The organism is Type-D symbiont of Plautia stali (genome assembly GCF_001485335.1).
Classification (GTDB): Bacteria; Pseudomonadota; Gammaproteobacteria; order Enterobacterales; family Enterobacteriaceae; genus Pantoea; species Pantoea vagans_C.
The window spans coordinates 1-57671 of the sequence record NZ_BBOC01000022.1 but is presented as its reverse complement, the minus strand read 5'-3'; the positions used below and the strand labels follow the sequence as shown (position 1 = coordinate 57671).

The 57671-nt window shown below is 54.6% G+C and carries 47 protein-coding genes and 1 pseudogene (1 of these 48 running past the window's edge); 26 read left to right on the top strand and 22 right to left on the bottom strand.

Annotated elements, in window-relative coordinates; genetic code table 11:
* The 4 genes and pseudogenes from pdhR to lpdA all read left to right on the top strand — a co-directional run.
* On the top strand, window positions 1–154 hold the 3' end of the coding sequence (pdhR, locus tag PSSD_RS09370; RefSeq protein ID WP_034829622.1) for a pyruvate dehydrogenase complex transcriptional repressor PdhR. 611 nt of this gene lie to the left of the window's left edge; 154 of the gene's 765 nt are visible here — the last part of the coding sequence; its start codon lies beyond the left edge, outside the window; the stop codon is at window positions 152–154.
* A gap of 128 nt (window positions 155–282) precedes the next feature.
* The gene (gene aceE / locus PSSD_RS09365) at window positions 283–2949 is read left to right on the top strand and encodes a pyruvate dehydrogenase (acetyl-transferring), homodimeric type (RefSeq protein ID WP_039331323.1); all 2667 of its coding nucleotides are present in this window, start codon (window positions 283–285) and stop codon (window positions 2947–2949) included.
* A 14-nt stretch (window positions 2950–2963) separates the two neighbouring features.
* Window positions 2964–4849 (top strand): annotated as a pseudogene (gene aceF, locus PSSD_RS09360) (pyruvate dehydrogenase complex dihydrolipoyllysine-residue acetyltransferase).
* 174 nt (window positions 4850–5023) lie between these two features.
* Window positions 5024–6448, top strand: a complete 1425-nt coding sequence (lpdA, locus tag PSSD_RS09355) for a dihydrolipoyl dehydrogenase (RefSeq protein ID WP_058970952.1) — start codon at window positions 5024–5026, stop codon at window positions 6446–6448.
* A gap of 143 nt (window positions 6449–6591) precedes the next feature.
* On the opposite strand, the gene PSSD_RS27425 is transcribed toward lpdA, so the two are convergent.
* Window positions 6592–6714, bottom strand: coding sequence for a Hok/Gef family protein (locus tag PSSD_RS27425; RefSeq protein WP_439654591.1), 123 nt, complete (start codon window positions 6712–6714; stop codon window positions 6592–6594).
* Window positions 6715–7007: 293 nt separating this feature from the next.
* Window positions 7008–7916 carry a LysR family transcriptional regulator gene (locus tag PSSD_RS09350; RefSeq protein WP_058970922.1) on the bottom strand — a complete coding sequence of 303 codons (909 nt, stop codon included), beginning with the start codon at window positions 7914–7916 and terminating at the stop codon, window positions 7008–7010.
* A 98-nt stretch (window positions 7917–8014) separates the two neighbouring features.
* Here PSSD_RS09350 and PSSD_RS09345 point away from each other — a divergent pair, with 98 nt between their 5' ends.
* From PSSD_RS09345 to yacL, 8 genes are all read left to right on the top strand, one after another.
* Complete coding sequence (locus PSSD_RS09345) at window positions 8015–9010, top strand: aldo/keto reductase (RefSeq protein ID WP_058970920.1); 996 nt, start codon at window positions 8015–8017, stop codon at window positions 9008–9010.
* A gap of 237 nt (window positions 9011–9247) precedes the next feature.
* Entirely contained in the window at window positions 9248–11845 is a 2598-nt protein-coding gene (acnB, locus tag PSSD_RS09340) for a bifunctional aconitate hydratase 2/2-methylisocitrate dehydratase (RefSeq protein ID WP_058970916.1), read from the top strand.
* A 595-nt stretch (window positions 11846–12440) separates the two neighbouring features.
* A complete protein-coding gene (locus PSSD_RS09335; protein WP_058970913.1) occupies window positions 12441–12983 on the top strand; it encodes a Csu type fimbrial protein in 543 nt (180 codons plus the stop codon).
* Between the two features lie 13 nt (window positions 12984–12996).
* The gene (locus PSSD_RS09330; RefSeq protein ID WP_058970911.1) at window positions 12997–13509 is read left to right on the top strand and encodes a Csu type fimbrial protein; all 513 of its coding nucleotides are present in this window, start codon (window positions 12997–12999) and stop codon (window positions 13507–13509) included.
* A 3-nt stretch (window positions 13510–13512) separates the two neighbouring features.
* Window positions 13513–14277, top strand: a complete 765-nt coding sequence (locus PSSD_RS09325; protein ID WP_058970908.1) for a fimbrial biogenesis chaperone — start codon at window positions 13513–13515, stop codon at window positions 14275–14277.
* Entirely contained in the window at window positions 14274–16640 is a 2367-nt protein-coding gene (locus PSSD_RS09320; RefSeq protein ID WP_058970905.1) for a fimbria/pilus outer membrane usher protein, read from the top strand. The genes PSSD_RS09325 and PSSD_RS09320 overlap by 4 nt, the downstream gene beginning before the upstream one ends.
* Window positions 16637–17572 (top strand): Csu type fimbrial protein, encoded by a 936-nt coding sequence (locus PSSD_RS09315; RefSeq protein ID WP_058970902.1) that lies wholly within the window; start codon window positions 16637–16639, stop codon window positions 17570–17572. The genes PSSD_RS09320 and PSSD_RS09315 overlap by 4 nt, the downstream gene beginning before the upstream one ends.
* Window positions 17573–17685: 113 nt before the next feature.
* Window positions 17686–18048 carry a protein YacL gene (yacL, locus tag PSSD_RS09310; RefSeq protein ID WP_039331304.1) on the top strand — a complete coding sequence of 121 codons (363 nt, stop codon included), beginning with the start codon at window positions 17686–17688 and terminating at the stop codon, window positions 18046–18048.
* 76 nt (window positions 18049–18124) lie between these two features.
* On the opposite strand, the gene PSSD_RS09305 is transcribed toward yacL, so the two are convergent.
* The 6 genes from PSSD_RS09305 to PSSD_RS09280 all read right to left on the bottom strand — a co-directional run bounded on the left by PSSD_RS09305 (window position 18125) and on the right by PSSD_RS09280 (window position 25299).
* Complete coding sequence (locus PSSD_RS09305) at window positions 18125–19168, bottom strand: cyclase family protein (RefSeq protein WP_058970899.1); 1044 nt, start codon at window positions 19166–19168, stop codon at window positions 18125–18127.
* The gene (locus tag PSSD_RS09300; protein ID WP_058970896.1) at window positions 19165–20502 is read right to left on the bottom strand and encodes an MFS transporter; all 1338 of its coding nucleotides are present in this window, start codon (window positions 20500–20502) and stop codon (window positions 19165–19167) included. Before PSSD_RS09300 ends, PSSD_RS09305 begins: the two co-directional genes overlap by 4 nt.
* Before the next feature lie 70 nt (window positions 20503–20572).
* Window positions 20573–21892 carry an MFS transporter gene (locus tag PSSD_RS09295; protein WP_058970949.1) on the bottom strand — a complete coding sequence of 440 codons (1320 nt, stop codon included), beginning with the start codon at window positions 21890–21892 and terminating at the stop codon, window positions 20573–20575.
* A gap of 156 nt (window positions 21893–22048) precedes the next feature.
* The gene (locus PSSD_RS09290; RefSeq protein ID WP_058970893.1) at window positions 22049–23002 is read right to left on the bottom strand and encodes a phosphoglycerate dehydrogenase; all 954 of its coding nucleotides are present in this window, start codon (window positions 23000–23002) and stop codon (window positions 22049–22051) included.
* 246 nt (window positions 23003–23248) lie between these two features.
* Window positions 23249–24133, bottom strand: coding sequence for a dihydrodipicolinate synthase family protein (locus tag PSSD_RS09285; protein ID WP_039331298.1), 885 nt, complete (start codon window positions 24131–24133; stop codon window positions 23249–23251).
* Between the two features lie 17 nt (window positions 24134–24150).
* The gene (locus PSSD_RS09280; RefSeq protein WP_058970890.1) at window positions 24151–25299 is read right to left on the bottom strand and encodes an iron-containing alcohol dehydrogenase; all 1149 of its coding nucleotides are present in this window, start codon (window positions 25297–25299) and stop codon (window positions 24151–24153) included.
* Window positions 25300–25488: 189 nt separating this feature from the next.
* Between PSSD_RS09280 and dtnK the strand changes: the two genes are divergently transcribed.
* Genes dtnK through PSSD_RS09265 form a run of 3 tightly spaced genes read left to right on the top strand, consistent with a single transcriptional unit; the run spans window position 25489 to window position 28501 of the window.
* Window positions 25489–26760, top strand: a complete 1272-nt coding sequence (dtnK, locus tag PSSD_RS09275) for a D-threonate kinase (RefSeq protein ID WP_058970887.1) — start codon at window positions 25489–25491, stop codon at window positions 26758–26760.
* Entirely contained in the window at window positions 26753–27733 is a 981-nt protein-coding gene (locus PSSD_RS09270; RefSeq protein ID WP_058970883.1) for a D-threonate 4-phosphate dehydrogenase, read from the top strand. Before dtnK ends, PSSD_RS09270 begins: the two co-directional genes overlap by 8 nt.
* Window positions 27734–27739: 6 nt before the next feature.
* Complete coding sequence (locus PSSD_RS09265; RefSeq protein ID WP_058970879.1) at window positions 27740–28501, top strand: DeoR/GlpR family DNA-binding transcription regulator; 762 nt, start codon at window positions 27740–27742, stop codon at window positions 28499–28501.
* A 131-nt stretch (window positions 28502–28632) separates the two neighbouring features.
* Here the strand turns inward: PSSD_RS09265 and speD are convergent, their stop codons facing one another.
* From speD to PSSD_RS09250, 3 genes are all read right to left on the bottom strand, one after another.
* A complete protein-coding gene (gene speD / locus PSSD_RS09260; RefSeq protein ID WP_058970877.1) occupies window positions 28633–29442 on the bottom strand; it encodes an adenosylmethionine decarboxylase in 810 nt (269 codons plus the stop codon).
* Window positions 29443–29447: 5 nt separating this feature from the next.
* Window positions 29448–30311 (bottom strand): polyamine aminopropyltransferase, encoded by an 864-nt coding sequence (gene speE / locus PSSD_RS09255; RefSeq protein ID WP_058970873.1) that lies wholly within the window; start codon window positions 30309–30311, stop codon window positions 29448–29450.
* Window positions 30312–30420: 109 nt separating this feature from the next.
* On the bottom strand, window positions 30421–30768 hold the full coding sequence (locus PSSD_RS09250) for a YacC family pilotin-like protein (protein ID WP_007888732.1): 348 nt from the start codon (window positions 30766–30768) through the stop codon (window positions 30421–30423).
* 177 nt (window positions 30769–30945) lie between these two features.
* Here PSSD_RS09250 and cueO point away from each other — a divergent pair, with 177 nt between their 5' ends.
* Window positions 30946–32574, top strand: coding sequence for a multicopper oxidase CueO (cueO, locus tag PSSD_RS09245; RefSeq protein WP_058970870.1), 1629 nt, complete (start codon window positions 30946–30948; stop codon window positions 32572–32574).
* A gap of 106 nt (window positions 32575–32680) precedes the next feature.
* Here cueO and PSSD_RS09240 read toward each other — a convergent pair whose 3' ends face one another.
* A complete protein-coding gene (locus tag PSSD_RS09240; RefSeq protein ID WP_058970867.1) occupies window positions 32681–33973 on the bottom strand; it encodes a cystathionine gamma-synthase family protein in 1293 nt (430 codons plus the stop codon).
* Between the two features lie 166 nt (window positions 33974–34139).
* Between PSSD_RS09240 and hpt the strand changes: the two genes are divergently transcribed.
* The 4 genes from hpt to PSSD_RS09220 all read left to right on the top strand — a co-directional run bounded on the left by hpt (window position 34140) and on the right by PSSD_RS09220 (window position 38012).
* Window positions 34140–34676, top strand: a complete 537-nt coding sequence (gene hpt, locus PSSD_RS09235; protein WP_039331277.1) for a hypoxanthine phosphoribosyltransferase — start codon at window positions 34140–34142, stop codon at window positions 34674–34676.
* Between the two features lie 234 nt (window positions 34677–34910).
* A complete protein-coding gene (locus tag PSSD_RS09230) occupies window positions 34911–35834 on the top strand; it encodes an ABC transporter ATP-binding protein (protein ID WP_039331274.1) in 924 nt (307 codons plus the stop codon).
* Window positions 35831–36601: an ABC transporter permease gene (locus PSSD_RS09225; protein ID WP_034829563.1), complete on the top strand. Its 771-nt coding sequence runs from the start codon at window positions 35831–35833 to the stop codon at window positions 36599–36601. Before PSSD_RS09230 ends, PSSD_RS09225 begins: the two co-directional genes overlap by 4 nt.
* A 397-nt stretch (window positions 36602–36998) precedes the next feature.
* Complete coding sequence (locus PSSD_RS09220) at window positions 36999–38012, top strand: acyltransferase family protein (RefSeq protein WP_039331272.1); 1014 nt, start codon at window positions 36999–37001, stop codon at window positions 38010–38012.
* 38 nt (window positions 38013–38050) lie between these two features.
* Here the strand turns inward: PSSD_RS09220 and panD are convergent, their stop codons facing one another.
* From panD to thpR, 9 genes are all read right to left on the bottom strand, one after another.
* Complete coding sequence (gene panD / locus PSSD_RS09215) at window positions 38051–38431, bottom strand: aspartate 1-decarboxylase (RefSeq protein WP_034829560.1); 381 nt, start codon at window positions 38429–38431, stop codon at window positions 38051–38053.
* Between the two features lie 40 nt (window positions 38432–38471).
* Entirely contained in the window at window positions 38472–39326 is an 855-nt protein-coding gene (gene panC, locus PSSD_RS09210) for a pantoate--beta-alanine ligase (RefSeq protein ID WP_058970865.1), read from the bottom strand.
* Between the two features lie 15 nt (window positions 39327–39341).
* A complete protein-coding gene (gene panB, locus PSSD_RS09205) occupies window positions 39342–40136 on the bottom strand; it encodes a 3-methyl-2-oxobutanoate hydroxymethyltransferase (protein WP_058970862.1) in 795 nt (264 codons plus the stop codon).
* 82 nt (window positions 40137–40218) lie between these two features.
* On the bottom strand, window positions 40219–40704 hold the full coding sequence (gene folK, locus PSSD_RS09200; protein ID WP_058970859.1) for a 2-amino-4-hydroxy-6-hydroxymethyldihydropteridine diphosphokinase: 486 nt from the start codon (window positions 40702–40704) through the stop codon (window positions 40219–40221).
* Complete coding sequence (gene pcnB / locus PSSD_RS09195; RefSeq protein WP_235589207.1) at window positions 40701–42113, bottom strand: polynucleotide adenylyltransferase PcnB; 1413 nt, start codon at window positions 42111–42113, stop codon at window positions 40701–40703. The genes folK and pcnB overlap by 4 nt, the downstream gene beginning before the upstream one ends.
* Window positions 42114–42150: 37 nt before the next feature.
* On the bottom strand, window positions 42151–43086 hold the full coding sequence (gene gluQRS / locus PSSD_RS09190) for a tRNA glutamyl-Q(34) synthetase GluQRS (RefSeq protein WP_058970856.1): 936 nt from the start codon (window positions 43084–43086) through the stop codon (window positions 42151–42153).
* A 70-nt stretch (window positions 43087–43156) separates the two neighbouring features.
* On the bottom strand, window positions 43157–43612 hold the full coding sequence (gene dksA, locus PSSD_RS09185; protein WP_039331260.1) for an RNA polymerase-binding protein DksA: 456 nt from the start codon (window positions 43610–43612) through the stop codon (window positions 43157–43159).
* Window positions 43613–43880: 268 nt separating this feature from the next.
* Window positions 43881–44585, bottom strand: a complete 705-nt coding sequence (sfsA, locus tag PSSD_RS09180) for a DNA/RNA nuclease SfsA (RefSeq protein ID WP_058970853.1) — start codon at window positions 44583–44585, stop codon at window positions 43881–43883.
* Window positions 44586–45125, bottom strand: coding sequence for an RNA 2',3'-cyclic phosphodiesterase (thpR, locus tag PSSD_RS09175; protein ID WP_058970943.1), 540 nt, complete (start codon window positions 45123–45125; stop codon window positions 44586–44588). It abuts the gene before it with no gap.
* A gap of 25 nt (window positions 45126–45150) precedes the next feature.
* On the opposite strand from thpR, the gene hrpB reads away from it, so the two are divergent.
* From hrpB to fhuB, 6 genes are all read left to right on the top strand, one after another.
* The gene (gene hrpB, locus PSSD_RS09170) at window positions 45151–47622 is read left to right on the top strand and encodes an ATP-dependent helicase HrpB (protein WP_058970850.1); all 2472 of its coding nucleotides are present in this window, start codon (window positions 45151–45153) and stop codon (window positions 47620–47622) included.
* Window positions 47623–47845: 223 nt separating this feature from the next.
* Window positions 47846–50377, top strand: coding sequence for a bifunctional glycosyl transferase/transpeptidase (gene mrcB / locus PSSD_RS09165; protein WP_058970847.1), 2532 nt, complete (start codon window positions 47846–47848; stop codon window positions 50375–50377).
* A 211-nt stretch (window positions 50378–50588) separates the two neighbouring features.
* Window positions 50589–52790: a ferrichrome porin FhuA gene (gene fhuA / locus PSSD_RS09160; protein ID WP_058970844.1), complete on the top strand. Its 2202-nt coding sequence runs from the start codon at window positions 50589–50591 to the stop codon at window positions 52788–52790.
* Between the two features lie 111 nt (window positions 52791–52901).
* Window positions 52902–53696 (top strand): Fe3+-hydroxamate ABC transporter ATP-binding protein FhuC, encoded by a 795-nt coding sequence (fhuC, locus tag PSSD_RS09155; RefSeq protein WP_058970842.1) that lies wholly within the window; start codon window positions 52902–52904, stop codon window positions 53694–53696.
* A 9-nt stretch (window positions 53697–53705) separates the two neighbouring features.
* Window positions 53706–54584 (top strand): Fe(3+)-hydroxamate ABC transporter substrate-binding protein FhuD, encoded by an 879-nt coding sequence (gene fhuD / locus PSSD_RS09150; protein ID WP_058970839.1) that lies wholly within the window; start codon window positions 53706–53708, stop codon window positions 54582–54584.
* A complete protein-coding gene (fhuB, locus tag PSSD_RS09145) occupies window positions 54584–56560 on the top strand; it encodes a Fe(3+)-hydroxamate ABC transporter permease FhuB (RefSeq protein WP_039331338.1) in 1977 nt (658 codons plus the stop codon). Before fhuD ends, fhuB begins: the two co-directional genes overlap by 1 nt.
* Window positions 56561–56765: 205 nt before the next feature.
* On the opposite strand, the gene hemL is transcribed toward fhuB, so the two are convergent.
* Window positions 56766–57671 (bottom strand): glutamate-1-semialdehyde 2,1-aminomutase (gene hemL, locus PSSD_RS09140; RefSeq protein WP_058970836.1); only part of this gene is annotated, 906 nt, incomplete at its 5' end.

Here is a 57671-nt window from a genome sequence, read left to right as displayed (position 1 = left end):
TATTTTTGAGGCGATTGTGGCTCGTGAGCCAGAACAAGCACGCGAGGCATCTCATCGTCACCTGGCGTTCATTGAGGAAATCTTGCTGGACAGAAGTCGGGAGCAGAGTCGTCGTGAACGCTCCCTGCGTCGTTTACAGCAACGTAAGGAATAACGCACGGCAACGAACGTGCGGAAAACAAACGACGGACCTGTCTTCTTGTGCTGTGAATAAGAAGCAAAGCACAAGCAGACAGGCTCCTGATAATTCAACGTATTAGACACAGATAAGGAACACACCCCATGTCAGAACGTTTACAGAATGACGTGGATCCGATCGAAACTCGTGACTGGCTACAGGCGATCGAATCGGTCATCCGTGAAGAAGGTGTTGAGCGCGCGCAGTATCTGCTTGATCAGGTACTGAACACAGCACGCAAAGGTGGTGTTAAAGTCGCTGGCGGTGCTTCTGCTATCAGCAACTACATCAACTCTATTGCTGTTGAAGATGAACCGGACTATCCGGGCAACACCTCTCTTGAACGTCGTATCCGTTCCGCAATTCGCTGGAACGCCATCATGTCGGTGCTGCGTGCGTCGAAGAAAGATCTGGAGCTGGGCGGTCACCTCTCATCTTTCCAGTCTTCTGCCACCATTTATGAAGTGTGTTTTAACCACTTCTTCCGTGCGCGCAGTGATAAAGACGGCGGCGATCTGGTTTACTTCCAGGGTCACATTTCTCCGGGCATCTACTCACGTGCTTTCCTTGAAGGCCGTCTGACCGAAGAGCAGATGAACAACTTCCGTCAGGAAGTTCACGGTAAAGGTCTGTCTTCTTACCCGCACCCGAAACTGATGCCAGATTTCTGGCAGTTCCCGACCGTATCAATGGGTCTGGGTCCGTTGAATGCGATCTATCAGGCGAAGTTCCTGAAGTATCTGGAACACCGTGGCCTGAAAGACACCTCAAACCAGACCGTTTATGCCTTCCTGGGTGACGGTGAAATGGATGAGCCAGAATCTAAAGGTGCGATCACCATCGCCACCCGTGAGAAGCTGGACAACCTGGTGTTCATCATCAACTGTAACCTGCAGCGTCTGGATGGTCCGGTCACCGGTAACGGTAAGATCATCAACGAGCTGGAAGGCATCTTCGCGGGTGCAGGCTGGAACGTGATCAAAGTGATCTGGGGCGCGCGTTGGGATGAACTGCTGAAGCAGGACACCAGCGGCAAGCTGATCCAGCTGATGAACGAAACCGTTGATGGCGACTACCAGACCTTCAAATCCCGTGATGGCGCATACGTGCGTGAACACTTCTTCGGTAAATATCCGGAAACGGCTGCGCTGGTAAAAGACTGGTCAGACGAAGAGATCTTCGCCCTGAACCGTGGCGGTCACGATCCGAAGAAAATCTACGCAGCACTGAAAAAAGCGCAGGACACCAAAGGTCAGCCGACCCTGATCCTGGCACATACCATCAAAGGTTATGGTATGGGTGACACCGCGGAAGGTAAAAACATCGCGCACCAGGTGAAGAAGATGAACATGGATGGCGTTCGCTACATCCGTGATCGCTTCAATGTGCCAGTGGCTGACGATAAGATCGAATCCCTGCCGTACGTCACCTTCGAGAAAGGCTCCGACGAGTACAACTATCTGCACGGTCAGCGCGAGAAGCTGGGTGGCTATCTGCCAACGCGTCAGGCGGAATTCAGCGAGAAGCTGGAGATGCCGACGCTGGAAGAGTTCAAGCCGCTGCTGGAAGAGCAGAACAAAGAGATCTCGACCACCATCGCCTTCGTGCGTGCGTTGAACGTGATGCTGAAGAACAAGTCGATCAAAGATCGTCTGGTGCCAATCCTTGCGGATGAAGCGCGTACCTTCGGTATGGAAGGTCTCTTCCGTCAGATTGGTATCTACAGCCCGAACGGCCAGCAGTACACCCCGCAGGACCGTGAGCAGGTTGCTTACTATAAAGAAGACGAGAAAGGCCAGATTCTGCAGGAAGGGATCAACGAGCTGGGCGCAGGTTCATCCTGGCTGGCGGCGGCGACCTCTTACAGCACCAACAACCTGCCGATGATTCCGTTCTACATCTATTACTCGATGTTCGGCTTCCAGCGTATCGGCGATCTGATGTGGCTGGCGGGCGACCAACAGGCACGCGGCTTCCTGGTTGGCGGTACCTCTGGTCGTACGACTCTGAACGGCGAAGGTCTGCAGCATGAAGATGGCCACAGCCACATTCAGTCGCTGACTATCCCGAACTGTATCTCTTACGATCCGTCTTACGCGTACGAAGTGGCTGTCATCATGCAGGATGGCCTGGTGCGTATGTATGGCGAAGCGCAGGAAAACATCTACTACTACATCACCACGCTGAACGAAAACTACCACATGCCTGCGATGCCGCAGGGTGCGGAAGAGGGTATCCGTAAGGGTATCTACAAGCTGGAAACGGTAGCAGGTAGCAAAGGTAAAGTGCAGCTGCTGGGTTCAGGTTCTATCCTGCGTCACGTGCGTGAAGCGGCACAGATTCTGGCTAACGACTACGGCATCGGTTCTGATGTGTATAGCGTCACCTCTTTCACTGAACTGGCACGTGATGGCCAGGATTGTGAACGCTGGAACATGCTGCATCCGACTGAAGCACCGCGCGTTCCTTACATCGCTCAGGTGATGAACGAAGCGCCTGCAGTGGCCTCAACCGACTACATGAAGCTGTTCGCAGAACAGGTTCGCAGCTACGTTCCAGCCAGCGACTATCGCGTACTGGGTACGGATGGCTTCGGTCGTTCTGACAGCCGTGAAAACCTGCGTCACCACTTCGAAGTGGATGCATCATACGTGGTGGTTGCTGCACTGGGTGAACTGGCTAAACGCGGCGAAATCGATAAGAAAGTGGTGGCGGATGCGATCACTAAGTTCAATATCGATGCCGATAAAGTTAACCCGCGTCTGGCTTAAGAGGTAAGAGAGTAATGGCTATCGAAATTAACGTACCAGATATCGGGTCAGACGAAGTTGAAGTCACCGAAATCCTGGTGAAGGTAGGCGACAAAGTTGAAGCTGAACAGTCGCTCATCACCGTGGAAGGCGATAAAGCCTCAATGGAAGTCCCTTCGCCGAAGGCTGGCGTAGTGAAAGAGATCAAGATCGCCACCGGTGACAAAGTGAATACCGGTTCACTGATCATGATCTTCGACGCAGAAGACGCGGCGGCTGCACCGGCAGCAGAAGAGAAAAAAGCCGAAGCGGCGCCAGCCCCGGCTGCTGCTGCGGTCAGCAAAGAAGTCAACGTGCCTGACATCGGCGGTGATGAAGTTGAAGTCACTGAGATCCTGGTGAAAGTTGGCGACAAAGTTGAAGCGGAACAATCACTGATCACCGTTGAAGGCGACAAGGCTTCAATGGAAGTGCCTGCACCGTTCGCGGGCGTGGTGAAAGAGATCAAATCACCACTGGCGATAAAGTGAATACCGGTTCGCTGATCATGATCTTCGAAGCGGAAGGTGCCGCTCCGGCTGCCGCTCCAGCAGCGAAGCAGGAAGCGGCTCCAGCTGCAGCCCCTGCAGCTGCGGGTGGTGCGAAAGACGTGAATGTGCCTGACATCGGCGGCGATGAAGTTGAAGTCACTGAAGTGCTGGTAAAAGTAGGCGACAAAGTCACCGCTGAACAGTCACTGATCGTGGTTGAAGGCGACAAAGCATCGATGGAAGTGCCTGCGCCATTCGCCGGTACCGTGAAAGAGTTGAAAGTGTCCACGGGCGACAAAGTCAGCACCGGTTCACTGATCATGGTATTTGAAGTAGAAGGCGCTGCGCCTGCTGCTGCGGCACCTGCGGCGAAACAGGAAGCGGCTCCAGCACCGGCAGCGGCGAAACCTGCTGCGGCTCCAGCGCCTAAAGCTGACGCTAAAGGCGAGTTTGCTGAGAACGATGCTTACGTGCACGCCACGCCAGTGATTCGTCGTCTGGCACGCGAGTTCGGTGTTAACCTGGCGAAAGTCAAAGGCACTGGCCGTAAAGGTCGCATTCTGAAAGAAGACGTGCAGTCTTACGTGAAAGATGCGGTGAAACGTGCTGAAGCAGCCCCGGCTGCAGCGGCAAGTGGCGGAAGCCTGCCAGGCTTGCTGCCTTGGCCGAAAGTCGATTTCAGCAAGTTCGGTGAAGTTGAAGAAGTGGAACTGGGCCGTATCCAGAAAATCTCAGGTGCTAACCTGAGCCGTAACTGGGTGGTTATCCCGCACGTTACGCACTTCGATAAGACCGATATCACCGATCTGGAAGCATTCCGTAAGCAGCAGAACGCTGAAGCGGAAAAACGTAAGCTGGATGTGAAGTTCACCCCGGTGGTGTTCATCATGAAAGCCGTTGCTGCCGCGCTAGAGCAGATGCCACGTTTCAACAGTTCTCTGTCTGAAGATGCACAGAAACTGACGCTGAAGAAATACATCAACATCGGTGTGGCGGTGGATACGCCAAACGGTCTGGTGGTTCCAGTGTTCAAAGATGTGAATAAGAAAGGCATCACTGAACTGTCGCGTGAACTGATGGCGATTTCTAAGAAAGCGCGTGATGGCAAGCTGACCGCCAGCGATATGCAGGGCGGTTGCTTCACCATCTCCAGCCTGGGTGGCTTGGGTACCACGCACTTTGCGCCAATTGTTAACGCGCCGGAAGTGGCTATCCTCGGTGTTTCCAAGTCAGCGATGGAGCCGGTGTGGAACGGTAAAGAGTTTGAACCGCGTCTGATGATGCCAATCTCACTCTCCTTCGACCACCGCGTGATCGACGGTGCAGATGGTGCGCGCTTTATCACCATCATCAATAACACACTGTCCGACATTCGCCGTCTGGTGATGTGAAGTTAACCAAGGCCGGCAAATGCCGGCCTTGTTGTAAGCATTCAGAGTTGCCGCGGTTGGCAGTTTATTAACAATTCTGTAAACTCTTGCGGTGAAATGTCCCGGTGGATAAAGGGCATGCGGAGCCTGGGACGGGCTCGCTTTTGACCGCCGGCAATCTAATAAGAGGTCATGATGAGTACAGAGATTAAAACTCAAGTCGTGGTACTTGGGGCAGGTCCTGCAGGTTACTCTGCAGCCTTCCGTTGCGCTGATTTAGGTCTGGAAACCGTAATCGTTGAGCGTTACAGCACCCTCGGTGGTGTTTGTCTGAACGTCGGCTGTATCCCGTCAAAAGCGCTGCTGCACGTTGCGAAAGTGATTGAAGAAGCGAAAGCGCTGGAAGAGCACGGTATCGTGTTTGGCCAGCCGCAAACTGACATTAACAAAATTCGTTCCTGGAAAGAGAAGGTTATCACCCAACTGACTGGCGGTCTGGCCGGTATGGCCAAAGGCCGTAAAGTGAAAGTGGTTACCGGTCTGGGTAAATTCACCGGTGCTAATACGCTGGTGGTGGAAGGTGAGGGTGGCGCAACCACCATCAACTTCGACAACGCAATTATTGCCGCAGGTTCACGTCCAATCGAACTGCCATTCATCCCACATAACGATCCACGTGTATGGGATTCAACTGACGCGCTGGAACTGAAAGAAGTACCTAAGCGTCTGCTGGTGATGGGTGGTGGGATTATCGGCCTGGAGATGGGCACCGTTTACCATGCGCTGGGTTCAGAGATCGACGTGGTTGAGATGTTCGACCAGGTTATCCCTGCTGCTGATAAAGACGTAGTGAAGGTGTTCACTAAGCGTATCAGCAAGAAATTCAACCTGATGCTGGAAACCAAAGTCACCGCTGTTGAAGCGAAAGATGATGGTATCTACGTATCAATGGAAGGTAAAAAAGCCCCTGCAGAAGCGCAGCGTTACGACGCCGTGCTGGTGGCCATTGGTCGTGTACCAAACGGTAAAGGCCTGGATGCGGGTAAAGCGGGCGTTGAAGTGGACGATCGCGGTTTCATCCGTGTCGACAAGCAGTTGCGCACTAACGTGCCCCACATCTTTGCAATCGGCGATATCGTAGGTCAGCCAATGCTGGCGCACAAAGGTGTGCACGAAGGCCACGTGGCGGCAGAAGTTATCTCTGGTCTGAAGCACTACTTCGACCCGAAAGTGATTCCTTCTATCGCGTACACCGAGCCAGAAGTTGCATGGGTAGGTTTGACCGAGAAAGAAGCCAAAGAGAAAGGCATCAGCTACGAAGTGTCCACCTTCCCGTGGGCAGCCTCTGGCCGTGCGATTGCTTCTGACTGTGCAGATGGCATGACCAAACTGATCTTCGACAAAGAGACTCACCGTGTGATCGGTGGTGCAATTGTCGGCACCAACGGCGGCGAGCTGTTGGGTGAGATCGGTCTGGCGATCGAAATGGGCTGTGATGCAGAAGACATCGCACTGACCATTCATGCCCACCCAACGCTGCATGAGTCTGTTGGCCTGGCGGCTGAAGTGTTTGAAGGTAGCATTACTGACCTGCCAAACCCGAAAGCGAAAAAGAAATAAGTTTTCGCGATAAATAGAAAAACGGCTCCTTAATGGAGCCGTTTTTTATTATTAAAACATTTTAAATAAACTGGTAAAAAAGGCGCGTGAGCTAACACGTTGTCATGCCGGAATAGCAGGGGCGAACCCCTGCTAATGAAGTGTTACTGTTTAACTTCGCAAGCCATTACAGCAGATAATTCAGCAGTGAAGATCTTAACCCGTAACTCACACAACGAACTACGGGTTATCAGACATAAACCTAATAACATAAGCCCGCTGATCATCAGCGTGCTGAATTTCGACTTCATAGTCACTTACCTCTTGCATTAGCACAAGCGAGCGACTACCCTGACATTTCTCAGGTGTAGGGTAGTCGGCTCGCTCGCAGGGTTAATTAACATTGACTCTGCGAGCAAACTCTCCACAACCTACCTCAAATTCACTAAGCTTAAGGCAGATTGCCTCAAGCGCCCGCAGGCAGTCTACGCGATTTTATTTATATTTCACGCATCCATTTTGTTTATTTTTAATTTATTACTTCATTGTTAGTAGTTTCTGTTATTTGTTTTTTAAATATTTACCTTAATATGTTTTCGTTATTTTTTATCCAGTCGATAAAATGCCTGAGTGGCGCTGAAATATATTTCCTGCTGGGGTAGTAAAGCCAGAATCCCTCTTCAACTTGCGTATATTCAGCGAGAATCTCAGTTAACTCTCCACTCGCCAGCGCATTATTGACGGCATCCTGATGCAGAAAGGCGATGCCCAATCCAGCCTGTGCTGCCTGTAGAATGCGATCATTATTGTCCAGTACCAGCGAGCCTTTTACCGCGACTTCCTGTTTACGGCCGTCCTGCCAAAATTCCCAACGATAACGCCGCCCGCTGGGAAAGCGTCGCTCAATGCAGGGGAAGTGTAATAACTCGGCAGGGGATTGGGGGATGCCATGCTGAGCAAGGAAATCCGGGCTGGCGACGGCCAGCGCGCGCATGGGGTGGCCAAAGGGCACGGCGATCATGTCCTGCGCCAGCACATCACCATAGCGTACACCGGCATCAAAGCCCGCTTCCACGATATCGACCAACGCGTCATTGCTGTCGATCTCCAGCGTAATCTCGGGATAGCGTTGCACAAACGGCAGTATCAAAGACGGGAAGAACAGCGCTTCTGCTGATCGCGGCATACTGATACGCAGTATCCCGCCCGGTTCTTCACGCCAGTTATTCAACTCATCCACCGCCTGCGACAAATCGGCTAACGCGGGCTGAATGCGCAGCAAAAAGCGCTCACCTGCTGTCGTCAGCGCGACTTTGCGCGTGGTGCGCGTGAGTAAGCGAACGCCCAGGCGCGCTTCAAAATGGCGCATGGCATGGCTCAAGCTGGAGGGCGTGACGTTGCGCTCCTCGGCGGCTTTGCGAAAGCTGAGATGCTGCGCAATTGCGGCAAACATCTCCAGTTCCTGCAGGGTGGCTGGGTATTTATTCATTGCTGAGTTTTACTCACTAAATCAACGAAATTAGCGCAATTGTTGTGGTGATTACTGAGGTTTATAACATTAACACCGAAAGCAAAGAGGATGGAACAATGCAACAGCGTCAATTGGGCAATCAGGGATTAAAAGTTTCAGCACTGGGTTTGGGCTGCATGGGCATGAGTTTCGCCTATGGGCAAAATGATGAAAAACAAGCGCTGGATACACTGGCAAGGGCGTTTGAGCTGGGGGTGAATTTCCTCGATACCGCAGAAGTTTACGGTCCTTTCACCAATGAGACACTGCTGGCGAAAGCGATTAAGGGACGTCACGATATTAAAGTGGCGACCAAATTTGGTTTTCGCATTACTGAGCAGGGAGAGGGCTGGGAGCGCATTACCGGAGCAAACAGCCAACCGGCGCATATTCGCCGTGCAGTGGAAGGATCGTTACAGCGACTCGGAGTTGAAACCATTGAACTGCTGTACCAGCACCGTATTGATCCCGCCGTGCCGATTGAAGACGTTGTCGGTGTGATGGCCGACCTGGTGCGGGAAGGCAAAGTGAAATATCTCGGATTGTCCGAAGTCTCCTCTGCCACGTTGCGTCGGGCACAGTCAGTGCATCCTATTTCGGCTTTGCAGAGTGAATATTCGCTGTGGACACGCGATCCGGAAGAAGAGATCCTCGCCACCTGCCGTGAACTCAATATTGGATTTGTACCTTATAGCCCGCTGGGTCGTGGCTTCCTCACCGGAAAATTCCCGGCCGCAGCCACGTTGGCAGAGAATGATTTTCGTCGCGGATTACCGCGTTTCCAGCAGGATGCACAGGCACATAACCAAAAGTTGGTGAACCAGTTATCAGAGATGGCTGCAGGTTATGACGCTACGGCGGCACAGTTGGCGCTGGCATGGGTACTGGCGAAAGGTGATGATATTGTGCCGATTCCAGGTGCCAGCAAAATTGTCAACCTGGAACAAAACTGTGCTGCGGCGTCATTGGTGTTGCAAGCAACGGATATCACGGCGCTGGATGCGCTGTTTGATGCGAAAAATATTCAAGGCGAGCGCTACACCGCCAACGAATTCAGCATGGTCGATCGCTAATCTTTCTCTCTGCACTGATCAAAAGCAGGCACCGGTTGCCTGCTTTTTTTATGTGATCCCGCTCAACAGCCAGATAAATCTGCTAATTAACGCGCGGATGTTGCTTTTTTGTAAACAGATTAACAATCAGCCGAAATGCTGCTATGCTGGCCGACGCGGAACCGGGCACCTCACCCTACTGTTTGACAGCTCAAGGGGTGCACCGGAAAGCTATACAATGAGAGCGAGGAGAACGTCGTGCTAGAAGAATACCGTAAGCACGTTGCCGAGCGTGCTGCCCAGGGAATCGTACCTAAGCCGTTAGATGCATCCCAAATGGCCGCGCTGGTTGAACTGCTGAAAAACCCGCCAGCGGGTGAAGAAGAATTCCTGACCGACTTATTGGTCAACCGTGTCCCGCCAGGTGTTGATGAAGCGGCGTATGTCAAAGCCGGATTCCTGGCCGCAGTAGTTAAGGGCGAAGCCCTCTCTCCTCTGGTAACTCGTGAAAAAGCAGTTGAACTGCTGGGTACCATGCAAGGCGGCTATAACATCCATGCGTTGATTGAAGCACTGGATGACGAAGCGCTGGCCCCAATTGCCGCAGAAGCCCTGTCCCACACGCTGCTGATGTTCGATAACTTCTACGACGTCGAAGAGAAAGCCAAAGCAGGCAACCCACATGCGAAAAAAATCATCCAGTCATGGGCTGATGCAGAGTGGTTCCTTAAGCGTCCTAAGCTGGCAGAAAAAATCACCACCACCGTGTTTAAAGTGACCGGCGAAACCAACACCGATGACCTCTCTCCGGCACCGGATGCATGGTCTCGCCCGGATATTCCACTGCACGCACTGGCGATGTTGAAAAACGCCCGTGAAGGTATCGAACCCGACGATGCTGGTAACATTGGGCCGATCAAACAGATCGAAGCATTGCAGAAAAAAGGCTTCCCGCTGACGTACGTCGGTGACGTGGTCGGCACCGGTTCTTCCCGTAAATCCGCGACCAACTCGGTGTTGTGGTTCATGGGCGATGACATTCCGTACGTGCCAAACAAAAAAGGCGGCGGTCTGTGTCTCGGCGGTAAAATTGCACCCATCTTCTTCAACACCATGGAAGATGCTGGCGCGCTGCCGATCGAAGTCGACGTTGATCGTCTGGAAATGGGCGATGTGATTGACGTTTACCCGTACAAGGGTGAAGTGCGCAATCACGAAACCAACGAACTACTGGCGAGCTTCGAGCTGAAGACCGAAGTTCTGCTGGATGAAGTGCGTGCCGGTGGCCGTATTCCCCTGATCATCGGCCGTGGCCTGACCACCAAAGCGCGTGAGTCTCTGGGTCTGCCGCACAGCGATGTGTTTGTAAAAGCCAAAGATGTGGCGGAAAGCACCCGCGGTTACTCGCTGGCGCAGAAAATGGTTGGCCGTGCGTGCGGCGTAGAAGGGATTCGTCCTGGCGCTTACTGCGAGCCGAAAATGACCTCGGTGGGTTCTCAGGATACCACCGGTCCAATGACCCGTGATGAACTGAAAGACCTGGCGTGCCTGGGCTTCTCTTCTGATCTGGTGATGCAGTCATTCTGCCATACCGCCGCTTATCCTAAGCCAGTGGATGTGACCACTCACCATACGCTGCCTGACTTCATCATGAACCGTGGTGGTGTTTCGCTGCGTCCGGGCGATGGCGTTATCCACAGCTGGCTGAACCGTATGTTGCTGCCAGATACCGTTGGTACCGGTGGTGACTCACATACCCGTTTCCCAATCGGTATCTCCTTCCCGGCGGGTTCAGGTCTGGTGGCGTTTGCTGCTGCCACCGGCGTGATGCCACTGGATATGCCTGAGTCCGTACTGGTGCGCTTTAAGGGTGAAATGCAACCGGGTATCACTCTGCGTGATTTGGTGCATGCAATCCCACTGTATGCGATTAAAGCGGGCTTACTGACCGTTGAGAAGAAAGGGAAGAAAAACATCTTCTCTGGCCGCGTGCTGGAAATTGAAGGTCTGCCAAAACTCAAAGTTGAGCAGGCATTCGAACTGACCGATGCGTCTGCAGAGCGTTCTGCTGCAGGTTGTACCATCAAGCTGGATCAGGAGCCGATTATTGAGTATCTGAACTCAAATATCGTGCTGCTGAAGTGGATGATCTCTGAAGGTTACGGCGATCGTCGTACGCTAGAGCGCCGCGTTGAAGGCATGCAGAAATGGTTGGCGGACCCGCAATTGCTGGAAGGCGATGCGGATGCGGAATACGCTGCGGTGATCGAGATCGATCTGGCAGAAATCAAAGAGCCAATTCTATGTGCGCCGAACGACCCAGATGATGCGCGCTGGTTGTCTGATGTGCAGGGTGAGAAGATCGATGAAGTGTTTATCGGTTCTTGCATGACCAACATCGGTCACTTCCGTGCAGCAGGTAAACTGCTGGATGCGCACAAAGGTCAGTTGCCAACTCGCCTGTGGGTTGCGCCGCCAACCAAGATGGATGCCGCACAGCTGACTGAAGAGGGCTACTACAGCGTCTTTGGTAAAAGTGGTGCGCGTATCGAAATCCCAGGTTGTTCACTGTGCATGGGTAACCAGGCGCGCGTTAAAGACGGTGCAACGGTGGTTTCCACCTCAACCCGTAACTTCCCGAACCGTTTGGGTACCGGCGCGAACGTCTTCCTGGCGTCAGCAGAACTGGCGGCAGTGGCTTCACTGCTCGGCAAACTGCCAACGCCAGACGAATACCAGCAGTTCATGGTGCAGGTTGATAAGACGGCGGCTGATACCTACCGCTACCTCAACTTTGACCAACTCGGTCAGTACACTGAGAAAGCTGATGGTGTGATCTTCCAGACTGCAGTTTAATCGGCGGCAGGAATGAGAAAAAGGGGCGATGTGAATCGTCCCTTTTTTATTGGTTCTTTTCTGGATAATTTTCCGAAAACGTCAATTTCATCATACTTTTTCGAATGATTAATAATAACTCATCATGATTAGTTTCATTGTGTTATTTCATTAATTGGTTTCGTCATTTCCGTTATGATTTATCAATACAAGCAGTTTTAATTCAGGATATTGCTTGTTTATCGTTAAGTTTTATTGGTTGGGTTCAAAGGGCTTTTTTTTAATGAATCGAATTAACAAAGAAAAATGCTACTTAAAATCGATTTAGCGCAGATTAAATGCCATGGATAATATCAAATTAAGGGTATAAATGCGTTTTAAGAATATTCCTATCTCCTCGCTATCTTATTTTTCATCACACGGTTATGTTTAAAAAAAGTGATAGCGGCCGTTTCGCTTATGCGCGCTTCACTTGCATAACGTCCCGATATCAAATGATAAAATCTTAATACTTGTTTAAAGCTTGATCTGTCGCGATTGGGTCATGTTTAAGATTATCTAATTGTTTCCAGATATCGTGGGCTCAACAACAATGCTGTCATTGTGTGGGGTCAAAATGGAATTCAAAACCGCCATCTATGCACTTTCTATCGCGACGATATTAACAACACCCCTGGCGGCCAGTGCCGCCGGAACGCTCACGGGCCAGGTGGGGATTCAAGTGGTGATTAGCGACGGTTGTACCGTCGGGAATAATGACTCCAGTGGGTCAACCAACAACTGGGGCTCGATTAATTTTGGCACCTACGCCGACCTCGCCAATATTATTGATGGCAGCGTATTAGGGTCTGACGGCAGCAGCAGCGTGACGGTCACCTGTACCAGTGGATTATCTCCGACATTAACGCTGGATGGTGGCCTCAACGGCAGCAGTACCCTACGTAATATGACATCAGGCACCACGCTAATTCCTTATCGCCTCTATTCTGACGCCTCGCGCAGCACTGAAATTGCTGTGAACGGCAGCGTGTCATTAACTGCCGACGGTACCGAACAGGATGTGCCGATTTACGGCCGCATTTTGCCTTCGGACCAAAGCACCACTTCACCGGCTTCCGGCACCTATGTTGATACGGTCACGGCGACGTTAGCCTGGTAACACGGCGAGCGCCATGGAACGGCACCTTATCGCATGCGTCTGGTTATTAAGCTCGTGGCCCTGCTTTGCCAGCAGCACCACTGATAGTTTCCAGGTGATGGCTGCCATCACCAGCGGCTGCGCTTTTGGCAGCAATAGCAGCGCCAGTGCAGACTTTGGAACGCTGGATTTCGGTGCTATGTCTACCATCAGCACGCCTGTTGATGTGGCAAGCAGCAGCGGGGCGGGGTCGATAGTGGTGACCTGCACGCCAGGCACTGCCATTACGCTGGCTTTGGACTACGGCGAACATGGCGGCAGTGCCAGTTCACGTTACCTGAGCAATGGCAGCGCCACTCTGGCTTATCAACTGTATCAAGATGCAGCACACACCACGGTTTGGGGCAGCGATGCGCTGGCGTATAGCGTGTCGTCGTTTCCTGATAGCACACAAACTTACACCATTTATGGACGCCTGTTTGCCACGTCGGGCTTGCCCGCTTCTGGCACTTACAGCGATACCGTAACTGTCACCTTGACCTACTGAATCATGAAAAAACTGATCGTTATCGCGTTGCTGGCGTTACAGAGTTGTGTGTCCCATGCAGCAAGCTCGGTGTTAGTCTGGCCGATTTTTCAGGTCATTGAAGCCGACCAACATGGCAGTGCCTTGTGGCTGGAGAATCGGGGAAGCCAGCCGGTGCGTTTGCAAATTCGTTTGTTAAGTTGGCAACAACAGGATTATCGAGACCGCTACGCCGATCAAAGTGACGTAATCGCCAGTCCACCGTTTGCCACTGTGCCGCCGCAGCAGCGACAACTGGTGCGCTTAATTCGCACTGGCCCAGCGCCAGTTGAGGGTGAAAAAGCCTACCGTATCATTCTGGATGAGATCCCAGATGCGAATGTTCCTGTGGTGAAAAACAGCGCAGGCCTACGTTTGCAGATGCGATATGTACTGCCTCTGTTTCTCGATAGCCAAGGCGTCTGGACCCAGACACGCAGTGATATTCGTCGCGATCCCGCCTCGGCAAGTCAGCCAAAGCTAAGCTGGCAGGTGATCACTGTGCAAGGTAAAACCCTGCTGCGCATTCGCAACACCGGCAAAGTGCATGCACGTTTGAGCCAGGTATTTTGGGGCCGCGATGCGGATATCAATAAAGCGTCGTTCACGCTGGCAAAAGGTTTTCTCGGCTATGTGCTAGCGGGGCAGAGTATGCAGTTCCCACTGCCGCCGGGGAAAACGGTGCCAATGGGGATCTCGCTGTATACCAAACTCACCGATAATGGCCCAGCGGTAGCCATCAGCCAATGATTTCAGCGCCAACGCGAAGGCTGGCGCTGCTGCCTGGCCTGCTGTTGTGCGGCGTGATGGAGGTAAACGCGGAAGTTTACGATGGTTTGCCTCCGCCACGTGCGTTACAGAGTGCGCCGACGGAATACATGCTGTGGCTGACGCTGAGTGTCAATGGTCGTAATGACGGCAGCGTGGTACCAGTGACGGTGCAGGGTACGCACTATCTGTTGGATGCGGCAGTACTGAGGCGCAATCACATCCGGTTAGCCGACACCGCCAGCGGCATGCAGGATGTGAGTGCTCTGGCGCAGATCACTGCCCGCTATGACAGCGTGCATCAGATATTGCAGTTGCAGGTGCCGGACAGTTGGTTACCCCGGCAAATGCTCGGCGAGCAGAAAAATGCGGCATTCCAGGCGATCAGTTCCCCCGGAATGCTGCTCAATTACGACGCTTACAGCGTAAAAAGCGCGCAAAGCAGCGGCTATAGCGCGGTCTGGCTGGAGCAGCGTGTGTTTTCGGCTTCGGGCTATCTCTCCAATACCGGCACCTGGCGACAAGACTGGCAGTCGAAAGGTGAAAGCGATAGCCGTGAGGGCTATCTGCGTTACGACACCACCTGGAAATACAGTGATGTTGATCGCATGGTGAGTTATCAGATGGGCGATGTGATCAGCAACTCGCTCAGCTGGAGCAATTCGGTGCGATTAGGTGGCCTGCGTATCAGCCGCAGTTTTGCGGTGCGTCCCGACCTGGTGACCTATCCGATGCTGAACTGGTCGGGCACCGCAGCCGTACCCGGCAGTGTGGACGTGTTTATTAATGGCTACAAAGCCAGCAGCAACAGCCTGAATGCCGGTCCCTGGACACTCACCAGTACGCCCTATATCAACGGTGCGGGTGAAGCCACGCTGGTGACCACGGACGCTTTAGGGCGGCAGGTCGAGACCAGCATTCCGTTTTATGTCTCGAATCAACTTTTGCGCAGCGGATTGAGTGATTTTGATTTCAGTGCGGGGGCGTTGCGGCAAAACTACGGCATACGCAGTGCGGATTATGACGCAGCGGCGGTCAGCGGGTTTTATCGCTATGGCTTTAATGATCATCTGACGTTAGCGCTGCAAGGTGAGGGCCGTGGCGGCCTGGCGCGTATGGGCGCGGGTGCGGATATGGCCGTTGCACGTTTAGGCACACTTTCGCTAAGCGCCAGTCAGTCTCAATCCGGGCAGAGCGGGCAGCAATATTCCGCCGGTTACTCTTGGTATGCACCCAGCTTCAGCCTCAGTGTCAGCCATGTACAACGCACTGCGGGGTTTAGCGATCTGTCGGTCTATCACACCAGTGCCACGCTGAGCCGCCGTGCTGAACAAGCCACCCTCAGCATGGCCCCTTTTGGTCGTTGGGCGGGCACCTTTGGCGTGGGCTATTTTGATATCACCGCGCATGATGGTACCCGTACCCGGTTAGCCAATCTCTCCTGGAGCCATGGCTTGTGGGCGAACAGCAGCCTGCATCTGACACTGAATAAGACTCTGGGGGATCGGGGAATGGCTGCGCAAATCCAGTTGCTCATTCCTTTTGATCAGTCTGGATCGCTCTCGCTCTCCAGCCAACGCGATAGCGACGGCGAGACGACACAGACAATGAGTTATAGCCGCGCCGCGCCCGCAGCGGGTGGAGTGGGCTGGAATCTGGCGGCGTCCCCTAATAATGATGGCTATCGTCAGGCCGATCTGACCTGGAAGAATCGCTATACCGTTTTAAGTGGCGGGATCTATGGATCATCCGGCGATCGTAGCCAATGGTTTGATGCCAGTGGCGCCTTGGTGTGGATGGATAACGCCTTGTTTGCCAGTAGCAAAATCAATGATGCCTTTATCGTGGTCAGCACCTCGGGTTACAGCGGCGTGCCTGTGCGTTATGAAAATCAGCTATTGGGTGAGACAGACAGCGGAGGCCACATTTTGGTGCCGTGGGTGAGCGCATGGTATCCCGCCAAACTGACTATCGATCCCCTGAATTTACCGGCGGATATTAATACACCCCAAGTGGAGCAACGGGTGGCGGTGCGAGAGGCCAGTGGTGCACTGGTGAATTTCCCGCTACGCAAAACCCGGCCGCTGCTACTGACGTTGGTCGATGGCCAATATCATCCTTTACCCCCCGGCACCCTGGTGACGGAAATTCACAGCGGTCAAACCACGCAGATGGGCTATGGCGGTCAGGCGTGGTTTGACGATGTGCCGGAGCACAGTGATATCGCGGTTTCGCTCCCGGGAGGCCAGTGCCGTCACCCTTTAGTACTGGACGGTAAGCAAGCCCAGTACCTCGTTGGACCGCTGGTATGTGCGATGCGTGATAAACAGGAGAGGCAGCAATGAAAAGGATACTGATTAGCCTGGTGGTACTGCTGGCAGGCTGGAGCGGTTCGCTGTGGGCAGCGTGCACTGCCAGTTCCAGCAGCACGGACTTTGGCAGTCTGAGTTCGTTTACGCTGGCCAGCACCGCTCAGGTGGTGGAAACCGGCACCGGCTTCACCTGTTCGGGCAGTGCGCTTTCACTTCTCAGCACCAATACGGTGACAGGCACCATGACCCGTTCAGCCAATGCATCGGGAACCACGCCACGTTTTTATAACAGCAGCACGGGCAGTTATGTGCCCTACAGCATTTGCGGTGACAGTGGCTGTAGTACGGTCTACAGCATTGGCAGTAGCAAAACCTGGAGTTCGACTTCATTGCTGGGACTGCTGGGATTGTTCAATGCCAGCGACGGCACACTGCCACTCTACTTAAAAACCACCACTGGCACCAATGTGCCTGCGGGAACCTACACCGACACACTGACAATCACCTGGAACTACAGTATCTGTTTTGTCGGCGTCTTGGGGATATGTTCTTACACCACGGGCACGGCGGTTTCGACGATCCAGCTACAGTTTGAAGTCACCAACGATTGTGCCATCGACAGCGCGCCCGATGTGGATTTTGGCAGTGCCTCACTGCCAGCCAGTTTTGGCACGATCTCCTCGACACTGGGCATACGCTGCACCTTGAATGCCGCCTACAGCGTCAATCTTGCCAGCAGTAATGCCACCAGCGGTGACTGGCGACAAATGATCAATGGCACCTCGCTGTTACAATATCAGCTTTATCAGCCTGATGGCTCAGCCTGGACCGCCAGTAATGACTTGAGCGAAACCGGCACGGGAGCAACGCAAAGTATCAATTACACCGCCAAGGTAAATCCGGATCAGACCAACCAGCCTGCGGGCAGTTATAGCGATACTGTGACGGTCACCGTCACCTATTGAGCGGTAGCTTCTGGCATAATGCGAGCGTGATCCCACTTTATTCAGCGCGCTACGCACAAAATGCACTTATTCGGTGCTGTATGTTGCGCCATTAGCTACACGAGGCGAACCCCATGGAGTATGAATTTCTGCGTGATTTGACGGGTCAGGTCAAAGTCCGTATGTCGATGGACCACGAAGCGGTGGGGCACTGGTTCAACGAAGAAGTGAAAGATAATTTGGCCCTGTTGGATGAGGTCGAGGTCGCGGCTCGCGAGGTGAAGGGCACCATCAACCAGTGGCAGCGTGTTGGACACGAGTACACGATCTGGCTGGATGAGGAAGAGGTGATGATCCGCGCCAATCAGCTGGCGCTGGAAGATGACGGTATCGAAGAAGGGATGACTTATTACGACGAAGAGAGCCTCTCCTTTTGCGGGGTGGAAGATTTCCTCGCGGTGATCGCGGCATATCGGCAATTTATGGCGGGCAAATAAAGGGTTAGGTCGCCATAAATGGCAACCCTACGTCGATTTTGTAGGGGCGGCATTTATGGCGACCTGGTTGATGGGGTTACACCGTGGCAATCGGCGTGGCGGGCGATCCTACCGCGCCAGGTAAACGCAGCGGCGGTGCCGTAAGCAGAAACGCATGGCGCTGATGCTGTGCCAGCCAGTCGGCCAGCGGGCTTAGCAACATCAGCTCGCCGAGATATACGCCTAAACGAAACAGGCACAAATCATGCAGTGGATGAGACGGATAAAAATCATCGTTCATCGGGCGCGCCGGTAAAATTTCTACCGCCGGGTTATCGGCAATTAATGCCACCACACCACTCTCCACCACCCAATTGCGCAGTTGTTCATCACTGCCATCCAGTCCGGCAAAATGGCTGTTGAGGAAGGTCATATCTGGCTCACCCTGCATGGCCAGAATTGCTTCATCCATGCCGGTGCGGAAACAGACCATATCACCAGGACGGACGTCAATATCATCCGCTTGCAGAATCTGTTGCAGATGCTGATAGCCAAAGGCAAACCGCTCAGTACCGAAATGGCGCTTGATATCAATCATCACCGCACGGCCCTGCATGCCGTGCTGCGCCACATTCTCAATGCCGAGTTTCCTGGCCCCTAAATGACTGCCGTGATCGCAGCCGCAGCCGCCGCGATAATCGGTTTCACCGACGATATCCACATTTGCCTTATAGCCGTTGTAGAACACCATCTCCGGCTCACCGTTGCCGTTAACGTCAAACCACTGCCCCATGTGCGCCAGGCTGTCCCACTGGGTCGAGTATTGCAGCGCCAGGGTCACGGTATCATCGCAGATCACATCAGTGAGCAACGGATTATCACGCGATAGCGGATAGGTCATGTTGGCGTGCTCGCCGCGTCGCGTGGCATTGAGTTGCGGTGGTGGGCGACGTGGATTCATCGCCGTCCCACCCGGTAAATCAAGCGGCAAACTCAGGCAGAAAGTCTGTCCGGTTTTGACTTCCTTCACCCCTTCCAGCACCTTCTGTGAGGTCAGCAGATTCAGCCGACCCAGCTGATCGTCCGGGCCAAAATCTCCCCAAGTCGAGTGTGCCGGGCGTTGCTTCCAGCGAGGATTCATACTTCTCTCCTTAAATTTCCATCCAGTGCGGTAGCGGTGTCCATGCCCATCGGCTGCACACGCGGTAACCAGAAGGCATAAATCAATGCACCGACCACGCCGATCACACCGGCAATTTCCAGCGGGATGACAAAGGAGTGGGTGTACTGCATGATCACGCCGATCATCACCGGCGAAATGATGCCTGCCAGATTGGCGGCCATGTTCTGAATACCGCCAATGGTTGCCACGTTAGCGCGGTTCGGCGCGACATCAGAAGGCAGCGCCCACAAGGCTGCGGAGGCAAAGGTGGCGGCGAAATTCGCAAAACAGAGTGCCGCCAGCGCTAATCCCACAGTCGGTGAAAACGCCGCCAGGCCGATGGTGGCGCTGCCCAGCATGCCGCCCACCAAGGGGATCTTGCGGGCCACGCTGAGGGAATAACCGCGACGCACCAGGGAATCGGATAGCAACCCGCCGCACCAGCCGCCGACAATCGCCGCCAGTCCTGGCAGCATGCCCAGTAAGCCAAACTTCATCAGTGACAGATGGAAGGTTTCCACTAAATAGGTGGGGAACCAGGTGAAGAAGAAGTAAGAGACAAAGTTGATGCAGAAGAAGCCCGCCATCATCGCCTGCACGGCGCGCTGGCCCAGCAACTGTCGCACGCTCATCGGCTCACCGGTTTGCGGATCCTGATTCGCTTCAATGAATTCGACTTCTTCACGTGAAACGGTTTTATGATCGCGCGGATCGCGATACCACAGGTACCAGGCCAGCGCCCAAACTACCGCCACCACGCCCGAAATGACAAACGTCATGCGCCAGCCGACCAGGGCAATCAGGAAGGAGATGATCGGAATCGCCAGCGTGCCGCCGATTTTACTGCCGTTGTTAAAGGTGGCAGCGGCAAAGCTGCGCTCCTGACGCGGGAACCAACGCGTCACCGTTGAGGAGCTGGCGGGATAGCTGGGGGCTTCCACTGCGCCCAGCACAAACCGGAAACCCACCAGCGCCGCAATCGAACTGGCAAGGCCGCAAGCCGCGGTGGCTAAACCCCACCCGAGACTGCTGACTGCAAAAGTGATGCGGGGCCCCAGCTTATCGACTAACCAGCCGCCGGGCAGTTGGAACAGCACATAGCTCCAGAAAAACGCCGAGAGTAACAAGCCGCTGTCAGTGGGCGAGAAGTGCAACTCCTGGCTCATAAACGGCATGGCGACACTCATGGCGGCGCGATCGATATAGTTAATGGCGATGCCGACGGACAGCACCGTGAGAATGACGAAACGAAATTTCCCTTTCGCTTTACTTGCCTGAATTGCAGCAGGTGATCCATTGGAATTCAGCGACATGTCGCCTCCAATTGTTTTTTATTTTCTGTAGGGGAAACGCCGCATCAGGACGATGCGGCGGGTTTGGCACTTACGCGCCGCTCACAACGGAATGTGAATGATGCACCTGCTCCTCATCCACGATAGGTTCAACTTTGCCCATCAGGAACAGGTAGTTAAGAATACCAATCACCACCAGCACGGCAGAGAACACCAGTGCCCAGGTAAAGTGGCCGGTTGCGCCAACGATAGCGCCGGTAATAATTGGGCCGACTGCGCCGCCCATGTTTGAGACGGTATTCTGCAGGCCCGCGACCATCGACACGCTGTTTTGTGGCGCCACATCACCCGGCAGAGCCCAGACCTGAGAGGCCGCTACTGTGGTACCGGATTTGGCGATACACAGCAGCAGCACGGTCATAAATACGGAATCGGTGAACGGCGCAAAACCGATACACAGTGCCATCAGCAGACCGATGGTCAGGAACAGCTTACGGGTGGCGGTCAGTGACAGCAGTTTATTGTGTACCATGCGATCGGATGCCCAACCCGCCAGCACTTCAATCACCATGCCGCAAATCAGTGGCAGTGCAGCGACCATCCCCATTTTGAGGAAATCCATGCCTTTATCTTTCACCAGGTAAGTTGGCAGCCAGGTGATAAAGAAGTAGGAGGTGTAGTTGATGGTGAAGAAGCCAATGCACATCGCCCAGATATTGCGGTAGCGCAGCAGCTTATACCACTTCATCGGTTTCACGCTTTTATCGCCGTGTTTCTGCGCCTGGCCATCACGAATGAATCGCACTTCATCCTGGCTGATCGATTTATGATCTTCCGGGTTCTCGGAATAGATGAAGTACCAGGCGATCACCCAGAACACACCGAGTGAGCCAATCACCAGGAAGGTGATGCGCCAGTCGAACATTGCGATCATAAATACGATCAACGGCATGGCAACGGCACCACCAAACTTCGACGCACTGTCGAACAGGCCTGAAACCGTGGCACGTTCGCGATCCGGGAACCAGCGCGCGGTAATACCGGCGTTGCTCGGGTAAGCCGCGGCTTCACCGACACCCAGCGCTAAGCGCAGCGCCAGCAGGGATTTAAAACCGGTCGCCAGGCCCATCGCCATGGTGGCAATCGACCACCACGCAACAGCAATACCCAGACCTTTTTTCTGCCCAAAACGATCGGCGAACCAGCCTGCCGGGATCTGCAAGAGTGCATAGGACCAGAAAAATGCCGCCATAATAAAACCCATCATCTCTGGGTTTATATCGAGTTCTTTAATCAGGTGCGGTGCGGCCGCAGAGAGTACAGTTCGGTCAATATAATTAATGGCGATTGCCAGCCACATCAGGCCTGCAATCCACCAGCGAATACGGGTAGAGCGAGAGGTGTTATTCATATTATTTTCACCTTCCCGGCGTCCTTCGCGCTGTAGCGGCGTTGGCTGCATTCATTCCCCCCTGGAATAAGCTCCTGAGGATGAATGAATTTGCCGCCTTGCTACAACACCAATGACTTGGGATTAAAAAATGGATTAAATAGGGTTTTGAAAAAGTTAATCCAGCCCGTTCATGATATTTACTGGGCGTTCGCCCTGTTTAATGCACTGCACGATTTGCATCACGCAGCGTTCACCAATAGCGCTGATGGCACCGTCGGTATATCCCGCGATATGCGAGGTCGGGATAAAGTTGCTCAGCGTAAACAACGGGTGTTCCGCCAGCGGTTCCTGTTCGAACACATCGGCAGCTGCGCCAGCAATCACGTTATCCAGCAACGCCTGATAGAGGTCCTGCTCATTAACGATGCCACCGCGTGATGCGTTGATCAGGAAAGCGCTTTTCTTCATGCGCTTGATGCGCGCAGCATCAAACAGGTTTTGGGTTTTATCGGTGAGCGGCTTATGCAGCGTGATAAAATCACTGCTTTCAGTCAGTTGGTCGAGACTGACAAATTCGATACCGTGTTCTGCGGCGAATTTCTCATCCGGATAAAAATCAAAAGCGATAACGCGCATGTTGAAACCTTTGGCGCGCAACGCCACCTGCTTGCCAATATTGCCTAGGCCGATGATGCCCAACGTCTTGCCATACACGTCGGTGGCAAAGATGCGTGGCCAGTTACCCGCGCGGGTTTCAATCGCCGCCTGAGTAATCTGGCGCGCGCTGTTGAGGATCAGCGCAAAGGTAAAATCAGCCACCGCATGTTTATTGGCATCCGGCACGTTGGTGACATAAATGCCGCGCGCGCGGGTGGCATCCAGATTGATGTTGTCAACGCCAACGCCGTGCTTACACACGATCTTCAGTTGTGGCGCTTTCTCCAGCAGTGCTTCGTTGACGTCAGTGAACGCAACAATCATCGCCACGGTATCGGCCAGATGCGGTTCCAGCGCGCTGAGCGGTGCATCAGCGGGCAGGGTAATCAGCTCAAAACCGTGCTGCTGCAGGGTGTCGATGGGGGCAGCGTCGTATTTGGCGAATGAGGGTGAAGTACAGATGACTTTCATGATTCTTCCCGGTGTTAATACCCGTCATACTTCAAGCTGCAGGTGCGTTGGCTGCGTGAGCTAACCCCAGTCACTTACTTCAGTAAGCTCCTGGGGATTAACTCACTTGCCGCGTGATTCGGCTAAAGCCTCACCCTACGGGCCAGCGCTAGCGCTGTTCAAATAAGCCTGCGGCATATTTGTCCTGCAGCTCGAATTATTTAGGGTATTTAGGTGGTAAAAAGGCAAAAAGACTGCCCAAAATCATTACTGCAAATACTGATTCACGATCTGGCGGATCTTCTGCTCTTCTTCGGCAGAGAAGCTCACTGCATAACGGCTGTTACCCACATCAGAGCCCAGCAGCGAGACTGCTCGCTTGACGGTGGCCGGTGGGAAACCGACGCTGTAGAGATCGGTACGTAGACCGGTGATGTTCTCTTGCGCCTGGCGTGAACCTTCAATATCGCCTGCGTGGAAACGTGCCCAGATGGCGTTGATCTCTTTCGGTGCCACGTTGGCCAGGCCAGAAATACAGGCGGTGCAGCCTTCGACAAAGCCGCGATGGATCAGCGAGTCTGGGCCGGTCAGCACGTTAAAGTTCTCCATGCCTTCCGCGGCTTGCAGGAAACCGCTCAGGCTTTCGTAGCTGCCCGCACTGTCTTTAATGCCGATGATGTTCGGGTGAGCGGCCAGCGTGCGCACAGTCTCCGGCTGCAGGGTGTTACCGGTACGCGCAGGGATGTTGTACAGATAAAGCGGCACATCAATCGCATCGGCTACCGCGCGGTAGTGAGCGATCAACTCTTCCTGCTTCAGTGGCACGAAATAAGGTGTGATCACCGAAACGGCATCGACGCCCAGTTTGGCAATTTGCTTGCCCAGACGAATAGTTTCACGGGTGGAGATCTCACCAATATGCGCCACAACCGCTGCCGCGCCGTTCACTTCATCGACGCAGGTTTCCGTCACCGCCAGTTTCTCCTGCTCGTTCAGCACGAAGAATTCACCGTTGGTGCCGCCGCAGAAAATACCGTTGCCTGCGCTCAGCTGGCGTTGTACCTGCACGCGTTGCGCGGCTGGGTTGAATGCACCTTCGCTATCAAAGGTGGTGACGATGGCGGTTAATACGCCCTGAATTTTCTTGCTCATGATTCCCTCATTAATCCTTAGTGATTCAAAGCCGGAAACAGCGTCAGGTAGACGTTTCTCACGTCATCGGCGCTGACTTTCATCGGCACATTCTTCATCAGACGCTGCACGTCGAGCGCGGCTTCAACCAGATACGGCAGGTGATCTGGACCAATGCCCAGTTCTTCCAGACTCGCCGGTAATTTGAGACGCTTCACCAGCGCGGCGAAATACTCCACCAGCGCGTGTGATTTGGCTTCTTCATCCAGTGTGGTATCGGCATCCGGCAGTAAATCGTAGGCTTGCGCGAATTTGCTCACTGCAGCAGGGCGGACGAAGCGCATGCAAGGGGCCAGCAGAATGGCATTCGCCACGCCGTGTGGCAGGTGATATTTGCCGCCCAGTGGATAAGACATCGCGTGGACCAGATGCGTCCCGGCGTGGGCAATGGACGCGCCGCCATAATAGGAGGCCCACAGCATATTGAGGCGCGCCTCAAGGTTGCCCGGTTCGGCAATGGTGGTCTCAAGACTGGCGAACAACTTTTTCATACCGATCAGTGCATAGTTATCGCTTACCGGGTTGGACACGGTGGCGGTAAAGCACTCGATCAGATGGCACAACGCATCGATACCGGTTGAAGAAGCGATGTGAGGCGGCATGCTGGTGGTCAGCTCGGGGACCAGTGCGACATAATCTGGCAGCATCACCGGTGTGATAATGCCCACCTTAGTCTCTTTCTCAGGGATCGCCAGGATCGCATTAGGCGTGGCTTCCGATCCTGTACCCGCAGTGGTCGGGATCAACAGGGATATGGTACGGGTTTGTGGTTTTTCACCGGCCAGCAGCGCATCCAGCGTGGGTGCGCCGTCAACGCACAGGATCGACAACAGCTTTGCGACATCCAGCACGCTGCCGCCGCCAACACCGATCACCAGGTCCACATCTGTAGAGGGCAACGCGGCAACAATGGCTGCGACATCATGCTGGCTCGGTTCTGGTGGGACGCTGTTAACAATGCTCAAACTGCCGATCTGCTGCTTCAGCTGCGCGATCAGCGTCTGAACCGCTGGAATGCCTTCAATATTCTTATCGGTTACCAGAAGCGCTTTTTCTTTACCTTGCAGCAAATAGCTGAGGTCATTAAGCGCCTGAAAGCCACTGATCACGGTGCTGTTGATATTCATTTCATACCCTTATTGCGGTTTTTTCGTACTGAATGATTAACTTTGCTCAATCAGTGCAGGTTCTGTCACTACAGTGCCTAAATTTATAGGGCAAATTGATTTCAAATAATTTGATCTTGCTCACATATAATCAATCATGATTGAATATAATCAATCTCAACACGGCGAGCTGCCGGTAGAGGAAAGAGAATGACTTCACAGCCATGGAAAACGCCAGTCTTAGTGATCGCCGATGATTTTACCGGGGCCAATGATGCCGGTAGCGGATTGGCGCGAGCGGGCGCAAAAGTGCATGTGCTGTTTGATAGCAGCACGCCACATGATGCCAACAGTGCGGATGTACTGGTGATCAGCACCGATAGCCGAGCGGTGAGCGCCGCAGATGCTGCGCATCGTACAACGCTTGCCGTACAGCAGCATCAGGCGATTGCCCAAGATGGTTGGCTGTTTAAAAAGATCGACTCCACACTGCGCGGCAATCCAGGCGCTGAAATTGAAGCGGCATTAACAGCCAGCGGGAAAACTCTGGCGTTGGTGGTGCCTGCGGTACCCAGGTTGGGACGCACCACCCGTCAGGGAGAGGTGTGGATCAATCAGCAGCGCCTGACCGATACCGAATTTGCCAGCGATCCTAAAACGCCCGTCACCAGTAGCCATGTGTTAACCCGGCTACAAATGCAGAGTGCAATGGCGGGCGAAACGCTCGATCTGGCCACCGTGCGCAGTGGTCAACTGGCACAGGTTCTCTCCACTAAGCAGGGCCTGGTGGTGGTGGATGCCGAACAGGATGCGGATATTGCGTTATTGATGGCGGCAGCAGCAACCTTGTCCATCAGACCGCTACTGGCGGGCGCATCGGGACTGGGCGACGCGCTGGGAGAGTATCTGGCTGCACGTCCGGCAAGGCCGGTCTTAGCGGTGGTGGGGTCAATGAGTGCGATTGCCCAGCAGCAGATTGCCCGTCTCGCTACTCAGCGAGAGATCCGCATTATCGACATCGATATTCGCCAGCTGTTTGCGCAGCCCGCATGGCCGCAAGCTAACGTGTGGCAACAGGCCATGCAACAAGCAATAAGTGCCGGGGCGCATTGTGTAGTGCGCACCACACAGCATGCCGATCAGCGTCACGATATTGAACAGCTCTGCCAGCAGCATCAGGTTTCACGCCAGGAATTAGGTGAACGCATTTGCCAGTTCCTGGCACAGTTAACCAGCAAGGTATGCCGACATGGGTTGCCTGCCGGTTTGTATCTTTCTGGCGGCGACGTTGCCATTGCCGTAGCACAGGCGCTGGGCGCCAGCGGTTTCCAGATTCAGGGCTTGGTGGCAGGCTGCGTGCCGCACGGGGTTCTGCTTAATAGCGAATTACACCTGCCGGTGATGACCAAAGCGGGTGGCTTTGGCGACGAAAACACCCTGGTAGAAGCCATCCGTTTCATTGAGGAGAAGTCGAGTGAATAAAATTATTGCGGTGACCATGGGCGATCCGGCGGGCATCAGCCCGGAGATCATCATTAAAGCGTTAGCTGAAGGTGAACTGGCGGGCATTCCCGCGGTGGTCATCGGCTGCGCCAGCACGCTGCGTCGGGTGATAGGATTGAACATTACGCCGCAGGCTGAACTGCGCGTGCTGGATCAGGTGAAAGATGCGCATTTTGCACCCGGCATTATTAACGTGATTGACGAACCTCTGGCAAATCCTGAAGCCCTTAAGCCGGGTGTCGTGCAGAAAGAAGCGGGCGATTTGGCCTGGCGCTGTGTGAAGCGTGCCACCGAACTGGCGCTGGCGGGTGACGTGCATGCGATTGCCACAGCACCGCTGAATAAAGAAGCGCTGCACTCAGCAGGGCATATTTATCCGGGGCACACTGAGCTGTTGGCGCAACTCACTAACACTAAAAATTATGCCATGGTGTTGTACACCGATCACCTCAAGGTGATTCACGTAACCACCCACATTGCGCTGCGTAAGTTCCTCGACACCCTGAACGGGGAACGTATTCAGACGGTGATCGGTATGGCAGATAGCTTCCTGCGTCGCGTCGGCTTCGACAACCCTCGTATTGCCGTGGCCGGTGTGAACCCGCATGCAGGTGAGAACGGTCTGTTTGGTGATGAAGAGATCACCACCGTCGCGCCGGCGATCAAAGTGATGAAAGAGAAGGGGATTGATGTCTATGGCCCTTGTCCGCCGGATACCGTGTTCCTGCAGTGTCAGCAGGGGCAGTACGATATGGTGGTGGCGATGTATCACGACCAAGGTCATATCCCACTGAAACTATTAGGCTTTTATGACGGCGTCAACATCACTGCGGGACTGCCGTTTATCCGTACTTCGGCGGACCATGGCACGGCGTTTGATATCGCCTGGACAGGTAAAGCGAACTCTGCGAGCATGGCGATCTCCATTAAACTCGCGATGCAGCTAGCATAGGGAAATATGAAGGGACAAAGCCGTCTCGACCAGATTATGGACTATTTGAAAAGTCATAATCTGGTCACTGTAGAACAGCTGGTGAGTGCGATTTCTGCCTCGCCTGCGACGATCCGCCGCGATCTGATCAAGCTCGACAAGGAAGGCGTTATTAGCCGCAGCCATGGCGGTGTGACGCTTAATCGCTTCATTCCCGCCCAGCCGACCACGCTGGAGAAGATGCAGCGTAATCTGGCCGAGAAGCAAGCCATCGCGCAGTTTGCCGCCAGCTATGTGAAAACGGGCGATTCCGTGGTGCTGGATGCGGGCACCACCATGCTGGAGCTGGCGCGTCAATTGACCCATCTGCAGTTGCGCGTCATCACTGCAGACCTGCATATCGCGTTATTCCTGTCTGAATTCAAGCAGATTGAAACCACTATTATTGGTGGCCGTATTGATGATTCCAGCCAGTCTTGCATTGGGGAACACGGCCGCCGTCTGCTACGCAGCATCAATCCGGATATCGCTTTTGTCAGCTGTAACTCGTGGAGTATCGAACGCGGTATTACCACGCCGACGGAAGATAAAGCCGGGCTGAAGAGGGATCTGCTGGCCAATGCTCGTCGCCGGATTTTGCTGGCCGATAGCAGTAAGTATGGCTCCTGGTCGCTGTATTGCGCCGCGCCGATTGATAGCCTGACCGATGTGGTGACCGATGCCCGTCTGGATGAAGTGGTGTGCCGCGACTTGCGCGAGCGCGGGATTGGGCTGCAACTGACTGCTTGACTATTTCCCTCACCCTAACCCTCTCCCGCAAGCGGGCGAGGGGACCGCCCGTAGAACATGCCAAATTTCACACGTTTTACTCCCTCTTCCATTGGAAGAGGGACGGGGTGAGGGTATTAGCACGCACCGAACTACAACAGCTTCAACCCCGTCGTCGGAATATTGCGACCGTAATAAATCTCACGCATCTCTTTCCACAGCAGATTGGTAATTCGCTTATGTTCCTGCGGACTCAGCTCTTCAGGCTTGGTGTTGAACAGATAATATTTCAGGTCAAATTCCTTCAGCAACATCTTGGTGTGGAAGATATTTTCCTGGTAAACGTTCACATCCACCATGTCGTACATTGACTTCATATCTTCGGACATAAAGTTCTGAATCGAATTGATCTCATGGTCGATGAAGTGCTTAACGCCGTTCACATCGCGGGTAAAACCGCGTACCCGATAATCAATGGTGACGATGTCAGATTCCAGCTGGTGAATCAGGTAATTCAACGCTTTAAGCGGTGAAATCACGCCACAGGTGGAGACTTCGATGTCGGCGCGGAAAGTACATAACCCCCCTTCAGGATGACTTTCCGGATAGGTGTGTACGCAGATATGGCTTTTATCTAAGTGCGCTACCACCGAATTGGGCAACGGACCTGGGATTTCAGATTGATCAATATCCTGCGGATTGATCGGCTCCTCACTCACCAAAATCGTGACGCTGGCCCCCTGAGGTTCATAATCCTGACGCGCAATATTCAACACGTTGGCACCAATAATCGAACAGGTCTCCGTCAGGATTTCCGTGAGGCGGTTGGCATTGTATTGCTCATCAATATACGCGATATAACCATCACGCTCGGCTTCGCTGTTGGCGTAGCAAATATCGTAAATACAAAAACTCAGGCTTTTTGTCAGATTATTGAAGCCGTGTAGTTTCAGCTTTTGCAATTTCGTCACTCCTCACACGACAAAGCATTCAGCAGGTACTGCGGCAAGGCAAAGCTACCGACATGAATCGCAGGATTGTAGTAACGGCAGCGCAGGCCCGCATCGTCAAAGCGCGATTGTAAAGTGGCTGCATCCCACTGGCGCAGGGTTTCGTTATCCGTGGCCCAGGCGAAGGTCATGATGCCGCCATAATAAGTAGGGATCGCCGCCTGATAAAAACTGACGTCTGAGAAGTAGTGGCTGAGTTTACGATGGCTGTTAATGGCTTCTTCTTGCTGCAGGAAGCAGACCCCATTTTGCGCGACGAAGATGCCGCCTAGATTCAAGGCATTTTTACAGCCTGCATAAAACTCGGAGGTGAACAGACTCTCACCTGGCCCGATAGGATCGGTGCAGTCAGAGATAATGACGTCGAACTTCTCTTCGGTCTGATTAACGAAATTGACGCCATCATCAATCACCAGGTTCAATCGCGCATCGTCAAAAGCCCCTGCGCTGTGATTCGGCAGGTACTCTTTGCAGAAACTCACCACGCCCGCATCGATTTCCACCATGGTGATCTGTTCAACCGATGAGTGGCGAGAGACTTCACGCAGCATGGCACCGTCGCCACCGCCAATAATCAGCACGCGTTTCGCCTTGCCGTGCGCCAGAATCGGCACGTGGGTCATCATTTCGTGGTAGATGAACTCGTCGCGTTCGGTGGTTTGCACCACGCCATCCAGCGCCATCACTCGCCCAAAGGCGGCATTTTCAAAGATCACCAGATCCTGATGCGCGGTCTTATCGCGATAAAGCAGTTTATCTACCGTGAAATACTGTCCAAATCCGGCATGAAGCGTCTCATACCACATTTCATTTTGGGCCATGATGGGGCTCTCCTCTAATGTCATCGCCATGAAAATGGAACAAAAAAGGATAGCGAATTATGACCGTGGTTGCACGGTCAAATCTTCAGCAGGAGAGCGGTGTTGCGGGCTATTTGACGTAAGCGAGCAGACTTAGCGAATCACGCGCCAGCGACTTACATTTCTTGTCGTTGGTGATGGCGATACCGCTCAAATCTTTATAGCTCTCTTCGCCGAGGGATTTCATATTGTAGTTACTGTAGTTGCTCAGATCCCAACGGTTCTGCTGGGCGAAAAACACCAGTGCTTTACGAATCTGCGCATCCGGTAAATCCTGATAACCGCAATCATTCTTCAGGTAGACAAACACCGCGGTGAGGTCAGCCAGATCTTCTGCTTCGGATTCGCTCAGCGCAAAACTGGTGGAGGAGAAGCCAAGGAGTCCCGCCAGCAGCAGGATCTTGATGCTTTTCGTCATAATCATTCTCAACAAGGGACAATTTATTGACGTTAGCACAGTTATTGCAGGGATTCCGCTAAATTTGCCGAAATGGGCCATTCCCACGGTTTTTATCAGTGCATTCTGTTTCAGGGCTTGACCCTCCCACAGGGGAAAGGTTTACGCTGTGCCCTTATTCACGACAAGGATAAGAATATGCAACGTCGTCATTTTCTAAAGTTGACCGCTGCGCTCAGCGCTGCGGGTGCGCTGCCGCTGTGGAGTCGCTCGCTAATGGCGGCTACGCGCCCGCTCTTACCGATTCCCTCTATTTTACAGCCTGATGCCCACGGGCAGTACACGCTCACGGCGATGAGCGGCACCAGCCAATGGAACGGCAAAGCAGTCCCCACCTGGGGCTACAACGGCAATCTGCTTGGGCCAGCACTGCGCTTGCAGCGTGAGAAAGCGGTGACCGTCAATATTCATAACCGCCTGGCTGAAGGCACTACGGTGCACTGGCATGGGCTGGAAATACCCGGTGACGTGGATGGTGGCCCGCAGGCGGTGATCGCGCCAGGTGCGTCACGACAAGTGACTTTCACCCCAGACCAGCCCGCCGCAACGTGCTGGTTCCATCCACATCAGCACGGTAAAACCGGCTATCAGGTGGCGCAAGGATTAGCGGGGTTGGTGCTGCTGGAGGATGAAGACTCTGGCAAATTGCGCCTGCCGATGCAGTGGGGCGAAGACGATGTCCCGTTGATTTTCCAGGACAAACAGCTCACCAAAGATGGCGCTCGCATTGATTATCAACTCGATATCATGCGTGCGGCGGTGGGCTGGTTTGGCGACATGATGCTGACCAACGGCGTGCAGTATCCGCAGCAGGCAGTGCCGCGCGGCTGGTTACGTCTGCGGTTACTCAATGGTTGTAATGCGCGATCGCTGGATATCGCCACCAGCGATCGCCGTGCAATGTATGTCATTGCCAGCGATGGTGGGTTACTGGCCGAGCCGGTGAAGGTTGACCACCTGCCGTTGCTGCCGGGTGAGCGCTTTGAAGTGATGATTGATACTTCCGATGGCAAAACCTTCGATATGGTGACGCTGCCGGTGACACAAATGGGTATGACGCTGGCCCCGTTTGATCAGCCTTTGCCGCTGGTGCAGATCTTGCCACTGCGCGTGATGGCGAGCGGTTCCCTGCCGGATAAGCTGGTGGATGTGCCGCCATTACCTTCAGCCGAAGGGGTGCAAAACCGCTGGCTGCAGCTGATGATGGACCCGCAGTTGGATCAACAAGGGATGCAGGCGTTGATGGATCGTTACGGTCATAAAGCCATGGGCGACATGAAGATGGATCATGGTACGAAAATGGACCATGGCAGCATGGACATGGGGGACGGCGCGATGAAGATGGACCATGGCAGCATGGACATGAGTGGCGGCGCGATGAAGATGGACCACGGCAGCGAGAGCAAAACCGCTGGATACGATTTCCACAACGGCAATAAAATCAACGGTCAGGCATTCAACATGACCAAGCCGATGTTTAATGCCGAACTGGGCAAGCTGGAGAAGTGGACGATTTCCGGTGAAGGCGATGCGATGCTACATCCTTTCCATATTCACGGCGCACAGTTCCGCATCCTGTCGGAAAACGGCAAGCCGCCTGCAGCGCATCGTGCCGGCTGGAAAGATATGGTCAGCGTCAACGGCTGGCGCAGCGAAGTGCTGGTGCAGTTCAACTATGTCGCTAATGCTGATAATGCCTATATGGCGCACTGTCATCTGCTGGAGCATGAAGATACCGGCATGATGCTCGGATTTACGGTCAGTTAAGTAACTCCGTTTCATCATTGCGCACGTCTCGGTCGCCATAAATGGCGACCCTACGAAAATCGGTGTGATTTACCGTAGGGTGCGCATTTATGCGCACTGGAAAACATTACGCTGATTGAGCCGCCTCCAGCGCCAGCCGGATATCCTCGATCAGATCCTCGGCGTGCTCGATACCAATCGACAAACGTACCGTGGCATCCGTAATGCCAATGCGCTGCCGCACCTCCTGCGGCACTCCTGAGTGGGTGGTGCTGCCCGGATGGCTGGCGAGCGATTCAGTGCCGCCCAGACTCACCGCCAACTTAAACAGCCCCAATGCATTAAGAAAACGGAAGGCTGCCGGTTGTCCGCCTTTGATATCAAAGGAAAAGGTTGAACCCGCACCGCTGCACTGACGTTGATAAGTCTCGCCAGCTGGGCTGCTTTCGTCGAGATAAGGCAGCCAGTGCAGCTTCTCCACCTGTTCATGATCGCGCAAATAGGCTGCGACTTTTTCCGCATTGCTGGCGGCTTTCTCCATCCTCAATGACAGCGTTTCCAGCGAACGACCAATCATCCAGCTGGAATGGGGATCAAGTTGCGTGCCGATGGCACTGCGAAGCGATCGCACTTTGCCTACCAAGGCTTTGTTGCCAAGCACTGCCCCCGCAATTAAATCTGAATGCCCGCCGACATACTTAGTCAGCGAGTAGAGCGATAAGTCTGCGCCGTGCTGCAGCGGGTGCTGGAACAGGGGGCCAAGCAAAGTATTGTCACAGGCCAGAACAGGCCGCGATCCTTGCTGCTGCGTGATGACATCTGCCACCTGTTTCATCAGTTGAATGTCGACCAGACTGTTGGTGGGATTGGCGGGCGTTTCAATCAGAATCAGCGCGACCCGACCGCGCTGCCATGCCAGTTTGGCGGCCTCATACACTTTGTCTTCATCGGTGCCATCGCTGAAACCCACTGCTTTGATCTCAAGGTCGTGCAGGGTTTTGCTTAACAGCGTTTCGGTGCCGCCATACAGCGGCTGTGAATGCAAAATCACCTCTCCGGGGCGCGCGAAGGCCAGCAGCGTGGTGGCGATCGCTGACATGCCGGACGAGAACAGGGCGGCACTTTCGGCCCCTTCATAAATCGCCAACCGATCTTCGACGATTTCACTGTTAGGGTGATTAAAGCGCGAATAGACCAGCCCGCCGCTTTTGCCTTCCGGCGGCTGTTTACGTCCGGCCACGTAATCAAAAAAATCCTGCCCCTCTTCGGCGCTGTTAAACACAAAGGTGGAGGTGAGAAACACCGGCGGTTTCACCGCGCCCTCGGACAGCCGCGGATCGTAGCCATAGTTCAGCATTTGCGTTTCCGGATGCAGATCGTGGGTGCCAATCTGCGTTTTTTTACTGGATGAAGCGGCCATAAGATCTCCAGAGGTCACCGGTGAGAGGGCGGGAAGTTTCCTGTAGTTAAGGTCAGAGCAATAAATTTTGCCACGGTATCGTTTGCGTTCTGTGCGCCGCGTTAGAGGTTGGTTCGACTATGATAGACTTCGTGGCTTTCTGAAAAACCTTAACCAGGCGAATGCAATGAAACACACCGTCGACGTGATGATCTCTGAGCAGGAGATCGCAACCCGTATTGCCGAACTGGGCAAGCAGATAAGCGAACACTACCGCAGCAGCGGCAGCGAAATGGTTTTAGTGGGCCTGCTGCGCGGTTCCTTTATGTTTATGGCCGATCTGTGTCGCGCGATTGATGTGCCGCACGAAGTCGATTTTATGACCGCGTCCAGCTACGGCAGCGGTATGTCATCCACCCGCGATGTGAAGATCCTTAAAGATCTCGACGAAGATATTCGTGGCAAAGATGTGTTGATCGTGGAAGACATCATCGACTCCGGCAACACGCTAAGCAAAGTGCGTGAAATCTTGCGTCTGCGTGAGCCAAAATCACTGGCCATCTGCACCCTGCTGGATAAACCCGAGCGCCGCGAAGTCGAAGTGACCGTTGAATACGTTGGCTTCACCATTCCAGATGAGTTCGTTGTAGGCTTTGGTATCGACTACGCGCAACGCTATCGTCATTTGCCGTATATCGGCAAAGTTATCCCAACCGGTGAATAACCGCACAATCTTCCAAGGCTAATCCCTTTAGCCTGCGATAAGATGCGCAGCCCGCAAGTCACTGACTTACGGGCTATGCTCGCGTTCCCCTGCGGCAAGCAGAGTGGTAAAGTGTGGCGGGCGCTTCATCTTTGATTTTTCACCTATTATCTCTGAATAACCCCGCAGGCTCGCTGTGAGCGCACTATCATTTCATAGGGCTTTGATGTCACTACAACAGGGTATGGATTCGCAATGACTTATGCACTGGAACTTTCCGGGCTGACCAAAACCTATCCCGGCGGCGTACAGGCGCTGAAGAAGCTGGATCTCAACGTAGAAGCCGGCGATTTTTACGCACTGCTCGGGCCGAATGGCGCGGGTAAATCCACCACCATCGGCATTATCAGTTCACTGGTGAATAAATCTGGTGGCAGCGTGCGCGTATTTGGTTATGACCTGGAAAAAGATGTGGTCAACGCCAAGCGACAGCTCGGTTTGGTGCCACAGGAATTCAACTTTAACCCGTTTGAAACCGTGATGCAGATTGTGGTGAATCAGGCTGGTTACTACGGCGTTGAGCGCAGTGAAGCCAACAAGCGCGCGGAGAAATACCTCAACCAGCTCGATCTGTGGGGTAAACGCAACGAGCGTGCACGTATGCTTTCGGGCGGCATGAAGCGTCGTCTGATGATTGCGCGTGCACTGATGCATGAGCCAAAGCTGTTGATCCTCGACGAACCCACCGCTGGCGTGGATATTGAACTGCGCCGCTCGATGTGGACCTTCCTGAAAGATCTCAATATCAAAGGCACCACCATTATTCTCACCACTCACTATCTGGAAGAGGCCGAAATGCTGTGCCGTAACATCGGCATTATTCAGAGCGGCGAGCTGGTGGAAAATACCTCGATGAAAGGTCTATTGTCGAAGCTGCAATCAGAAACCTTCATTCTGGATCTCGCGCCGCGCAGCCCACTGCCGCAGCTGGAGGGTTTCCAGTACCGCCTGGTGGATACCTCCACGCTGGAAGTGGAAGTGATGCGTGAGCAGGGTCTGAATAGCGTGTTCAGCCAACTGAGCGCGCAGGGCGTGCAGGTGTTGAGTATGCGTAACAAAGCGAACCGCCTTGAAGAGCTGTTCGTCAGCCTGACCCAGGGAAAAGGAGCAAAAGCATGACACATCTTTACTGGGTGGCACTGAAGAGTATCTGGGCCAAGGAGATCAACCGCTTTGCACGCATCTGGATTCAGACGCTGGTGCCGCCGGTGATCACCATGACGCTTTATTTTATTATTTTCGGCAACCTGATTGGTTCACGTATTGGTGACATGCATGGCTTTAGCTATATGCAGTTTATCGTACCGGGCCTGATCATGATGGCAGTGATCACCAATGCTTATGCCAACGTAGCCTCATCATTCTTTAGCGCTAAATTCCAACGCAATATCGAAGAGCTGCTGGTTGCACCAGTGCCGACGCACATCATCATTGCCGGTTATGTTGGCGGTGGCGTGGCGCGTGGCGTGTGTGTCGGGATTCTGGTGACCGCCATTTCACTGTTCTTTGTGCCATTCCACGTGCACTCCTGGTCAATGGTGGCCCTGACGCTGCTGCTGACCGCGATTCTGTTCTCGCTGGCGGGTCTGCTTAATGCAGTGTTTGCGCGTACCTTTGACGATATCAGTTTGATCCCGACCTTCGTGTTAACACCGTTGACCTATCTGGGTGGCGTGTTCTATTCGCTGACGTTGCTGCCACCTTTCTGGCAGGCGGTGTCGAAGCTGAACCCAGTGGTGTATATGATCAGCGGTTTCCGCTACGGTTTTCTCGGCATTAATGATGTGCCGCTGGTGTTCACCTTGTCGGTGCTGATTGCGTTTATCGTGGTGTTTTACGTATTGGTGTATGCGCTTATTCAGCGTGGACGCGGCTTACGTACCTAGTCACTTCCGCTAAAAAAATGCAGCTACGGCTGCATTTTTGTTTTTGGAATATCGATATATTAATTCCTTCAAAACTCTATTTTAAGATAAATGCTTTATTAATTAGCGCCAGTTAATTAATCTTAAAATATTAAAATCATTGTTTACTGTTTTTGATATTTTGCGTCTTTTTCTGATAAATGTCATGACGATGTTCTGTAACTGCTTAATCTACAAGGCGTAAGGAATTTGTTATGGCTTTAGCAGAATTTTGAACTTGTCATTACTTCCCCGTAATTAGATTATTGCCTTGCTTATTGTTTTCACGCTACACAACCACACAGCAACGCATAACAAATGCGCCACTCTGTTTGTTTAAAGAGATGGCTCTTATTATCTTCGTCAGGCAGGGGAAAATATGAATCGGATAACGTGGGTGGATAATCTGCGAGGTATAGGTGTACTTGTTGTTATTCTGCTGCACTGCGTTATTGCGGTAAATGGCAATGTTGGACACTTCGCACCGCTGATCTCAGTACTGGATCCGTTGTTAATACCAGTATTTCTTGGCTTAGTATTTTTTGTGTCGGGCTTATTTGTTGATGCTGGATTACGTAAAGGACTCGGGCCATTTATCAATAACAAAGTCCAGACAATCTTATATCCCTTTGCCGTCTGGGTAGTGGTGTATGGCGGCTTAAAAATCTTATTTAGTTCGATGGCGAATAACCCGCAATCTCCCTTGCATGTTATTGCTATGCATCTGAGCGGCGGCGGTGATATCACCTGGTTCTTACATTCACTGTTCTTTTTCTTCCTCGCCATTATTGTGGTACGACAAATGCCGTTTTGGCTGGTGATTCCCGCGTGTTTACTGCTGAGTTATTTCTTACCTGAATTCAGTGCGGATGGCATGTTTGCCAGCTTCGATAATGCGCACATCAATAAATCCGTTAACTTGTTTATTTTCTTCTACGTGGGCGATCAGCTGGTTCGTAAGCAGTATGATGTGCCGAAACTGGCTGAAAATACGCTGCTGGTGCTGCTCTCTTTTGCCAGCGTGGTGCTGTTCGTGTGCCTCAACCTGCTGAGTGAGCGCCCGCCATCACACGTTCTGCTTGCCGCATTGGCGCTGTTATCGATTCCGGTGTTTGTCTGGATATCGCTGAAACTCAATTCACGGCTGGTGCATTACGTGGGCGTCAATTCCATCGTATTTTACCTGTCGCATTATTTGGTGATTCAGTTCTTTAGCAAAATCGTCAAGCTGCATACCCAGTCGCTTTGGGTTTACGACCTGTTGTTTGTGCTGGCGTTTATTGCGGCGATGATCTTCCCCTGGACGCTGTGCCTGTTGCGCCAGCGCGGTTGGTTCAACTTCCTGTTTACCCTGAAGTCTCAACCAAGGGTAAAGATCGTAAAGCCGGTGTGAGGAAAGGGCGGAACCTCTGAACAGAGGTTCCGTTGTTATCAGGCGACCTGCACTGGTAACGCTTTGGCGATGCGTTTCATCTCGTTATCACCTTCGAAATAGGCGACTTTCGGTTGCCAGCTGCGAGCGACTTCATCCTCCACCTGCACATACGAGCAGATGATCATGATATCGCCTTCGCAGGCGCAACGCGCGGCGGCACCGTTCACGGAGATGATTTTAGAGCCGCGCTCAGCGGCAATCGCGTAGGTCGAGAAACGTTGACCATTGGTGACGTTATAGATGTCGATGGCTTCATATTGCAGAATGCCGGAGGCATCGAGAAAATCCTGGTCAATGGCGCAGGAGCCTTCATAGTGCAAATCTGCCTGAGTGACTTTAACGCGATGCAGCTTGCCCTGAAGTACGGTACGAATCATAGCGACAGAATCCTGGTTAGCTTCTAATAAATAACGGAAATTACTCCGTCAGATCCACTTGCTGATTATCAATCAGGCGCGCATTGCCCAGCCATGCGGCCATCAGAATCACGGCGCGCTGACTGTCTACGGTCAGCGGCTGCAGATTGTCGGCATCACAAATCGCCAAACCATCAGGGCGGAATCCTTTCTCCCGCAAGGCGGCTTCTGCGTTTTCGATAATCTCATCCACATGGCGCTCACCGTTGCTCAGGCGCGCTGCCATGCTGTTCATCACCTGGCTCAGACCGGCGGCGATAGCGCGCTCTTCAGCGGTGAGATAGCCGTTGCGCGAGCTCAACGCGAGGCCATCTTTCGCGCGTACGGTAGGCACACCGACAATCTCGATGTCGAAGCCCATATCGGCCACCATCTTGCGGATAATCGCCAGCTGCTGGAAATCCTTCTCGCCGAAGCAGGCAATGTCGGGCTGGACCAGGTTGAACAGCTTGCTCACGATGGTGGAGACGCCGCGGAAATGCCCCGGACGGCTCGCCCCTTCCAGTAGCGAGGATAAGCCCGGCACTTCCACAAAGGTTTGGCTATCCAGCCCTTTAGGATAGACATCCGCCGGTGCCGGTGCGAAAACCAGATCCACGCTATGGCGATTAAGCTTCTCGCAGTCATCCTGCAAGGTGCGTGGATAGCGCGCCAGGTCATCGGCGCGTTCAAACTGCATCGGGTTGACGAAAATCGACACCACCACGATATCGGCCCGTTCGCGCGCTTCGTCCACCAGTGTGAGGTGGCCGTCATGCAGGTTGCCCATGGTGGGCACCAGCGCGATACGTTTGCCTTCCTGCCGCCAGCGACGAATTTCACGGCGCAGCATCGGCAGCGATTCAATAATCAACACTGCAAATCTCCTGATTTACTGGAAACTGTGTTCGGCGGCAGGATAAATGCCCGCCTCAACGTCGGCAATATACTGGCGAATAGCCGCGCGAATGTCGCCGGTTTCCGCGAGGAAGTTTTTGGCGAATTTAGGGATGTGGCCGCCAGTAATGCCAAAGGCGTCGTGCATCACCAGAATCTGGCCATCGGTGACGTTACCGGCACCAATGCCGATCACCGGAATGCTTAACGCCTGGGTCACGCGCGCCGCCAGCGCGACGGGTACGCACTCCAGCACCATCAGCTGTGCGCCCGCCGCTTCCAGTGCCAGCGCGTCGGCCAGCACACGCTCTGCGCCCGCTTCGTCACGGCCCTGCACCTTGTAGCCACCGAAGATATTGACGGATTGCGGCGTCAGGCCAAGGTGACCGCACACCGGCACGGCACGTTCCGTCAGCATACGCACGGTGTCAGCCAGCCACTCTCCGCCTTCCAGCTTCACCATATTGGCACCGGCACGCATCAACTGTGCGGCGTTATCAAAGGTTTGCTGTGGCGTGGCGTAACTCATAAAGGGTAAGTCGGCCATCACCAGCGCCTGAGGCGCACCACGGCGCACGGCGGCAGTGTGATAGGCGATATCTGCCACGGTCACGGGCAGGGTGGATTCATGACCTTGCACGGTCATGCCGAGGGAGTCGCCAATCAGCATCACCTGAATGCCTTCATCGGCAAACAGGCGGGCAAAGCTGAAATCGTAAGCCGTCAGGGTGGCAAATTTGCGGCCACTGGCTTTCAACTGGCGTAAATGGGAGATGGTGGTTGGTTTCATCGCGCTCTCCAGCGTTTTCAGATGCGCGCAGTTTACTGGATTGGCTGGAAAGGCGATACGAACACAGTGCGATTATTACAGGCTAGACATTCCACGGACGAATGGCGCTGCGATCGAGCGTGGCCAGGATCCCGGCCAGTGGCTGACCGTTAGGCAGACGCAGCGCAGGAGCGATCTCTAACAGCGGCACCAGCATAAACGCGCGGTTGTGCATATCGTAGTGCGGCACGGTGAGACGCGGGGTGTGGATCGTCTGCTGGCCATACAGCATGATATCGAGATCGAGAGTACGCGGGCCCCAACGCTCGGTTTTGCGGACTCGGCCGTGCTCCAGCTCAATGCGTTGCGTGTGATCCAGCAACGCTTCCGCTTCCAGCAGCGTATCCAGCGCGACAACAGCATTCAGGTAGTCGGGTTGGTCCGGCGGGCCGTAAGGGGGGGTACGATACAGCGAAGAGGTCGCCACGCGCGAGGTGTGCGGAAGGGCATCGAGCGCGGCGAGCGCTGCATCAACCTGATGCAGCGGATCGGCCAGATTACTGCCGAGTGCGAGATAAACGCGGATCATGATGGGCTGTTAGTATCACGACGCGGACCGGTTGGACGGCGGCGAGGGCGGCGCGGTTTACGGCGTGGAGCCGGATCGTCGCCCAGCGTGGTCATCATGGTTTTCTGCTGCACAGGTGCAGCCGCCTGGAACTCGCCCCACCAGTGAGTAAGACTCTGCAGTTCGCGGTTATTTTCCACGTCGGCACGCAGTGCCAGCAAATCATACGCGGCACGGAATTTTGGATGCTCCATCAGCTTCCACGCACGTTTGCCGTGACGGCGCGACATGCGCAGTTGTAGCTGCCAGATATCACGGATCAGTGTGGTGATGCGCTTCGGAATCGCCAGCGCACGGCAGGCTTCATCCAGCGTTTCATTCATCGAGAGGGCGAACGCATCGTAGTAGGTCAGCCCGCTCTCCTGTGCAATACGCTCTGCCGACTCTAACTGTGGATACCAGAACATCGCGGCAAACAGGAAGGCGGGATTGACGCGCATATCATTCTGAATGCGGTTGTCCGTGTTCTTCAGCACCTGAATCAGCATGCGTTCCATCAAGCTGTCGCTCTCGGCCGTGAAGCCGCGCGTCAGCATCGGGAACAGCGGCTGGAACAGCTGATATTCACGCATCATCTGATAGGTGCGTAGGCCGTAACCGGCTTGCAGCAGTTTGAGGGACTCCTCAAACATACGTGCAGGGGGAATATCGTTTAACAGCGTGGCCAGGCGTGGAATCGGCTCGGCAGTTTCAGCGGCAATGCGCATTTCCAGCTTGGCGGCGAAACGCACCACGCGCAGCATGCGCACCGGGTCTTCACGGTAACGGGTTTCTGGATCGCCAATCAGGCGAATCACGCCATCCTCAAGATCCTGTAAACCACCCACGTAATCACGGACGGTGAAATCCGCCACGCTGTAGTACAGGCTATTGATGGTGAGATCGCGGCGCTGGGCATCATCTTCAATGCTGCCGAAAATGTTATCACGCAGCAGCATGCCATTCTGGCCGCGCTGTGAGCTGTTGCGATCCTCTTCACTCTCTTCCTGGTGGTGACCACGGAAGGTCGCCACTTCGATCACTTCCGGACCAAACATCACGTGGGCCAGGCGAAAACGACGACCGACCAGGCGGCAGTTGCGGAACAATTTGCGCATCTGCTCTGGTGTGGCATTGGTGGTGATATCAAAGTCTTTCGGCTTTTTACCCAGCAGTAAATCACGCACGCCACCGCCAACCAGGTATGCTTCGAAACCGGCTTTATTCAGGCGATACAGCACTTTAAGGGCGTTTTCGCTGATATCTTTGCGTGAGATGTTGTGGCTTTCACGGGGAATGACGGTCATCAGACTCTCGGTTTCCACCTCTTCAGGCACCTCCTCGTCACGCTTGAGGACTCTCCGGCAAAAATTAGCGACTCGGGTAAAAATGGGACACCTCGACAGTGAGAAAATGGGTGTTAATAAATCAGCGGCTAATCATAGCCTGTTGCGAACCATTTAGGAATGGCGATGTCGCTTCATCAGGTATTAGCGCGTTCTGCTGTGGGATCAGTTGGATACTCCACTGCGCAACAGCATGCGTCAGTAACTGAGGTAACGATAAATCTTGCCAGCTCTGCATCACAGGCTGACCGAGCAAGCGCAGCGCCTGCACCAACACAGGACGCGGATCCCCCGTGGGTAAGGCAGGTGCATGATTCTGCTTTGACAGCTTATTGCCGTCTGTATTGACGGCCAAAGGCAGATGCAGATATTGCGGCACTGGCCAACCAAACTGTTGATAAAGCGCAATTTGACGCACCGTAGGCTCAATTAAATCCGCGCCACGCACAATTTCCGTCATGCCCTGAAAATGGTCATCCACCACCACCGCCAGGTTATAGGCGAACAGCCCATCCCGCCGATGGATAATAAAATCTTCCTGCGCCAACTGTGTGTCAGCCGCTAAGTGGCCGCGCAGGCGATCGTGAAAGCTGAACACAGGCGCATGCTGGCGTAACCTTAATGCCGCGTTCTCTGCGGGTAAATGCAAGTTGCGGCAGTGGCCATCGTAGAAGCCACCAATCTGCTGAATACGGCTGCGCGTGCAGGTGCAAAAATAGCTCTGACGATGTTGCTGCAGCCAGCTCAGTGCGGCGCGGTAGGCATCATGGCGTTGCGATTGCCGGAGCACTTCGCCATCCCACTGCAGGCCGTAATGTTCAAGTTGCTGGAGGATACGCGTTGCGGCACCCGCAACTTCACGCGGCGGATCGATATCTTCAATACGCACCAGCCATTGACCTTGCTGCGCGCGCGCGCTCAGGTAACTGCCTAGTGCAGCTATCAGCGAACCAAAGTGCAAATCACCAGAAGGAGAGGGAGCGAAACGCCCAATACAGGAAGAAGTTGAAGCGGTCATTTTGAAGTGTACCGCACGTCGGGAAAACAGTGTTTTTCCCGGCTGTGCGGCGACAGTCTGCTCACGGCCATTAGCCTGCCATCTGCTTCTCGCGGATTTCAGCCAGCGTTTTGCAGTCAATGCAAAGATCGGCGGTTGGACGCGCTTCAAGGCGACGAATACCAATTTCTACACCACAGGAATCACAGTAGCCGAAATCTTCGTCATCCACTTTCTTCAGCGTTTTCTCGATCTTTTTGATCAATTTACGCTCACGATCGCGGTTACGTAATTCCAGGCTGAACTCTTCTTCCTGCGCGGCACGGTCTACCGGATCCGGGAAGTTAGCCGCTTCGTCCTGCATATGCGACACAGTGCGGTCGACTTCATCACGCAGTTGGTTGCGCCAGGCTTCCAGAATTTTGCGGAAATGGCTCAGTTGGGCGTCGTTCATGTACTCTTCGCCCGGTTTCACCTGATACGGCTCCACACCAGCAATGGCGAGGATACTCAGGGACGATGTTTTACGGTTTTGCCCTTCTTGCATGTTGCTTCTCCTGGATAACACGCACTACCCGTTATGTTTCAAGTCGCATGTTTTGCTGTGTTCAATAACTTACTGCCTGCAACTCAAACTTTTTAGGGTTTATTGATTCCCATTAGGGAAAAAAACAGGCCGCTATAAATAACAGAAGCAGTCAAGGTTGGCAATTATTCCTGTTCACACCTTGACAAGCCTCTGAATAACCGCGTAATCAGCGCACCGACCAGCACATTCCTATCACAGCAAATTGTTATAAATATTACAACTCTGTTCAAACTGCTACTTTCAGTGTGCGAGTGAGTAACATTTGAGCGGGTGATAGCTGAGCCTGATACGCTAACACTTCGACACCGCAGCGCTGCGCCTGTTCCAGTAGTTCTGCGTAGTGTGCGTCAATGTGGCGCGCCGGGGAGACGTCCTCAATCCCCGAGTGCAGAACCGCAAACAATAAAACGGCCCGATGACCTTCTGCCACGATGGTGCTGAGTTCGCGCAGATGCTTCTGTCCTCGAGTCGTCACCGCATCCGGAAAATAGCCTTTACCCTGCTGTAAAAGGGTGACGGACTTGACTTCAATATAGCAGTTTGATCTCCCTTCCGCTTGCAGCAGGAAGTCAATTCGGCTTTTTTCCGTACCGTATTTCACTTCGGGTTGGCAGTGGCTGTAAGCGGATAATTCTGGAATCGCGTCAAGGGTTAACGCCTCACGCACCAGTTGATTCGCGCGCAGAGTGTTAACACAGATCCAGTGGCCTTGCTGGGTCTCGGTCAATTCCCAGCTGTGCGGGTACTTGCGCGTGGCGCTGTTTGAGGTGGAGTACCACACCGTATCTCCTGGCGTGGCGCAACCGGTCATCGCTCCCGTGTTGGCACAGTGGATCGTCAAGGTTTCACCCTCAGGTGTCACCACGTCTGCCAGAAAGCGTTTATAACGGGCGATTAATCGGGCGGGTTTTAAGGGGGGCTCAAACTGCATTCATGCTCCTGAGGTGGTTAACAGTGGCCAGCGGGCCAGCCGTCGATAGCGTGTGCGACCCTGACTAAAGGTTGATGAAAACAGCGCGAAGTGACTGACATCCAGACGCCAGTGGAATCCGCGCGCAGGCAGGGCCACCTTATGTGTAGCGTGCCGCAGCAGTGTGATATGCGGATGAAAAGGCTGCGCACTTTGCGCACAGCCATGGCGCGCGGCTTGGGCACGCAACAAACTCGCTAGCTGTAATAAACCGCGTGGCGCCCGCTGACAGCCGAGCCAGACTACGCCGGGGCGAGGCCAGTGCCCTGCATCATCGATATCGAGATGAAAGCCAGGCTGAGCGATACGCGCGGCAAGCTGCTGCAACTGCTGTGAGGTTTCGCGGCTCACTTCTCCCAGAAATGCCAGCGTCAGGTGCAGATTCGCAGCAACCACCGGTTTTCCCGCCTCTTCAGCAAAGTTCTCCGCCCGCCACTGTACCAGCTGTTGCTGGAGCGGATCGGGCAGTTCGAGGGCAAAGAACAGACGTTGCGTGGTCATGATGGAGTTGCCGTTGAGTGCTACAATGCGCGCCATCTTAGCACAGGCGCAGTGGGAGTTGAGTGTGAGTGAATTACCGGTCAGCGAGGTGCTACCCGTATTGCTGGAAGCGTTGGCGCAGTCGCCGCAGGTATTGTTAGCGGCCCCCACCGGGGCGGGGAAGTCCACCTGGCTGCCGTTGCAATTGCTGCAAAAAGCACGGTTGCCGGGGCGGATTATCATGCTGGAGCCCCGCCGTCTGGCGGCACGCAACGTTGCACAACGGCTGGCGGAAGGGCTGGGTGAACAGCCGGGGGAAACTGTGGGTTACCGCATGCGCGGTGAAAACTGCTGTGGTCCCAACACGCGCCTTGAAGTGGTGACGGAAGGCATTCTGACGCGCATGTTGCAACGCGATCCGATGCTGGAAGGCGTATCGCTGGTGATCCTCGATGAATTCCATGAACGCAGTTTGCAGGCCGATTTAGCGCTGGCCTTGCTGCTGGACGTGCAGCAAGGGTTGCGGGATGACCTGAAAATTTTGCTGATGTCCGCCACCCTGGATAATGAGCGCCTGCGTCAACTGCTGCCTGATGCTCCCTTTATCGCTTCTGAAGGGCGCAGTTTTCCTGTCACACGGCGCTATGCCTCGCTCAATACGCAGCAACGTTTTGAAGAAGCGGTGGCGCGTGAAGTGGCGCAACTGCTGCGGGAAGAATCCGGTTCACTGCTGCTTTTTCTGCCCGGTGTGGCCGAGATTGAGCGTGTGAAGCGTGAACTGACGTCACGCGTTGGTGAAGATGTTGATCTCTCTCCTTTATATGGCGCGTTATCTCTGGAGGCACAGCGTCGCGCCATCCTGCCTGCACCGACTGGTCGGCGTAAAGTGGTGCTTGCCACCAATATCGCCGAAACCAGTTTGACCATTGAAGGCATCCGGTTAGTGGTGGATAGCGCACTTGAACGCTCGGCGCAGTTCGACGTGCGCAGTGGCGTCACGCGGCTGCAAACGCAGCGCATTAGCCAGGCCTCCATGACGCAGCGCGCCGGACGTGCCGGTCGTCTTGAACCGGGTATCTGCCTGCATTTATTGCCGCAAGAGCAAGCGATGCGTGCCGCCGCACAAAGTGAGCCAGAAATACTCAACAGCGATCTCGCCTCGTTGCACATCGATTTACTCCAGTGGGGTTGCCAGGATGCGTCGCAACTGCGTTGGCTGGATGCGCCGCCCGTGCGCAGCCTACGCGCGGCCAGTGCGTTGCTGACCCACTTAGGCGCGCTGGAAGGCGACAAACTGAATGCGCGTGGAAGGAAAATGGCGGCGCTGGGCAGCGATCCGCGCTTGACCGCGATATTAAGTGCCGCGCAAGACAATGATGCGATTGCCAGTGCGGCCTTGCTGGTAGCGATTCTGGAAGATCCCCCACGCAGTGGCAGCGCCGATCTGCGAGATGCGCTCAATCGACCGCAGCCGCACTGGCTGCGCCGCGCTCGCCAATGGCAGCAACGGCTGAATGCCAGCGGTGGCAAGGTTAATCCCGATCTGTTTCCAGCGTTATTGGCGGCAGGTTTTGCCGACCGCCTGGCACTGCGTCGCGGCGACAGTGCCCGCTATCAACTGGCGAACGGCATTGGCGCGATGCTGGATGAACAGGATGGCCTGAGTCGTATTGAATGGCTGATTGCCCCTACGCTGTTGCAAGGTGCCAGCGCCGCCGATGCGCGCATCCTGATGGCGCTGCCAGTGGATATGGCGCAGCTGCGCCAGCAGTGCCCGGCCCTCGTGACACAACGTATTGATGTGGAATGGGACGAAGAGAAGGGCACACTGCGTGCCTGGAAGCGTGAACTCGTGGGTTCGCTGGTCCTAAAAGCGCAACCGCAGGCGCGCCCTGAAGCGGATATTTTACATCCGGCGATGTTGCGCTGGGTCCGTGAGAAAGGGCTCTCAGTGCTCGGTTGGACACCGGAAGCGGAACAGCTGCGTCTGCGCTTACACTGTGCGGCTGAATGGCTGCCCGAAGAGGCGTGGCCGCAGTTGGACGACGAAACGCTGCTCGATTCTCTTGAGCGTTGGCTGCTGCCAGAGATGGGCGCGGTGCGCGATCTCAAAAGCCTGCAAAGCGTCAGTCTTGTCAGTGCATTATTACATTTGCTGACATGGTCACAACGTCAGCGGCTGGATACTGTGCTGCCAACTCATTACACTGTGCCGACCGGAAGTCGCCTGCCCATCCGTTACGCGCTGGATAAACCCCCTGCGCTGGCAGTGCGCATTCAGGAGATGTTTGGTGAGGCACACAATCCTGCGGTGGCCGAAGGGCGTATCCCGCTGGTGCTGGAGCTGCTTTCACCGGCACAGCGTCCGTTGCAGATCACCCGTGATCTCGCGGCGTTCTGGCGAGGTGCCTGGCCTGAGGTGCAGAAAGAGATGAAGGGGCGCTATCCCAAACATCTCTGGCCCGACGATCCGGCCAACGCCTTGCCGACAAGGCGAACCAAGAAATTTTCATCGTGACACTCTGTGGATCGAATTCAGAGGGTTCTGCCATGCGCAGCACGAGAAAGCAGTTGTAGACTAAATAATTCGATTTGCAGGAAGGCGGTAAACGAGAGAATCCCGATGAGCTTACTTATGTAAGTGATTCGGGTGAGCGAGAGCAGCCAACGCACCTGCAAATCGAAGTATGAAGTATATAGAGTAACGGCCGCAGCCGTAGCTATGCCTGGAGAATAAAAGCATGTCTGGGAACGATCGCGAACCTATTGGGCGTAAAGGAAAAGCGCCAAAGCCGCCGCGCAGCACTGCGCGTCGGGGTCGCCGCAGGGAACTTGATGATGATATCGATCAGGACGATTTTGACGAAGATGATGAGGAGAGTGCGCCGGTGCCAGCAAAAGGTAAAGGTAAAGGAAAACGTCCGCCACGCGGCAAACGTCGTTGGTTAGGCTGGCTGATCAAGCTCTTCCTGGTCTTTGTTGTGGTGATGGCTGCCTGGGGCGTCTATCTCGACTCAGAAATCCGCAGCCGCATCGACGGTAAAGTGTGGCAACTGCCTGCCGCCGTTTACGGCCGTATGGTAAGCCTTGAACCGGGGATGTCGTACGACAAAAAAGAGATGATTGCGCTGCTGGAAGGCACGCAGTATCGCGAAGTGTCGCGCATTACCCGTCCGGGTGAGTTCAGTGTTAAAGGCAATACCATTGACCTGCTGCGTCGTCCGTTTGATTTCCCGGACAGCAAAGAGGGGCAAATCAATGCGCGTCTGACGTTCAGCAATAACGAACTGAGCGAGATTAAAAACCTCGATACCGGACGTGATTTTGGCTTCTTCCGCCTCGATCCGCGTTTGATCACCATGTTGCAGTCACCGAACGGTGAGCAGCGTCTGTTTGTGCCGCGAGCGGGCTTCCCTGATTTGCTGGTCAGCACGCTGATTGCCACCGAAGACCGCCACTTCTACGAGCATGATGGCATCAGCCCTTACTCGATTGGCCGTGCGTTCCTTGCCAACATCACGGCGGGTAAAGCGGTGCAGGGCGGCAGTACCTTGACGCAACAGCTGGTGAAAAACCTGTTCCTGACCAATGAGCGTTCACTGTGGCGTAAAGCGCGTGAAGCCTACATGGCCGTGATTATGGATGCGCGTTACAGCAAAGATCGCATCCTTGAGCTTTACCTCAACGAGGTTTACCTCGGCCAGGCGGGCAACGATCAGATCCGTGGCTTCCCGCTGGCGAGTCTGTACTACTTCGGGCGTCCGGTGGATGAACTGAGCCTCGATCAGCAGGCGATGCTGGTCGGCATGGTGAAAGGGGCTTCGCTGTATAACCCGTGGCGCAACCCGAAACTGGCGCTGGAGCGTCGTAATCTGGTACTGCGCCTGCTGCAACAGCAGAACGTCATCGACCAGGAGCTGTACGACATGCTCTCGGCACGTCCACTGGGTGTGCAGCCGAAAGGTGGGGTGATCACCCCTCAGCCTGCGTTTATGCAGATGGTACGCAACGAACTGCAGGCCAAGCTGGGCGATAAAGTGAAAGATATGTCCGGCGTGAAGATCTTCACCACACTGGATCCGATCTCACAGGATGCGGCTGAAAAGGCGGTGGAAGAAGGTATTCCAGCGCTGAAAAAACAGCGTGGTCTGAAGGACCTGGAAACGGCGATGGTGGTGGTGGACCGCTTCAGCGGCGAAGTGCGCGCCATGGTCGGTGGTGCCGACCCGCAGTTTGCTGGATACAACCGTGCACTGCAGGCGCGTCGCTCGATTGGTTCACTGGCTAAGCCAGCAACCTATCTCACTGCGTTGAGTCAGCCGAACAGCTATCGTCTCAACACCTGGCTGGCAGATGAACCGATTGCGCTGAAGCAGCCAAACGGTTCTGTCTGGAAGCCGATGAATGACGATAAGCGTTTCAGCGGAAAAGTGATGCTGGTGGATGCGCTCACTAACTCAATGAACGTCCCGACCGTAAACCTGGGGATGACGCTGGGGCTGGCTTCGGTTGTCGATACCTGGACCAAGCTGGGCGTGGGCAAAGATCAGCTCAACCCGGTGCCAGCGATGTTGCTGGGTGCGCTGAACCTGACGCCGATTGAAGCGGCTCAGGCGTTCCAGTCGATTGCCAGCGGCGGTAACCGTGCCGATCTGTCAGCGGTGCGTTCGGTGATCGCAGAAGATGGCACGGTGTTGTATCAGAGTTTCCCGCAGGCCCAGCGTGTCGAGCCAGCGCAGGCGGCGTATCTGACCTTGTACGGGATGCAGCAGGTGGTGGATCACGGTACGGCGCGGGCGATTGGTGCGCGTTACCCGAATGCCCATCTGGCCGGGAAAACCGGTACCACCAATGACCTGATCGACAGCTGGTTTGCTGGTATCGATGGCAAAGAAGTGGCGATCACGTGGGTGGGCCGCGACAACAACCAAAGCTCGAAGCTGTATGGTGCGAGCGGTGCGATGCAGATTTATCGTCGCTATCTCGATAACCAGGCACCGATGCCACTGCAGCTGACCCCGCCAGAAGATATCACGCAGATGAACGTCGATTCTGCCGGTAACTTTGTTTGTGGTTCGGGCAGCAGCACCTGGCGTTCACTGCCGGTGTGGACACTGGATGCCAATGCGCTTTGCCAACAGCAGCAACAGCAAATTCAACAGCAGCAGGTCCAGCAGCAACAACAGCAACAACCACAGCAACAGCCGCAGGATGAGCAGAAGGACGCTGACGGCGTAGCGGGTTGGATCAAGGATATGTTTGGCAGCAAGTAGTTAGCTGTGTAAATCAGAGGGCGCTTCGGCGCCCTTTTTCGTGTCTGCGATTTATTAATCGCGATCATGGACATGCACGATCTGGTCGCAAACGCACCGCCATCAGGCATTACATCTTGCGGATCTTGCCAAACTTCGCCTAAAATTCGTGCGTCTAATAATCATTATCGTTTTCATTCGCCTGCATTGTTCCCTTTTTGAGAGATCCCTTATGAATGCGCGAAATTCCAATCCTTGTTCTGCACGTGCTGCGACTTCCCGTCGTCCGCTCGCTTTATTGATTTCTTTATCACTGGGCACGCTGAGCGCACAGGCGCTGGCAGAAGATACCGTGGTGGTCACTGCCAATGGCGGTAACACCGTCGCGCAGGAAAGCGCGTGGGGTCCGGCACCGACCATTGCCGCCAAACACAGTGCGACCGGCACCAAAACCGATACCCCGATTGAGAAGAACCCGCAGTCTGTGTCGGTGGTGACGCAGGAAGAGATGGCTATGCATGCCGTCACCAGCGTTAAAGGCGCGTTCAACTACACGCCTGGTGTGTTGACCGGCAACCGTGGTAGCTCTGATGTGATCGATGCACTGTCGATTCGTGGCTTCAGTGAAACCAACACCAACCAATATCTTGATGGCCTGAAATTGCAGGGTGATAACTACTCTGAGTTCGCTATCGATCCTTACTTCCTGGAGCGCGCCGAACTGCTGCGTGGTCCGGTTTCTGTCCTGTATGGCAAAAGTAACCCTGGCGGCGTAGTGTCACTGGTAAGCAAGCGACCCACGCAGGAAACGCTGCGCGAAGTGCAGTTCCAGATGGGCACTGACAACCTGTTCTCAACCGGTTTTGATTTTGGTGGTTCGCTGGATGATGACGGCGTTTACAGCTATCGTCTGACCGGCTTAGCCCGCAGCGCCGATGCGCAGCAGGAGATGAACAAAGAGAAGCGTTACACCATCGCGCCTTCATTCAGCTGGCGGCCTGATGCCAATACCCGTTTTGATCTGCTGACCTATTTCCAGAACGAGCCTGAAACCGGTTATTACGGCTGGCTGCCACGTCAGGGCACGGTGGTAGGGATCACGCGTCCGGATGGCAGCAGCTATAAGTTGCCGACCAATTTTGATGAAGGCGAAGACAGCAACAAGATCTCGCGTAATACCAAAATGGTGGGCTACAACTTTGAGCACAGCTTTAACGACACCTGGACAGTGCGCCAAAACCTGCGCTATGCGGATTTAAGAACCAATTATCGCAGTATTTACGGTAATGGCTTTAACTCCGCGACTAATGAAATTACCCGTGGTTCAGCGGTTTCTGATGAGAAACTGAATCAATTTGCGGTAGATACTCAGGCACAGGCCAAATTTGGCACCGGTGCGGTGGACCATACTCTGCTGATGGGGGTGGATTATCAGCGCACCCGTAATGATATTGATGCGGCATTTGGCTCAGCCTCCCCAATCAGTGCGATTAATCCTCAGTACGGTAACGATGCTATCATTGGCACGCCATTCCCTTATCAGTATCTGAATCGTCAAGAGCAAACCGGTCTCTACACTCAAGATCAAATGGAGTGGAACCGCTGGGTGCTGACTTTAGGTGGTCGTTACGATTATGCGATGACTTCAGCACTGAATCGCAATGGCAACACCGAAGAGAAGAACCATGACCAGGCCTTTACCTGGCGTGGCGGTTTGAACTACGTCTTTGATAACGGTATTGCGCCGTACTTCAGCTACAGCGAATCGTTTATCCCAACGGCGGGTACCACCGCCAGCGGTGAAACCTTCGACCCTTCCCGTGCGAAGCAGTATGAAGCTGGGGTGAAATACGTTCCGAAAGATCGTCCAATTGTGATTACGGGGGCGATCTATCAGCTGACGAAAACCAAGAACCTGACGCCAGACCCGAACAATATTAACTTCAGCGTACAGAGCGGTGAAATTCGTTCGCGCGGTGTTGAGCTGGAAGCGAAAGCGGCCTTGAACGCCAACATCAACATGACGGCGTCTTACACTTACACCGATGCGGAATACACCGAAGATACAGTGCTTAAAGGCAAAACTCCTGTTCAGGTGCCGAAGCATATGGCATCGCTGTGGGGTGATTACACCTTCCATGAGACGGCGTTGTCTGGTGTAACCTTGGGTGCTGGTGTCCGTTATGTCGGTGAAAGCCAGGGCTTGTATGCGAGCGGAGCCAACGCCAATCAGAACTTTGCGGTGGCGAGTTACACCACAGTGGACGCAGCGCTAAAATATGACCTCGGTCGTTTCGGCCTGCCGGGTTCAACCGTGGGTGTGAACATCAACAACCTGTTCGACCGTGAATACGTTGCCAGCTGCTATCGTGATTACGCTTGCTACTGGGGCGCTGAGCGTCAGATCGTCGGTACGGCGACCTTCCGTTTCTAACCACAAGAGTTAGGGGTGGCCTTCAGGCCGCCCTCAGACTGACCAAGAGGCGGCTCATGAGCCGCCCCTACAGAATTCGATGTGCAATGAATTAATCAACCAGGGATTACCATGCAGCATCCGCACCACGCAGAAACCACCTTCACGCTGGATAACGTCAGCTTTCGCGTGCCTGGGCGCACGCTGTTGCATCCCCTCTCGCTGACCTTCGCACCGGGCAAAGTCACGGCGCTGATTGGTCATAACGGTTCGGGTAAATCCACGCTGTTGAAAATGCTTGGGCGTCATCATGCGGCGAGTGGAGGCCGGGTGCTGTTGAATGACGAGGCGGTCGATCACTGGGGCAGCAAAGATTTTGCGCGTCAGGTGGCGTATCTACCGCAACAGTTACCTGCTGCGGAAGGCATGACGGTGCGCGAACTGGTGGCGATTGGTCGTTATCCCTGGCATGGCGCGCTGGGGCGTTATGGCCAGGAAGACCGTGACCGCGTAGAAGAGGCGATTACGCTGGTGGGGTTGAAGCCTTTCGCGGGACGGCTGGTGGACAGCCTGTCTGGCGGCGAGCGTCAGCGTGCCTGGTTAGCGATGCTGGTGGCGCAAAACAGCCGTTGTCTGCTGCTGGATGAACCCACCTCTGCGCTGGATATCGCCCATCAGGTTGATGTGCTGGCATTGATTCAGCGCCTGAGCCGTGAGCGCGGGTTAACGGTGATCGCGGTACTGCACGACATCAACATGGCAGCGCGTTACTGCGATCGTCTGGTGGCATTGCGCGGCGGTGAGATGATTGCTGAGGGTGGACCCGAGGTGATTATGCAGGCCGATGTGCTGGGCAATATCTACGGGATTCCGATGGGCATTTTGCCTCATCCCCAGGGCGGTGCGCCCGTCAGTTTCGTTTACTGAGGCCTCGCCATGTTTGACATTTCCCGTCGTCGCTTACTGACGGCGCTGGCACTTTCGCCCCTGATGAATGTAGCGCCCTTGCGCGCGTCTCAGCCCGATCTGCAAAGGATTCTGGCGCTGGAATGGTTACCCGTTGAATTGATGATGGCGCTCGGCGTGGCACCGCTGGGTGTGGCCGATGTGCGTAACTACAGGATTTGGGTGGGCGAGCCGCAGCTGCCCGCTAACACCATCGATCTTGGCTTGCGTACCGAACCCAATCTGGAGTTGATGACGCAGCTGCAACCTTCACTGATTTTGCATTCCAACGGCTACGGTCCGGCGCTGGATAAGTTGCAACGCATTGCGCCGACCATGGGTTTTGATCTCAACAGCGGTGACGGTAAACCGTTAACCACGGCGCGCAATTCGTTGCATGCACTGGGCGCACGGCTGGGGCGAGAAGAGCAAGCGGTGCAGCATCTGCAGTACCTCGATGAGCAGCTCGCGGCGGCGCGTGAGCGTCTTAAACCCTGGGCGAGTCGCCCGATATTATTGATGTCACTGATGGACAGCCGTCACGCCATTACCTTTGGCGCCAATAGCCTGTTCCTGGAAGTGATGGAGATCCTTGGCCTGACCAACGCCTGGCAGGGTGAAACCAACTTCTGGGGCAGCGCGGTAGTCGGGCTTGAACGTTTGGCTAACGTGGGCGACGTGCAGGTCATTTGCTTCGATCACGATAACGACCGCGATATGCAGCGCGTGATGAAAACGGCGCTGTGGCAGGCGCTGCCGTTTATCCGTGCTGGCCGTTTCCAGCGCGTGCCTGCAGTGTGGTATTACGGCGCGACCTATTCGGCGCTGAAGTTTATTCGCGTGCTGGAACACGCGCTGGAGTCGCAATGATGCGCCATCGTCTTTTTCCTGTCGCGCTGCTGAGTAGCCTGTGTTTACTGGCACTGGCGTTAACCTATATCAACCTGAGTGAAGCACTGCCAACGGCACAGTGGACACAGGCGATCATTGCGCCAGACATCAACAATATCCAGCAAGTGGTGTTTCACCACAGTCTGCTATCGCGTCTTGCGCTGGCGCTGCTGGTCGGGGCGGGCCTCGGCTTAGCGGGCTTGCTGTTCCAGCAGGTGCTGCGTAATCCGCTGGCGGAACCCACCACGCTTGGCGTGTCGTCGGGCGCACAGCTGGGCATCACCGTCGCCACGCTTTGGCATCTGCCGGGTGGGGAACTGACGCAACAATTTGCGGCGATGGGCGGTGCGGTGCTGGTCGGTGTGCTGGTGTTTGGTGTCGCGTGGGGAAAACGTTTGTCACCTGTGACGCTGATCCTTGCCGGGCTGGTGCTCAGCCTCTATGCCGGTTCAGTGAATCAAATCTTTGCCATCTTCAATCATGATCAGCTGCTGAACATGTTCTTGTGGAGCACGGGCGCGTTGAATCAGATGGATGGGCACAACGTGGCAATGTTGTGGCCGCGCCTGCTGCTGGCCTTTGTGGTGGCGCTGGCGCTGTTACGTCCATTGACCCTGATGGGGCTGGACGATGGCGTGGCGAAAAATCTTGGCCTGGCACTGTCAGCGGCGCGTATCGGTGCGCTGGCACTGGCGATTCTGCTCAGTGCGCAGCTGGTAAATGTGGCGGGCATCATTGGCTTTATCGGTCTGTTTGCCCCGCTGCTAGCGAAAATGCTGGGAGGCCGTCGCTTGTTAAGCCGCATGCTGCTCGCACCACTGATTGGTGCGCTGCTGCTGTGGTTGGCCGATCAGTGTGTGCTGTGGCTCACCAGCCACTGGCGTGAGGTTTCAACTGGCACTGCGACGGCGCTGATTGGCGTGCCGATTCTGCTGTGGTTGTTGCCGCGCTTGCGCACCGGTTCAGTGCCCCCGGCGATGAACATGGGGGATAAGGTCCCGGCGGAGCGGCAAAACGTCGTGCGATGGTGTCTGTTTGGCGTGGCGATGCTGGCGCTGTTGGGCGCTGTCGCTCTGACGTTTGGCCGCGATGCGCACAGCTGGACGTGGGTCAGCGGCGAGATGTTGCATCAGCTGCTGCCGTGGCGTGTGCCGCGCGTGCTGGCCGCGCTGGTAGTCGGGATGATGCTGGGCGTGGCGGGCGCGTTGATTCAGCGTCTCACCGGTAACCCAATGGCGAGCCCGGAAGTGTTAGGCATTAGCTCAGGGGCAGCATGCGGTGCCGTGGTGATGATGTTCTTTGTGCCCGGTGATGCGGTGGCGTGGTTGCTGCCTGCAGGTGCGTTGGGAGCCGCCCTGACGCTGCTGATCATCATGCTGGTGGCCAGTCGAGGTGGCTTCTCGCCCGAACGTATGCTGCTGGCGGGCATGGCGCTGAACAGTGCCTTTGTCACCCTGTTAATGGTGCTGATGGCCAGCGGTGATCCACGTATGAGTGGCTTGCTGACATGGATTTCAGGCTCGACCTACAACATCAGTCTTGAGCAGGCGGTACAAAGCGCGGTAGTGGGGATGATTTTGATTGCTCTGGCACCTCTGGCCAGCCGCTGGCTAACACTGCTGCCGCTGGGCAGTGCCACGGCACGGTCGGCAGGCATGGCGTTAACGGGATCGCGATTGAGCCTGCTGTTGCTGGCGGCGGCCTTGACTGCCACGGCCACGCTGACCATAGGGCCACTCAGTTTTGTCGGCCTGATGGCACCGCATATTGTGCGTATGCTGGGGTTCCGTCGTGCGCTACCGCAAGTGCTGATGGCAGGATTGCTGGGGGGAGGTTTAATGGTGTTTGCCGACTGGTGCGGCAGAATGCTGGCGTTTCCGGATCAAATCCCGGCAGGGCTGATGGCCACCTTCTTCGGTGCGCCCTATTTTATTTGGTTGTTACGCCGCGCATAACATAAATAGGGTGCGCATTTCTAACCAGTGCGCATGAATGCGCACCCTACGAAATATGGCACCCTTATATGTATGCTTGCCAATGCCTTGGTGCGTATGAATATGCACCCTACGAAAACCGCGCTCGATCGTCGTAGGGTTGCCATTTATGGCGACCAGAAAGCGCTTAGCTGAGATGCATTACGCGATTAATGGCGACCGAAGCTTACAGCTTAGCAAAGCTACGACGTGCGGCATCAATGGTGCGCTGAATATCTTCCTGGCTGTGCGCCAGCGACATAAAGCCCGCTTCAAAGGCGGATGGAGCAAGGTATACCCCTTCTGCCAGCATCAGATGGAAGAAGCGCTTAAAGCGCTCGACATCGCATTTTGTCACATCGGCGTAGCAGGTCACGCTGTCCGCTTCAGTGAAGAAAATACCGAACATGCCGCCAACGTGGTTGATCACCAGCGGGATATTTTCTGCTTTAGCCGCCGCCAGCAAACCTTCAGACAGCTGAGTGGTCAGGTCGGTCAAGGTGCTGTGCGTACCCGGTTGGGCAATTTGCGTCAGGCAAGCGAATCCGGCAGCCATGGCAATCGGGTTACCTGAGAGCGTTCCCGCCTGGTAAACCGGGCCGGTCGGTGCCAGCGCTTCCATCACATCACGACGTCCACCAAAGGCGCCCACTGGCATGCCGCCGCCAATGATTTTGCCCAGGCAAGTCAGGTCTGGCGTCACGTCGTAATAGGCCTGAGCACCGCCCAGCGCCACGCGGAAGCCGGTCATCACTTCATCGATAATCAGCAAGGCACCAAACTCATCACAGAGCGCGCGCAGGCCCGGCAGGAAGTCTGGCTGCGGTGGAATGCAGTTCATGTTGCCGGCAACCGGCTCAACGATGATACAGGCGATATCCTCTGGATACTGTTCAAACGCCGCACGCACGGTGGCGAGGTCGTTGTAAGTGCAGGTCAGGGTGTGCTTGGCAAAATCAGCGGGTACGCCTGGCGAGTTGGGCTGGCCCAGGGTCAGCGCGCCGGAACCGGCTTTCACCAGCAGGCAATCCGCGTGGCCGTGGTAACAACCTTCAAATTTGATGATTTTATCGCGATGGGTAAAGCCGCGCGC

Bases quoted from the DNA above. Each gene is read 5' to 3' on its own strand.
- fhuC (WP_058970842.1), top strand. From the start codon at position 52,902: ATGCAGCATCCGCACCACGCAGAAACCACCTTCACGCTGGATAACGTC.
- gluQRS (WP_058970856.1), bottom strand. From the start codon at position 43,086: ATGACCGCTTCAACTTCTTCCTGTATTGGGCGTTTCGCTCCCTCTCCT.
- PSSD_RS09320 (WP_058970905.1), top strand. From the start codon at position 14,274: ATGATTTCAGCGCCAACGCGAAGGCTGGCGCTGCTGCCTGGCCTGCTG.
- PSSD_RS09345 (WP_058970920.1), top strand. From the start codon at position 8,015: ATGCAACAGCGTCAATTGGGCAATCAGGGATTAAAAGTTTCAGCACTG.
- sfsA (WP_058970853.1), bottom strand. From the start codon at position 44,585: ATGCAGTTTGAGCCCCCCTTAAAACCCGCCCGATTAATCGCCCGTTAT.
- PSSD_RS09325 (WP_058970908.1), top strand. From the start codon at position 13,513: ATGAAAAAACTGATCGTTATCGCGTTGCTGGCGTTACAGAGTTGTGTG.
- dksA (WP_039331260.1), bottom strand. From the start codon at position 43,612: ATGCAAGAAGGGCAAAACCGTAAAACATCGTCCCTGAGTATCCTCGCC.
- PSSD_RS09295 (WP_058970949.1), bottom strand. From the start codon at position 21,892: ATGAATAACACCTCTCGCTCTACCCGTATTCGCTGGTGGATTGCAGGC.
- yacL (WP_039331304.1), top strand. From the start codon at position 17,686: ATGGAGTATGAATTTCTGCGTGATTTGACGGGTCAGGTCAAAGTCCGT.
- hrpB (WP_058970850.1), top strand. From the start codon at position 45,151: ATGCGCGCCATCTTAGCACAGGCGCAGTGGGAGTTGAGTGTGAGTGAA.
- speE (WP_058970873.1), bottom strand. From the start codon at position 30,311: ATGGCCCAAAATGAAATGTGGTATGAGACGCTTCATGCCGGATTTGGA.
- panD (WP_034829560.1), bottom strand. From the start codon at position 38,431: ATGATTCGTACCGTACTTCAGGGCAAGCTGCATCGCGTTAAAGTCACT.
- PSSD_RS09330 (WP_058970911.1), top strand. From the start codon at position 12,997: ATGGAACGGCACCTTATCGCATGCGTCTGGTTATTAAGCTCGTGGCCC.
- fhuD (WP_058970839.1), top strand. From the start codon at position 53,706: ATGTTTGACATTTCCCGTCGTCGCTTACTGACGGCGCTGGCACTTTCG.
- cueO (WP_058970870.1), top strand. From the start codon at position 30,946: ATGCAACGTCGTCATTTTCTAAAGTTGACCGCTGCGCTCAGCGCTGCG.
- PSSD_RS09230 (WP_039331274.1), top strand. From the start codon at position 34,911: ATGACTTATGCACTGGAACTTTCCGGGCTGACCAAAACCTATCCCGGC.
- mrcB (WP_058970847.1), top strand. From the start codon at position 47,846: ATGTCTGGGAACGATCGCGAACCTATTGGGCGTAAAGGAAAAGCGCCA.
- PSSD_RS09280 (WP_058970890.1), bottom strand. From the start codon at position 25,299: ATGAATATCAACAGCACCGTGATCAGTGGCTTTCAGGCGCTTAATGAC.
- aceE (WP_039331323.1), top strand. From the start codon at position 283: ATGTCAGAACGTTTACAGAATGACGTGGATCCGATCGAAACTCGTGAC.
- PSSD_RS09335 (WP_058970913.1), top strand. From the start codon at position 12,441: ATGGAATTCAAAACCGCCATCTATGCACTTTCTATCGCGACGATATTA.
- dtnK (WP_058970887.1), top strand. From the start codon at position 25,489: ATGACTTCACAGCCATGGAAAACGCCAGTCTTAGTGATCGCCGATGAT.
- PSSD_RS09285 (WP_039331298.1), bottom strand. From the start codon at position 24,133: ATGAGCAAGAAAATTCAGGGCGTATTAACCGCCATCGTCACCACCTTT.
- panB (WP_058970862.1), bottom strand. From the start codon at position 40,136: ATGAAACCAACCACCATCTCCCATTTACGCCAGTTGAAAGCCAGTGGC.
- fhuB (WP_039331338.1), top strand. From the start codon at position 54,584: ATGCGCCATCGTCTTTTTCCTGTCGCGCTGCTGAGTAGCCTGTGTTTA.
- PSSD_RS09240 (WP_058970867.1), bottom strand. From the start codon at position 33,973: ATGGCCGCTTCATCCAGTAAAAAAACGCAGATTGGCACCCACGATCTG.
- PSSD_RS09220 (WP_039331272.1), top strand. From the start codon at position 36,999: ATGAATCGGATAACGTGGGTGGATAATCTGCGAGGTATAGGTGTACTT.
- PSSD_RS09315 (WP_058970902.1), top strand. From the start codon at position 16,637: ATGAAAAGGATACTGATTAGCCTGGTGGTACTGCTGGCAGGCTGGAGC.
- PSSD_RS09290 (WP_058970893.1), bottom strand. From the start codon at position 23,002: ATGAAAGTCATCTGTACTTCACCCTCATTCGCCAAATACGACGCTGCC.
- folK (WP_058970859.1), bottom strand. From the start codon at position 40,704: ATGATCCGCGTTTATCTCGCACTCGGCAGTAATCTGGCCGATCCGCTG.
- PSSD_RS09265 (WP_058970879.1), top strand. From the start codon at position 27,740: ATGAAGGGACAAAGCCGTCTCGACCAGATTATGGACTATTTGAAAAGT.
- PSSD_RS09250 (WP_007888732.1), bottom strand. From the start codon at position 30,768: ATGACGAAAAGCATCAAGATCCTGCTGCTGGCGGGACTCCTTGGCTTC.
- lpdA (WP_058970952.1), top strand. From the start codon at position 5,024: ATGAGTACAGAGATTAAAACTCAAGTCGTGGTACTTGGGGCAGGTCCT.
- PSSD_RS09350 (WP_058970922.1), bottom strand. From the start codon at position 7,916: ATGAATAAATACCCAGCCACCCTGCAGGAACTGGAGATGTTTGCCGCA.
- fhuA (WP_058970844.1), top strand. From the start codon at position 50,589: ATGAATGCGCGAAATTCCAATCCTTGTTCTGCACGTGCTGCGACTTCC.
- PSSD_RS09305 (WP_058970899.1), bottom strand. From the start codon at position 19,168: ATGAATCCTCGCTGGAAGCAACGCCCGGCACACTCGACTTGGGGAGAT.
- PSSD_RS09300 (WP_058970896.1), bottom strand. From the start codon at position 20,502: ATGTCGCTGAATTCCAATGGATCACCTGCTGCAATTCAGGCAAGTAAA.
- PSSD_RS27425 (WP_439654591.1), bottom strand. From the start codon at position 6,714: ATGATCAGCGGGCTTATGTTATTAGGTTTATGTCTGATAACCCGTAGT.
- hpt (WP_039331277.1), top strand. From the start codon at position 34,140: ATGAAACACACCGTCGACGTGATGATCTCTGAGCAGGAGATCGCAACC.
- PSSD_RS09225 (WP_034829563.1), top strand. From the start codon at position 35,831: ATGACACATCTTTACTGGGTGGCACTGAAGAGTATCTGGGCCAAGGAG.
- thpR (WP_058970943.1), bottom strand. From the start codon at position 45,125: ATGACCACGCAACGTCTGTTCTTTGCCCTCGAACTGCCCGATCCGCTC.